We start from the raw sequence: 57,671 nt of genomic DNA on the forward strand, positions 1-57,671 counted from the left end.
CCCATGCCGCGAATATCGATTTGACGATTGTTACCGCGTACACCATTGGCGCTGTTACCGGTGAGATTGACGCCTGGCATTTTACGGATAATGTCCGAGAGGTCGTTGACCGGCGGATTTTTTTCAATGTCCTGTGAGGTAATGACTGAAACACCGGGCTGCTGTTTTAACTCCTGTTCAGCGGTGACCAGCATCGTTTCATCATCAGCCAGCTTTTCTGTCTCTTCCTGAGTAGCGCCGTTAGCAGAAGTACTCAACAAACCAGCCAGCAGCAGTGCGGCAGGGCGCTTATGGACACGCATGGTTACATTCACTTCGAAAATCTCCCTGAATCGTTAAGGTATGTAAGCAAATGCGTATGATAATGATAATAGTTATCATTGTATATCGTGGTAAGGCATCTTTACATCCCCTGACAGTGGGCTGCTTATTCATCAGCCTGACCACTCAGATGAGCAAAACAGGTCGCAAAAACACTTCTTTGTCATGACCCGAAAAGTCTCTCAGAATGGCTCAGAATACGTCATTGTGACTCCAGACTTATTAGGTCTGGAGTCATAGATTAACGGTGGGTAGAATGGCGGCTCTGAAACGGGCAACAGGTAATGATGTGATAACAGATTCGACAATAACTGCAGCGCGTTCAGCACATGTTGGTCGGCATGTTCTTATCTGGCTGGAGCAGGTTAAAGCGGCTTCGCTGAGCGAGCTGGATAATTTTGGCGATGAAGGCACGGTAGAGCAGGTGATGAAGGTCTGGGTAAAACTGTCACTGTTGATCAGCCGGCGGCGTCCTGAAATCGCCGTTTCGTCTCTGCTTAGACATGTTCTGCCCAATATCGGATCGCAGCCGCTCAAAACCTTGAACCGTTTGCGCCTTAACCGGCTTTACAACATCCTGATTGCCGACGGGAAAAAGGAGGAGGCGCGTCGGGTGTTCGCGCTGACCAAACAATTCCTCGCCTGGGCCGAGATGCAGGGCTATCTCGATCACTCGCCTATTGCCTCGATGAAGAAACGGGATGTCGCAGGTCGTGCTACGCCACCGCGCAGCCGGCAACTAACCGATGCGGAAATCTGGGTTTTCTGGCACGGTCTGGATAACTGGGCATTATCGGAGCAGGCGCGCTGGGCGCTACGTTTATGTCTGGTCAGCGCCCGACGGCCGGACGAGATTGTGCAGGCGCAGAAATCGGAATTCGATCTGCAGTTAGGATTGTGGATGCAGGGCACCCGCAACAAATCACAGCGCGAGCATGTGCTGCCGATTTCACCGCTGATGCGGCAGTGCATCGAAGCGTTACTTAATGCCGCCGATCCGGACTCGCCATGGCTGGTGCCTGCGCCACGCGATCCCCAACAGCCGCTGTCAAAAGGCGCGCTGAATCAGGCGCTGCGGCGGATGATCCGCGCTCCGCGTGGGCTGGGACTGGAGCCATTTACCCCACGCGATCTGCGCCGCACCGCCCGATCAAAACTTTCTGCCCTCGACACGCCTAATGATGTCGCCCGCAAAATCATGAACCATGCGCTGGAAGGGATCGATCGGGTCTATGATACCCATGACTATCTGAGCCAGATGCGCAGCGCCATGAATACCTTTTCGGATGCGGTTAAGCAGATTATTGAATGCGAAAGCTATCATCTGCTGCGACATCGCTATGATGGCGAGACGCTCATTTTGAGCAATCTGTCCATCATGGCGATGTCACGCTGACGTTGCTGTTTTCACGATCAGAAGTGGTAGCGCAGCCAGGCAAAATAGACGTTACCGTTATTATGCGTACCCGGTATGTAGGTCATCTGGAAATCGAGATCGCCATAGCCGATTGAGGCCAGTGGCAGCAATGCTGGCACCGGTATATAGTCCCAGTTATGCCGGGCGGTGACGCCTGCCGTGTAACCTGCGCCCCAGTGAAAATTCTGGTCAGCCAGCGGACGCCATGTCGCTACCCAGCCATAACCCCCAAAGGGCTCCCATTTATTGAAGGAGTCCTTGAACGCCATTAAATAGATGCCGTTCCAGTTGCCTTTTTCATCGTAGCGGGAGATCCCCCCGCCTGCGCCCCAGGGCCTTTCATTATATTTATTGATGTGTTCCCGATCGTACGTGGCACGGTTATGCCACGTAATCGCGGGCAGATAAAAGTCGATTCCCTCTGGCTGCTGCCATGTTGTGGCAACCTTATCACTGAAGCTTTCCCAGCCTGCGCTGACATTCTGAACCAGCGTGGCGGAGTGAGCTGTAAAAGCAGTGAAAACGGTGGTTGTCATCATCAGCGCTTTAAGAGTTAAAGTTTTGCGCATGTGCGAATACCTGCAAAGTCTGGTGTTAAATAAGGAAATAAAAGCATCAAGGCGGGTATTGTCGCATAAAGAGTGGCAACTTCAGGTCAATGAGCGGCTGAAGCAGGATTTTATAATTAATAAAAGCGAGATGGCATTCCTGCTGCTCTCATCGTTCGCTTACCCATCGGCTATTTAACAACCTCTCCTTATTAGCAGGCTTTAAAAAACCTGAACGTGCAGACGATATCCTGAAAAAACCCGCATTATTTGTTAACAAAATCTTGCAATGATAATGGCAATGCGTATATTTCTCATTTGCTTTGAAAGTTCATCACACCCGCGCACAGGCGCTTACGGAAAGGGTTTCTGGTTCCTCAAACCTTAAGCAGGGCAGCGATGTCCGCAGGATGCAAGGTCGTGACAGTGGCAGCATAAAAACATAAAGATAATTGAGGAATTAATGAACGCTTTCGATCTTCACAATCCCAGGGCTATGGGTACGTCTGCTCTGCAACGCCCATTCAAATTCTCATTACTGGCCGTTGTCGTCGCCTCGTCACTGGCGCATAACGTCGCCCTGGCCGCAGAAACGTCCACACCCGCTGCCAGCAGTGATCAGACGCTAACGGTCAGCGCATCAGTCGATGATGCCGTGACAACGTCACCGAAAACGGATTACAGCGTCCCGGTGACTCGTGCCGGCACCAAAATGCTGGGCACCGTACGTGATGTGCCGCAGTCCGTCAGCATTGTCAGTACTCAGCGTATGGCCGATCAGCAACTCCAGTCACTGAATGATGTGCTGTCCAACACCACCGGCATTCATGGTATCAGTGGCGACATGGACCGCACTAACTACTATGCGCGCGGTTTTTTGATCGATAACTACATGGTCGATGGCATTCCTACCGCCTTTGCGGAGCGCTGGAATCTGGGCGATGCACAGACCGATATGGCGCTGTATGAGCGCGTTGAAGTGGTACGCGGGGCGACCGGGCTGCTGACCGGGCCGGGCAATCCGTCTGCTGCCATCAACATGGTGCGCAAGCACGCGGACAGCAAAGAGTTTGGTGGCACCGTTTCCGCCAGCTACGGCAGCTGGAACAAGCAACGCTACGTGGCCGATCTTTCCGCGCCACTCAGTGAGTCCGGCAATGTTCGTGGCCGCATGGTCGCCGGCTGGCAGGACAATAACAGTTTCATTGAGCGCTACGGTGCTAAAAAACAGTTTATCTATGGCGTGGTCGACGCTGATCTCACCGACTCTGCCACGCTGTCGGTGGGTTATGAGTTCAGCCAGGTCAATACAGACGCCACGATGTGGGGCGGCGCACCGCGCTGGTACACCGACGGCACGCAGATTCATACCCGACGCGGCTACAACACGGCACCGGACTGGGCCTACAACGATAAAGAGAACCGTAAAGTCTTTGTGAACCTGAAGCAGGACTTCGACAACGGCTGGAACCTTACGTTAAACGGCACGCACACCGATATGCGTCTGGACAGTAAGCAGATTTATCTTGATGGCTATTTCGATCGCAACACGGGCGCGGGCGTCTCTTCTTATGCCAACTATCCTGTGGTGGGCGGAACCGGTTATAACACCGGGAAGCGCAAAGTCGATGCCGTCGATGCTTTTGCCAGCGGCCCGTATGAACTGCTGGGCCGTCAGCATGAGCTGATGGTAGGTGTCAATTATACCCGCCAGGATAACAAGTACTTCAGCACCTTTGAGAATATTTCCTCCGAGTCGCTGGGCAACTACAACGATTTCAATGGCCAGTACCCGGAGTCAGACTGGACGCCACGTCTGCCCGCCAGCGATACCCAGCTGGTTCGCCAGAAGTCGACTTACATGGCGACCCGCCTGTCGCTTGCCGATCCACTGCACCTGATCATTGGCGCGCGTTACACCAACTGGAATCGTGAAACGCCAGGCGGGGAAGCGGAAGAGAATAACATCACCCCATATGGCGGGCTGATTTATGACTTTGCTGAAAATTGGTCTGCTTATGCCAGCTATACCTCGGTGTTCCAGCCTCAGGATTATCGCGATGCCAGTGGCGCTTATCTGTCTCCGGTCATTGGGAAAAACTACGAAGCCGGGCTGAAGTCTGACTGGATGGACAGTCGCCTGACTACCTCTGTGTCTGTATTCCGCACCGAACTGGATAACGTCGGAGAAGCCACCACTCAGACCATTCAGGGTTCAGGCGATGTGGCCTACATTGGCCGTAAAGGTGTAGTGAGTCGTGGCGTCGAGTTTGAGGTTAATGGCGCATTGACCGACAACTGGCAGATGACCTTTGGCGGCACGCGCTACATAGCGGAAAACCGGGACGGCAGCACCTTTAATCCACAGTTACCGCAGACCAGTTTTAACCTGTTCAGCAGCTATCGCCTGCCGATGCTGCAGCAGCTTACGCTGGGCGGCGGCGTGAAGTGGCAGACACATATCTGGAACGACGTCGGTGGACCGGAAGGCAACGGCACATGGCGCGCCCGTCAGGGCAGCTATGCACTGGTTGATCTGTTTGCCCGCTATCAGGTGAACAAAAATCTGTCGTTGCAGGGCAACCTCAATAACCTGTTCGACAAAGAGTATGACACCAACGTGGCCAGCTCCGTTGTCTACGGCGAACCACGCAACTTCGCGGTAACCGCGAGCTACACTTTCTGATTTATCTACGCGGGTAAGCCTGTGAAGAACGCCTCGGTTGAGGCGTTTTTTTATCCAGCCATCTAACTCTTGCCGCTGTTGGCACAATTTTTTCAGAAAAAGATTTCAGAGCACAGGCAGGACTATCGTCCACAGCAAAGTGCAATGTTGCCTGTGCATTTTGATGATTCGTATCAGCAACCCTTTATCCATTCTCATATTGGTGAAGCCTCTGCCGGCATTTTTACATCAGCTTAAGGCGTATTAAGGACTCGGGAACAAGCGGGTATCTGCGTTTCCAGCTTGTCAACGCTCAGCCGTTTTGAGAAGATGGTTTCCATAATGGAAACAGTCAGGAGCCAATGGAATGCATGTTATTTCACGCGTGCCGTTTGACGAGGCGGCGAGAAAACATCCCAATGCAGCGGCGGCACTGGATCTGCTTTACCGCCACCTCAGACAGGACGATTTCAGTGGTCCTGACGATCTCAGGGCGCTTTATGCAAGCCTTGATCGTATGAAGTATCGCGCTAAATGGTGGGTCATTGACGTCAGTGGCAACCATTTGCGCGTGATATTTTTCGCGGATTTTGAGCGCAGCAAAATCTTCATCAAACATATCTGCACTCACGCTGAGTACGACAAGCTTGTTAAGAAATATCGGGAGGTAACCGAATGAATACTGAAGCTATCAGGCTGTCAAATCAGCTGGCAGAAGCGGTGCCGCTGCTGGCCGGCAGCAACCAGCGACATGATTATGAAGGAGCACTGGAACTGGTCGAATACCTTATTGAACATGAGCCGGATAATCCGCTGGTAGATTTGCTTTGTGCTCGCATTGCTCATTATGAGGATAATGATCCTGCGATGGCCGACTTTAATAGCCGCCAGCGTGAAATCAGCACCGGACCTGGCGTTCTGAGGGTACTGATCGAGCAGCACAACCTCAGCCTGAGTGACTTCGAAAATGAAATTGGCAAAAAGTCGCTGGTCAGCCGAATCCTCAGCGGCGATCGTCAGTTGACCGTGTCACACATACGGGCATTGTGCGCGCGGTTTGGCCTGTCACCATCGTTGTTTTTTTGATTTAAGACGACTTCAAAGGCCGATCGAACGCCAAACGTCATTATGACGTAACACTACAATTGATAAAAAAAACGCCTCAGCAGAGGCGTTTTTCATCACATCTCAGGCCCGCACTTCACGTAAAACGCAGGGCCAGATTAAACCCTTCACCTGACTCCACGACAATCGCCTCAGCGGGCTCCTGAAACGCAATATCACCTGCCTGCAGTGCGTTTCTGACCTGCGCGAGATCGCCGGTCTCAAAACCCAGCGCAACCATCCGGGCACTGCCATCATAGTCTTCTGGCAGCGGACCGAAGCGACGTTGCGCATACTCTGCTGACGCGAATCGAACCGTGGCGGCACCGGCGCGCAGGACAAAGGCGCCTTCAGGGCAGGCAAGCACTTTTGCGGCACCAAAGAGACGACTATAAACCTGAGCCGAATGCGCCGGGTCCTGCGCCACAATGACAAATTCACTGATGTTCCGCACGCCATTGGGATGGCGTTGCCATGCAGGCTGCCATACCGCTTCAGGCGTCAGGTGCTGGCAAAAAAAGCTGCGTCCATTGGGTATCAGCGAAGGGCGCAGCCGCACGGTACGAAAGCGCGCTTCAGTTACCGTACCGTCGGGCAGATCGACCGGACGATGAAAAGAGGCGGGTGGATCGCCATCCAGATCCTGACGTTCCAAATGCTGAAACTCACTGTCGGCGTCACTGCTTTTCCACACCAGGCCACTCAATCCCAGCGGCGATTGCCAGAGATCGGCGCGCTGGCTGCCTTTGCCGGGTTCATAACCGAGCAGCTCTAAATAATTTTCGCCAAAGATGGCCAGATGATTACTCGAACCCAGCGAATGATGACCGCGCTTTGTGAGCTGAAAGCCAAGCCGCCGGAAGCGCGCGCTGGCGCTGTCGAGCTGGTCGGCCACGTTAATCACCGCGTGATCCAGAATCGGCTGCGGAACCGGAACAGACATCGCTGCACTCCTTTTTTTGGTCATTGCGCCGCCACAATCTGCAACGCGCGCGGGACCAGCTGCGTGAAGTATTCTACTGCCGGACCGATCAGCGCTTCATCCGGATCGAAGGCGGCGTGATGCAGGCCAAATTCGCTGGCGCTGCCGATGCTGACAAAAGCGCCCGGCACCTGTTGCAGATAGAAGGCAAAATCTTCTCCGCCCATCTGCGGCGACTCAGCATGCTCCGCGAGATAGCCGCTCTGCTGTGCGACTTCCAGTGCCACATCCACCCAGCCTGGCGTGTTAATCAGGGCAGGCGGCCCCTCGGTCCACTCCAGCTCCGCGGTCGCGCCAAATCCGGCGGCGATGCCCTGAATCAGCGAGCGGATGCGGTGTGGGATCTGCGTCCGGATCTCACCATTGTGGGTGCGCACAGTGCCCTCCAGCTCAACGCTTTGCGGCAGCACGTTCCAGGTATTCCCGGCGGTAAAGCGCGTCACGCTCAGCACCACCGTCTCCAGCGAGCTGAACACCCGGCTCGGCAGCGTCTGTAAAGCGGTCACAATATGGCTGGCGATCACGATCGAATCGATACCCTCCTGCGGTCGTGCCGCATGCGCGCCTTTACCTTCAACGCGGATCACAAAGCGATCGACGTTGGCATAAAACGCGCCCGCCCGACTACGCAGCGTACCGAGCGGCAGGTCGGGCGCATTGTGCAGGCCGAATATCGCCTGTACGCCTTCCAGCGCACCGGCATCAATCAGCTGACGTGCGCCATCAAACGTCTCTTCAGCGGGCTGAAACAGAATTCGCACCCGGCCTGGCAGCGTGGCTTCCTGCTGTTTGAGCTGCAGGGCGACGCCCAGCATTACCGCGCTGTGAACGTCGTGACCGCAGGCGTGCATGACGCCCGCCGCCTGCGATCGCCACGGGCGATCGGTGATTTCATCAATCGGCAACGCATCAATATCCGCGCGCAGGGCAATCAGTGATTCGCCGTGACCGATTTCTGCCACCACGCCGGTTTTCAGTCCCAGCGGCAACAGCCGGATACCCGCCTGTTCAAGCCAGCCGGCAATACGCTCAGTTGTGGCAAATTCATGGTTTGAAAGTTCCGGATGCTGATGCAGTTCGCGACGCCACTGCACCAGTTGTTCAGTTAAAGGCAATGTCATATCTATCCCTGTTATTCCGGCAGAAAAGGCTCGCCCAGCGTCAGCATCAGGCGATTGGCCCAGGCAAAGAAGGCGGTGGATTGAATCAGGTCGAGCAGGTCGACCGTATCCAGACCCTGCTCACGCAGTGCAGCGATCTGCGACTGCGTAGGTTGCGCAGGGGTCAGCGACAGCGCTGCCGAAAAGGCGATGATCGCCTGCCAGCGGGCAGTGTGTCCGTGGGATAACACCGCGCCGGGCGCGACATTCAGCAGCTTCTGTATTGCGTCATCCTGCTTTGAAAGCTGGCTGGCTTTACGCGCATGAACCGAGGCGCAATAAATACAGCCGTTGACCTTACTGACCACCGTGGCGGCCAGCTCACGCTCGGCGCGCGGCAGCCCGCCAGCGGTGTAGAAAATGCCTTTGTCGGTCAGGGTACGCTGCTCCAGCAGCGGCAGGTTACGCCCCAGCAGACGGAAATAGTCGGAATCGGTGTGACCGAATTTTGCCAGTGTCGCCTGCTCCTCCTCACTGAATTCAGCCAGCGGTCTGGCGGGCAGCCACGGCTCCCAGCCGAGTTCCTGCTGCGTAAACGCGGTCAGCGCCGTTTTGCCGCTGGCGGTCTTCAGTGCCTCATGCCAGTGACCGGCGACGACCGGTGCAGCTTCAGCCGCCGCTTCATGCCCCTGCAGGCTGCGCAGGCCTGTGATCAACCGGCTCTGAAAACTGACGAACGCCACCAGTTGCGCCAGCGTAACAATGCCACGCGGACTCCAGCCCGCCTGCTTCAGCGTCTCAAGATGGGCAGGTGTAGCGGCAACCGGCTCGAAGGTGAGGCGATGCGCGAAGTCCAGCGCGGCGCTGATCCGATCACTATCGGGCACGGGCTGCTGCGGCTGATAGTGCGTCTGCAGCTCCGACCGGGCATGCCAGCCTGCGACCTTTGCGGCCAGAAGACGCCGCTCGACTAACGGAAAATCGTCATCGCCCTGGTCAAATAACACGTTGTAGCTGCCCTGAGCATGGAGCGTCGCGGCGTGACGTGTCTGGCGCGAGTGGGCCAGTGCGGAAGCGGGATCGATATCCGCCAGTGCGGCAATCAAATCATCAGGTTGACTCATGAAATTCTCCTGTCTGGTTCGCCAGCAGCACGAAGTGCGGGCGCAATATGTCCGGCAATCAGCTCAATCGAGCGCAGCGTGTCGGCATGTGAAGGCTCTGCTGAATGCACCTGGAATGAGATGTCGGTGACGCGAGACAGCACGCTGTCCTGCGCCAGCGAGCGCGCGACCTGATCGATGCCGCCAACATGGGCATCAAACTGTGCCAGCAGGTCATCAAAGCTTTCCCCGCGGATTTCGCCACGGTGCTGAGCAGCCTGCTTGCGAATGCCAGGTTCAGCGATCTGACGTGCGTAGTGATCTGAATCCGCGACAAAGGCAGTGCGGGAGGCAAGAATACGCGGCTCAGTTCCCGCTGGAAGTGCCGCGAGATAGGCATCAATCAGCGGATTCTGCAGCGCATCGAGCGGAAGTTCTGCCTGGCCTGCTGGCCGTGGCTGGGTGCGCGACAGCATCAGACCGTGTCCGCCCTGGCCGGCACGGATTGCACCCTCAACCGAAAAGGTGGCGATCCACACCCGTCCGGCGAGCTGCGGCGCGGCGGGCCAGAGATGATTATCAGGATGTCCCAGCGAATCACCGCGCCAGGCACTGAGCAGCGTATGCAGATTGTCTGCAAATGCCGCGCCGCGTTCGGCAAACGTCAGGCCAAAGGGTAAAAACGAGTCTGGCGTGCCGCCCGAACCCAGCCCGATCTCCAGCCGTCCGTCCGACAGTAAATCCAGTACTGCGGCATCTTCTGCGACCCGTAATGCATTTTCCATCGGCAGCGTGATGATGGCAGTGCCGAGCCGGATGGTGCGGGTATGGGCGGCAGCGTGCGCCAGAAAAACCAGCGGCGAAGGCAGTCCGCCCTCATCCTCATGAAAGTGATGCTGAGCAATCCATGCCGCATCAAAGCCACAGCGCTCGGCATGCTGAATCTGTTCTGTAGCCAGCTGATAGCGCTGTTTAGCCGGGACGTTATCCAGCAGTCGGGTAAAAAATCCGAGACGTCGGCTCATGCTGACTCCTTGTGCGTTAACGGAACGAGCGGAGGGATCGCACCAATCAGTTCGCGCGTGTAGGGATGCTGAGGTGCGCAGAATATCGTGACAACGTCACCTTGCTCTACCACTTCGCCCGCTTTTAATACGGTGACGCTGTCGGCAATCTGTCGCACCGTCGCCAGATCGTGTGTGATAAACAGATAGGTCAGCCCCAGTTCGGCCTGAAGCTGCTGCAACAGGTCGAGGATTTGTGCCTGCACCGTGACATCCAGCGCCGAAGTCGCCTCGTCCAGCACCAGGATTTCAGGCGCGCAGATTAGCGCCCGCGCCAGGGCTACACGCTGCCGCTGACCGCCCGAAAGTTCATGCGGCTGACGTGATAACAGGGAAAGTGGCAGTGCCACCCGCGAGGTGATCGCTTCCACCCGTTCGCGGCGCTGGCTGCGGTTCAGCTTGTCAAAGTTACGCAGGGGTTCTTCGATAATCGAATAGAGCGTCTGGCGGGGATCGAGCGAGGCAAATGGGTTCTGATAGACAAACTGGATCTTACGGCGCAGCTGTCGCAATGCCTCGCCGCGCAATCCATTGACCACAATGCCGTCCAGCGTCACTGCGCCACTATCGACGGTTTCAAAGCTCAGAACGATACGTGCCAGCGTCGTTTTGCCGGATCCCGATTCGCCGACCAGCGCATGCGTGGTGCCGCGCGCCACCTGAAAACTAACGTTGTTCAGCGCCTGTAACCGCTGCTGTTTACCCAGCGAAAAGCTTTTCATCACGCCGGTTGCCCGAATTGCCGGGGCAGAAAAACGGGCGGCCGCAGGTTTAACGCGGGTGGGTCGCTCCGGCGCAGCATCATTCAGTAACTGACGGGTGTAGGGATGTGATGGCGCGCTGATAACCTGAGCGGTGCGTCCCGATTCCTGAATCTCACCGTGGCGAAAAACAATGATGCGGTCTGCACGCTGCGCCGCCAGCGCCAGGTCGTGGGTAACGAACAGCACGGCGGTACTGGATTCCTGCCGCAGGTCATCCAGCAGATCGAGAATGCGCTTCTGCACCGTGACATCCAGCGCGCTGGTCGGCTCATCCGCAATAATGATCTCCGGCTGCAGGGCGAGGGCGATAGCGATCAAAACACGCTGCTTCATGCCGCCTGACAGCTGATGCGGAAACTGCGTAACCCGCTGTTCCGGGTGGCTGAGACCGACGCGGGTCAGCAGATCGATCACCCGCTGCTTGCGCTGTGCTGACGGTAATCGCAGATGCAGGCGCAGGATCTCCTCCACCTGTTCGCCGATGGTTTTCACCGGATTCAGTGAGTTGCCAGGATCCTGCGGTACAAGGCTGATGCGCGCACCGCGCAGCGAGTCGAAACGCTTCTGTGACCACTGGCTGATATCGACGCCGTTAAGCCGGATTTCACCCGCTTCGCGGCGGCCGTTTTCTGCCATCAGGCCCATAATGGCCTGTGCCGTGGTGGTTTTACCGGAACCGGATTCCCCGACCAGTGCCACCATCTCACCAGCGTGCAGTTCGAAGCTGACATTATGCACCACCGGCTGCCACTGGTTGCCACGGCGATAGCTTAGCGTCAGGTTGTTGACTGCGAGTAACGGCTGAGCGCTCATCGGCGTCCTCCTGAAAGTTGCTGACTGATGCGGTTTGCGGCGAGCACGACGGCCACCACCACCACACCAGGAAACGTGGTCAGCCACCAGGCGGTGGCCAGATAATTACGCCCTTCAGCGATGAGCAGACCCCATTCCGGGACAGGCGGCGGCGTGCCGTAGCCGAGAAAGCTCAGGGTCGACAGCGCCAGAATCGCCTGACCAAACTGCAGGGCGGCATAGGCGATCACCGGCGTCAGCGCATTGGGCAGAATGTGGCGTAACAGCACGCTGAAAAAGCGGCCGCCGCTGCCATATGCTGCCTCGATATATTCACTGTGACGGATGCGCACCACTTCGGCGCGCGCCAGTCTTGCAAAACTGGCGATGGAGGCGATGCCAACTGCGAGCGCGGCGTTCAGGGTGCCGAAGCCGAGTAGAATCAGCACGCTTAGGGAAAGCAGCAGCGACGGAATCGCCAGTAATACATCCACGGCGCGCATCACGATCGATTCAGTTTTGCCGCCCGTGGCTCCTGCCAGGACGCCCAGCGCGGTTCCGGCCAGCAGGCCGATGGCCACTGACATGACGGCGGCAGAGAGGGAATGCGACGCGCCGTAAACGATGCGGGCAAATAGATCGCGGCCAAGTTGGTCGGTGCCGAGCCAGTGTCCGGCCTGCGGTGCCAGCCGCTGTGCGCCCGCGATGCCTTCCAGCGGGTTGGCCTGGGTAAAAAGGGCCGGGAAAAGGGCTGCCAGCACGGCCAGCAGCATCACGAATACGGCGAGCCACAGGCCCGGCGCGAAGCGGTAACGCCTGGACGGGACGGATTGCCGGGCGGCCGCGTAATCAACCAGACTCATGTTGCACCCCTTAAGAGCTGTAAGCGCGGATCAAACAGCGGCATCAGCAGATCGACCAGCAGGTTGATCACCACAAAACCCAGCGCGGAGATCATCACCACTGCCTGTAATACCGCGACATCCTGATTGTTCACCGCTTGCTGCGTCAGCTGACCCAGCCCCCCCAGGCCAAACACCGTTTCGGTAATCAGCGCGCCGGCAATCAGTTCCCCGAGCAGCAAACCCGCCACGGTAAGCACCGGCAGCATGGCGTTACGCAGGATGTGTCGCCACAGGACATAGTGCTCGCTGGCGCCTTTAGCCCGCGCTACCGCCACGAAAGGCCGGGTGGAAACCTCATCAATGCTGCGCAGCAGAATCTGTGCCAGCGGCGCTGAGATCGGAACCGCGACGGTGATAATCGGCAGAATCAGTCCCTGCCACGGCGAGGGATTGATGACCGGGATCCAGCGCAGCTGGAATGAGAAGAGCTGAATCAGGGCGATGCCTAGCCAGAAGGTCGGCACGGAGATAAACAGCGCGGGAAGGGACTGCAGCAGATTACGCAGGAAGCGCAGGGCGGGCAGCCTTGAGAGGGTCGCCAGCACGAAAGCCAGCAGCGTTGCCAGCAGGAATCCGCACAGCGCCAGTCGCAGCGTGCCGGGCAGGTTGCTGGTCAGCAGTTCACTGACCGGCACGCCCGCCTGCACCGAATAGCCGAAGTCGCCATGCAGCATCGCCGCCAGCGTATGCAGATACTGTTGCCACAGCGGGCTGTCTGCGCCATAGGCCTGGCGCATCTCAGCAATCTGCTGGGGACTCAGGCCGAGATCCGGATTCTGAAACTTGATCAGCACCGCATCACCCGGCAGCACCTGCAACAGCACGAATGACAGGGTAAACGCAGCCCACAGTACCAGCAGTCCCAGACCGGCGCGTTGCAGCAGATAGTGGCGCATCATCACCTCCGGTTACTGTTTTTCCAGCCAGGCACCATAGAGCGCCGGACGGCCTACCGCTTCAAAACTGACCCCTTTCAGCCAGGGCGCGCCCGCATAAACCTGCGGCTCTTCAAAAATCGGAATCACATAGGCCTGGTCCAGCAAATAGCGCTGAACATCACCGGTCAGCTGCAGGCGTTTTGCCGGATCAACTTCGGAGGAGACATCCACCAGCAGCTGATTAAGTTTGTCATCACGGAAGTTTTTTACTTTGTCGCTGGAGCCGCCTTTCTGCAGCAGGTTGTCGCGGTTAGCCGGGTAGAAGCTGCTTTTGATCACGTCGGGATCGGCGCGGCCAACTTCGGTGACGTTAAGCGGCGTCTTCAGGGGATCGAGGTTATCCAGCGTTTTGCTGCCCGCATCACCAGCTTTGACGGAGAGGGCAACCCCCGCCTGTCGCCACTGCTGCGCGACCAGTTGCAGCACCTCTTTGTTCTGCGGCTGCGGCAGGGATTCATAGACGGTCAGAGCCAGTCGCTGGCCCGCTTTTTCACGGATGCCATCTGCGCCCGGTTTCCAGCCTGCCTGTTCGAGCAATGTCTTCGCTTTCGCCAGATCAAACGTCAGTTTGTCCGCCAGATTGACGTAGCCCGCAGCGGTGGTCGCGACGACCGAAGTTGCCTGCGGATAGTTGGGAGAGAAGAGCGTTTCAACTACCTGCCTCGCATTGGTGGCGTGCAGCAGCGCCTGACGCACCCGGATATCACTCACCAGCGGGTTGTCGGGGCGGAAGCTCAGGCTGTCGTTGACGCCCCGGGTCGGCGCGGCATAAACCGGGAAGTTCTGATCTTTTGCCTGCTTCTCATCATAAGCCTGCACCTGACGAATCAGTCCCGCCTGGCCTGCCAGCAGCGCACCGATACGCACGCTGTCTTCCGGCGTGACAATCACTTTAATCCCATCGAGGTTAGCCGGACCCTGCTGCCTGATGTTTTTCGGGCCCCACTGGTACTCTTTGCGCGCCACCAGATCCACTTCACGACCGAGCTTCTCATCACTGACCACAAATGGCCCGGAACCGATGATATGCCGGGCATCACCCAGTTGATCGAAACTGCGCGCCAGGGTACTCAGCGACACCAGGCCGGAGCCAATGGTGGCGGTGCCCTGCAAAAATCCAGGCGAGGGTTTTTTGAAATAAAACTTCACCGTCAGCGGGTCAATCACTTCACTGTGGTCGTAGTTATTAATCACTTCCGAAACCGGCAGGCGCAGCGCTTTATTTCCCAGCCCGTAGGTATCAAAGTTTTTCGCCACCGCGTTAGCATCTAATGGCGTGCCGTCGGAAAAAGTCACACCAGGACGTAACTTAAACGTGTATTCGGTTTTATCGGCATTGGTGGTCCAGCTTTCCGCAATCCAGGGCTCAACCTGTAATGTTTCAGGATTCTGCCAGGTTAATTTATCGGTGATCTGATTGAGAATGCCGCCATTAGGGTAAAAGCCACCGGCGGGCGGATAGAGGTTGGTATGTGCCTGCTGTTCCAGATAAATCAGCGTGCCGCCTTTGACCGGCGCGGCCACTGCATTAAAAGTGAGAGTCCCGGCAAGTAATGTAAAAACCAGCGTCTGTGCGCGTGGTTTAAGGGGAAATAACGTCGTCATGGTGAATTCCTTTGTTATCAATTGCCTCAGCAGGCGGAATCATCATCGAATGACGCAACACACAGATAAAGTAACGATTTGGTCAAAGCTTATCTGAAAATAATAAATGCGGGAGTGGGTGGGAATTTATGAATGGTTTGAATGTACGGAATGGCAAATAAACATCTGCCATTCCGCGGGTTTATATTTTCTTAACGGCAAGCAGGGGCGTTATTACAATTCGGCACATAATTTACGCTGTCCGGCACGCAGGAACGCACTCACCAGACCCAGCCACAGCAACCCGCAGATCAGGTTCACCAGGCTAAAGCCGCCGGTTCCAAAGCTGAAATACGCGGTTTTGGCGGCTTCAATGCCCAGCGCAATAATCAGGATGCTTACCATGCCCAGCATTGCCGCCACGCTGCCTTTTCCGGCATTGCTGGAAAACAGCGTCATGCGATACAGTCCGGCGTTAATCAGCCCGGTGCCGAAGCCGTAAAGACTCATTCCGGCGGTGAGCCACAGATAATTTTGCGGTTCCAGCAGGGTAGCGACCGCCGCAATAGCCAGTCCGCAGACTACTGGCCAGGCACCAAGCCGTATCGGCTGTTCAATCGGCAGACGGCTGGATAAGCGGCCCAGCGTCAGATTGCCCGCAATCATCGCGGCAAAGACCGGCAGCTGAAGCAGGGCATAGTCGATGCGGCTGAATTGTGCGCCGTGGATCAAAATCACGGGTGATAGCGCCACCCAGGCGATGCAGGGTACGGTGACCAGTCCGATAGCCAGTGAACCCCGCATCACCTGACGATCCTTCAGCAAAGTCGCGTAACCGCTGATGATTGATCGCAGTGACAGCGGTTTCTGACGATCGCCCGCCGTTTCAGGCATGGCATACCACAGCCCGGCCAGCGCCAGCGCCGCAACCGCGCCAATCAGCCAGAACAGGGTGCGCCACTCTCCCACGGTCAGAAAAGCCGCGCCCGCCAGCGGCCCGGCCAGCGGGGCCAGCAGGGCGACGTTGGCCATCAGCGCCATCATTTTAATGCTGAGCGACTCCGTGAACGCCTCCTGCACCGCTGCGTAACCCACCGCACCGATAAAGCAGAGGCTGATCCCCTGCAGAAAACGCAGCAGGACAAACTGCTCAATGCTTTGCACCCAGTGAATCGCGATGCAGGAGAGCATAAAAAAGGCCACGCCACTGAGCAGCACCGGACGCCGCCCGATTCGATCCGAGAGCGGACCCAGCAGCCACTGCAGCAGTATGCCACCGAACAGATAGGCAGTGAGCGAGGTGGAGACCCACTCTGGCCCGACTTTAAATTCCTGGGTCACCAGCAGCATGCCGGGCTGGATCATGTCATGGGCGATATAGGTAGCGAACTCAAACAGCACCAGAGAAAGCGGAAAGATCAGATGTCGCCGGGTCAGCTTTGCCAGCGGTTGAAAAGAAGCCATTGAAGATTCCTGCAATAAAACCATTAAAAAAGCGGCCACCAGGGTGACCGCATAATTATTTAGTGACAGCGTAACGCTTAGCGCCAGCGGGCAATCGGGTTGACCAGCGTACCGGCGAACTTAAGGTTCTCGGCGGGATCGGAGAGGTTGATCATCTGCTGGTTATTCGCCAGCTGCAGGCGGTTCAGGCAGGAGCGGGTAAACTCGGGCGCGAACATGTCATAGCGCGCGAACTTAGTCGCATGCTCCGGATGCGCCTGCTGATAATCCTTCACGCACTGCGCCACTGCCTGCCAGAAATCCTCTTCCGGCAGCGTCTCTGACTGATCGAGAATCGCGCTGATAAAGCGGAAGATGCAGTCAAACACATCGGTGAAGATGGAGAGTAACTTAAGCTCCTCCGGCACCTCGACGGCCAGACGCTGCACACCTTCCGGCAGCACCGCGTCCGGGTTCATCACGGCAATTTCTTCGCCGATATCCTTCATATACGCGCTGACCGGCACGTTGTTCTCCAGCAGCATGATCAGGTTTTCACCGTGCGGCATAAACACCAGATCGTGCTGATAGAAGCAGTGCAGCAGCGGGCTGAGATAGCAGGTCAGATAGCGTTCAATCCACTGCTTCGCGGGTAAACCGGAGTCCGTGATCAGCGCGGGCAGCAGTGGCTGCTGGTGGTGATCGACGTGCAGGAAAGAGGCCATGGTCATCAGACGCTGGCCCGGTTGCAGGCTGGCGGCTGGATTATCACGCCACAGCGCCGCGAACATTTTTTTATAGGCCGAATCGCCTTTGATCGCCTGCTCGTAGTAGCGGTTGTGATAGCCAACTGACGCGACTTCACGCAGGATGCGGAAATCACAGCGTTTCAGCCAGGCATCGCCCGCCACAAGTTGTTCCAGCCAGCCGTTTATCGCAGGTGTCGTCGCCATGTAGTAGGGCGACAGACCGCGCATAAAGCCCATGTTAAGCACCGACAGCGCAGTTTTCACATACCGTTTTGAGGGCTGGCTGCGGTTAAAGAAGGTACGGATGGACTGCTGCGCCTGGTAAGCATCGTCGCCGGTGCCGAGATAAACAATATCGTGACTGGCAATATCGGCCGCAAACACGGTCAGCAGTTTGTTTTGCCACTGCCACGGATGTACCGGCATCAGGATATAGTCTTCTACCGCCAGCCCTTTGTTCACAATCTGCGTATTGAACTGTTCCACGGTAGTGTCGCCCAGTTCATCACGCATCAGCTGCTCATAGCTCAGCTCGCTGAGGCTGGAGAAATGGGCGTTGCGGCGGTGGACCGCGACCCAGATAAGATGCACGGGCGCGGCCGCTTCCGGCGCATAGGCCAGATAGTCCTGTGCATCGAAGCCAATACGTCCGTTGTTGGCAACAAAGCAGGGATGGCCTTCGGTCATCGCCGCTTCCACCGTCTGGAAATCAGCTGCGACCAGCGCCTGGCTGTCGGGATTATTCTTCTGCAGCTTATAAACGCTGCTGCACAGCGTGCTGCTGATCTCTTCCATGTAAGTCGCCAGCAGCGCCTGCGGAATCCCGATCTCGCCATTAAACTCCACGATAAATTTCAGCGCATCCAGCGGCAGCGCGTGACCGTTCTCCTGCTTGCGCAGAGAATCTGCGTCGATTTCCCAGTGATCCAGCGCCAGCCGCGACGCCCGGAAATGGTAAGTTGCTTCACCGGCCGGTACCGCCAGCTGATAACTGCCATCGCCCGTTTCCTGCGGCGCAATGATTTTTTCATGCGCGAACTCAGCAATTGCTTTGCGGATCAGCATGCGGTTTGCCTGCGCCCAGTGGTCGCCCGTCAGATGCGTGCCGTCTGTCAGTGATGGGAGGGTGTTCATGTTCTGCGACTCCTGCTGTAACGCGTGTTGATAATCTTCCCGCTGGCAGAAGGCCAGCCAGGCGGTTTTATGGCCCATGTCGATGGTGTGCTGGTAGCGGAACCCGGCGCGCTTATTCAGCACGTGAATTTTTTCATTGCGCACGTCCGGCTCGACCACCACGCGACGCACCTCGGGGCGGCTGAACATGTAGTCCATTACCAGCGTGAAGACCTGCCAGCTGAAGGCCTTAATTGGCTTGCTGGCCGGAGCAATCAGAATGTGCATGCCGTAATCATCGGGCGCGGCCGGATAAAATTTGCCGACCTCATCGTCGCCGGCGCGATAGCACTCAATCAGGCAGATGGGCTGATCGTTGCAGCAGCCAATCAGCGCTGCATGCGGATCCGTTGCCGTCAGCGTCTGGTAGAACGCCGCGACCTGCTCCAGGCTCTGCTGCTGCATGCCCCAGAAGCGGGCGTAATCGCGGGTGACCCAGCTGTGGATTAGGGGGGCATCGCTCTCCAGCATGGGTCTCAGGGTGAACGTGCCTGCGGGGCGATCGGCACTGAACAGTGCTAGTGATTTCATCTCAGTGCTCCGATTTAGCCGGGAAGGTCTGGAAGGCGATCTGGCGCTCAATCGGGTAGACCTCGCGTCCGGTCAGTTCACGCAGCAGCACAGAGTTGCGGTAGCAGGCCATGCCGAGATCCGGCGTGACAAAGCCGTGGGTATGCAGTTCGGCGTTCTGCACGAAGATCTGATTATGATGATCGATGCTGTAGTTGCGCTGCACGTCGTAGCGGCCTTTGTCATCCCAGCGCAGGCGTGCGGTGATGCCTTCTAAAAACATCGGCGGCTGATAGTGATACCCGGTCGCCATCACCAGTCCTTCGGTGCGACGGGTGAAGGTGCAATCCTGCTCCTCCTGATGCAGCGTCAGCTCGAATTCGCCCTGTGGCAGCCAGCGCATCGCGGTCAGCGCCGAGTGGGTGAAGAGGTTGACGTTGAGATCACCGTCGAGCTGTTTGACATACATCAGGTCATAAATGTCATTGATCAAGCTGCTGTTGATGCCTTTATAGAGATTCTTATGGCGCGCATTCAGCTCATCACGGGTCGTGGCGGGCAGGGCGTGGAAATAGTCGACCCACTCTGGTGAGGTCATCTCCAGCGTGAGCTTGGTGTACTCCAGCGGATAGAATCGCGGCGCGCGGGTGATCCAGTTGAGCTGATAACCAAAGCGGTCAATATCGGTCAGCAGGTCGTAGTAGATTTCCGCGGCGCTCTGGCCGCTGCCGAGTACGGTAATCGAACGCTTCTGCTGCAGTTCTGCTTTGTTAGCCAGATAGTGGCTGGAGTGCGTCAGGCGCTGACGATGCGGCTGGCTGCACGCTGGCATCCAGGCCTTCGGCCCGGTGCCGAGGACCAGATGACGCGCCTGATAGCGCTGTTTTTCACCACTTCGGGTGTCGGTCACCTGAAGGTGATAGATCCCGGCGGCCTCATCATAGCTGACATACTCGACATGGCTGTTCCAGCGCAGATTAGAGAGTTTTGAGCTGGCCCACTGGCAGTACTGGTTATACTCTTTGCGCATCAGGAAGAAGTCTTCACGGATATAAAAAGAGTATAACTTTCCCTTTTCCTTCATGTAGTTGAGCAGACTGTACGGGCTGGTGGGATCGGCAAGCGTCACCAGGTCGGCCATAAACGGCGTCTGCAGATGCGCATTTTCCAGCATCATGCCGGTGTGCCAGTCAAAGCCCGGATTCTCATCCAGGAACAGACCATTCAGCCCTTCAACCGGCTCGCTCAGACAGGCCAGGCTCAGGTTGAACGGGCCGATGCCGATACCAATAAAGTCATATACGGAATTATTCATTTCAGATCTCTCCATGATTCGCCGCACTCAGCGCAGAGGCACGCACCTGTTCGCGGCCATAGTGCGCAATCAGGCTCAGTACATCTTCAATGTCGGCCGTGGTCGTGGTGGGATTTAACAGGGTAAATTTCAGATACTGACGCCCGTCGACTTTGGTGCCCGCAATCACCGCATTACCGGAACGGAAAAGCGCTTTACGGATGGCAGCGTTGATCTCGTCGATCTGCGCGTCACTGGCATGTTTGCCGGGAACGTAGCGGAAAATCTGGGTCGTCAGCTCAGGTGCATGCAGCACTTCAATGGCAGGATGCGCAGTTAACAGCTGGTGCGCGGCCTGAGTCAGATCTATCAGCGTATCGAAGGCGTCACCCAGCGCCGCCGGGCCCATCACGCGCAGTGTCAGCCACATTTTCAGGGCGTCAAAACGGCGGGTGGTCTGAATACTTTTATTAACCAGATTCGGCGTGCCTTCCTGCTGCGCGCTAAGTGGATTCAGGTAATCTGCATGGTGCGTGACATGCTTCAGGTTTTGGCTGTCGCGCACAAAGAAGGCACCGCAGCTGACGGTCTGGAAGAACGATTTGTGATAATCGACAGTGACGGAGTCAGCACGCTCAATGCCGTTAAGCCGTGCGCGATGGTTTTCAGAGACCAGCAGGCCGCAGCCGTAAGCGGCGTCAACGTGCATCCAGAGACCATAATCGTCACAGAGACGGGCGATGTCGGGCAGCGGATCGATGCTGCCAAAGTCGGTGGTGCCGCTGGTGGCAACCACGGCAATCGGGATCAGCCCTTCACTGCGGCAGCGTACGATCTCCTCTTCCAGGCATTTTGCATCCATGCGGTAGTGGTCGTCGTGATCAACGGCGATAACCGCGTCATAGCCCAGACCCAGAATCGCCATCGACTTCTGAATACTGAAGTGGCTGAGTTTCGAGGTAAACACCCGCCACTTCGACGCCGTCTCCGGCAGGCCGCGATGCTTAATCAGATGTCCCGGATGATGTTCCGCGCACCAGCTGTCACGCGCCAGCAGCATCGCCATCAGGTTGGATTGAGTGCCGCCGCTGGTAAAGATCCCATCCGATCCGGCAGGCAGGCCAATACGGCCCAGCGTCCAGTCGATCACCTTTTGTTCAATCAGCGTGCCGCCGGCACTCTGATCCCAGGTATCAACCGAGCTGTTCACCGCCGCCATAATCTGTTCGGCCATCAGAGAGGGCAGCACGACCGGGCAGTTCAGGTGCGCCAGGTATTTAGGATGGTGGAACCAGACGGCGTCACGCAGATAGAGCTGACTCAGCTCTGCCAGCGCGTCATCGTTATTGCCTAGCGGACGATCGAGATCGACATCGCTGAACTCCACCGCCAGTTCGTGGGGCAGAATCCCGCTGAAAGGCTTCTCTACGCCAGTAACGGTGCGCGTCATCAGTGCCAGCACCTCCTGAGTCTGCTGCGACCAGGCCGTCAGTTGCTGATCGTTAAAAATAGCCGTTTCGGCTCCGCTGGCATTGGAGGCTGGCGCGAGGTCCAGTGCCGTCTGAGTGGATGAGCGTAAAAGCATTTTCAGTTCCTGTGCGTGAATACCAGTGACCCTGCCGACACAACGTCAGCAGCGTTAGAAATCCGCTCAACAACTCCAGTAAACATAAAACTAACTAACCAGATAAAAACCCTGACCATTACGTGGATTAGTGTTTTCACCTTAAAAATAGAAAATACCGCACATTATTTGTGGATTTGGCAGCGTTTAACGCTTTGTTATATGCGGATGAGAGTGTAAATGTTAATCATTATCATTCAATTGTTTTGTTGTTAAATTTTATTTATTAGTATGTCTAATGTTGAAAGTGTGATTCAGATCACTTTTTGCGTTCGGAATAGTCCTTTTTTATGGGAAATCAGGACCGGGTTGAATGAGAAATCAGGGGTGCAGTAGCGTTGTGCATTAGCGTGCGGGCAAACAAAGGGGGGAAACTGACATTAATCGATATCCGGATGGGCTCGCTGCGGTCAGTCACTTTTTTGGGAATACCGGTGATTCGGGCAGGCCGTTCAGGTGTGAAAAAACGGAAAAGGCAGAGGGCCTTTTCCGGTTAGCATTACAGCGCCTGATTACACTTCATTTGTTTCAGCAGGAACTTTCTTTTTGGCCATTAAGTTATAAACCACAAGCAGGCCAAAAATGCCGGTGATAATCAGGGTGATGGTTCCCTTATCCATAAAATGCGCCATATTACCGAGCAGGATGCCTGTGACGCCGAAGTCGGTATCCGAGAAAGTGGTGTTGGTCAGGCCAATCTGTCCGAGTACCGGCAGCAGGGCGACAGGCAGGAAGGTGATCAACAGGCCATGCGCAAAGGCGCCACAGATTGCTCCGCGTTTGCCGCCGGTCGCATTTCCAAACACGCCGGCTGTCGCACCACAGAAGAAGTGAGGAACCACACCGGGCAGAATCAATACCCAATGCAGCTGACCCAGGACAAACAGTCCGACCAGGCCACCGACAAAGCTGGAGATAAAGCCAACCAGCACCGCATTCGGCGCATAGGGGAAGACAATCGGGCAATCGAGCGCGGGTCTGGCTTCCGGCACCAGTTTTTCTGAAAAGCCGGTAAAGGCCGGGACAATTTCAGCCAGAATTAAACGCACGCCCTGCAGAATGATAAAGACGCCAGCGGCAAAAGTAATGGCCTGAATAAATGAGTACACCAGGTAGTTCTGACCATTGCTGAAATTAGCCTCTACATACGCTTTACCGGCGGAAACCGACAGGATTAAATAGATAATCATCATCGTCAGCGAGATAGAGATGGTACTATCGCGCAAAAAACTCAGGTTTTTTGGCATGTTCATCTCCTCGGTGGATTTCGATCCCTTACCAACTACAGAACCGATCCAGCCCGATAAGACATAACCAATGGTCCCGGTATGCGCCAGCGCGACATGGTCGCCTCCGATGATCTTACGCATATAGGGCTGGGCGATAGCCGGGAAGGTAGCCATAAGAATACCCAACAGCAGTGACCCGGTGTAAATAAGCTGAAGACCTTCGAAACCGGCGACTGATAAAATAATTGCGATCATACAGGCCATATAAAACGTCACATGTCCTGACAGATAGATATATTTTAATCGGGTGAAACGGGCGACCACGATGTTAGCGACCATGCCGAAGGCCATAATCATGGTGGTTGGCGCACCATATTTAGCCAGCGCGATAGAGACCATCGCTTCGTTATTTGGAATGATGCCCTGAACATCAAACGCATGCTTGAAAATGTCGCCCAGTGGCGTCAGAGAACCGACCAGAACGGTCGCGCCACCTGCCAGCACCAGAAAGCCCAGAATGGTTTTTACCGTGCCCTTAATCACATCAGGAAACGGCTTCTTCTGCGCAATCAGTCCGAAAAATGCCACCAGCCCGACCAGGATTGAGGGCACTTTCAGTACATCGACGACGAACTGCAAAAGATTTTGAGTAAACATATTAACCTCGAGGGTAAGGCGTTTATCTGATTATTAGCGTCAGTTTTTCTCAAAATACTCGCGTATTTTTTGCTCCACTTCTTTCAGGTCGATAATATTGTTGATGATGATAACCTTCTGTTCCGGCAGGTTTGCGCTGTAGGCAATATCTTTTGCCATCACAAACACATCCGCCACATCAGGCGTAACAGAGCCAAGATCCGAATGTTCAACTTCCGCTTCAACGCCGATTGTTTTAAGCACTTTCTTGATGTTCATTTCCATCATAAAGCTGCTGCCCAGACCTGAACCACACACTGCCATAATCTTCATATCAAACCTCATTAACTGTTGATTAAAAGTCGCGTTTTAACCGGCGGATCAGACGCCTGATAAAATCGTCATTAGCGCGTTCTGGCTGCTCGCATTAAAAAGTCGTGCCATGATGTTTTCATCGGACAGAACTTCTGCCAGCTGGGAAATCATTTCGATATGGCTGTTACTGTCCGGTGCCGCAAACATAAAAATCGCCTTTACCGGATCGTTCTCTTCAGAGTCAAAATTCACTGCTGTGCCCAGCAGCACAATCGACAAGCCCAGTTTGTGTGCGCCTTCCTCAGGGCGCGCGTGAGGCATGGCAATCTGCGGCGCGATAACAAAAAAGGGACCGATCTCCTCTTTCTGTCGAATAATGGCATCAATATAATCCTGCGATATTGCGCCTTCACTGAGCAGAGGTCGCCCGGCTATTGCTATTGCTTCCTGCCAGTTCGCAACGCGTTCAATGTACTGGACTTTCTCGTCGTTTAACCACTTCGCCAGGTGTGACATCGCTTTGATCCCCCTCAAAATGCCTGAGTATGTACAGTCAGTTTTTTTAAAACGCTCCCTATACCACTTTTCAATTGAGCCTGCTGACAACCAAAGCTCAGGATAATAAAGGCCATAAGATTATTAAAAGAGCCACTATTCATAGCATTACGAAAAACTTAGTTGCCGACTGCGGGCGTAAGGTTGTATTTCATCTTCGTCATCACATCTGTACATGTTGAAGATGTCTAGTCATCATGATGATGTCCTCCGACGTGTACCGACACAACCTGTAAAATTAAAATATCGCTGAACAGCCTTAACATCAGTGCCAATTTGATAAGTTGGTCACATATTCAGGTAGCCGAAGTAGTACTTATCCGGCAATGTCAGGCAGAACTGTACTGACACGGATTGATGGCGTTTCACCTTCACGCATACAGGAAGAGATTCGATGGTTGATGGCATCACAGAAAAGCAAAAAGAGGTTGTAGATTACATCCTCAATAAAATTAAGGATGATGGCCTTCGCCCCGGAGAAAAGCTGGATACCGAAATATCCATCGCAAAAAATATCGGTATTACCCGTGCGACGGTTCGTGAAGCGACACGTATTCTGGTTGAGCAGCAGAGAATTTACCGCGTGAAAGGTTCAGGTATCTTTGTGGGTTCTGTTGAAATAAGCAGCCAGGCGCACCGATACCATGTGCTTTCACCGTTTGATTTTCAGGCGCAACGAAAAGGTCATAAAGGCGTCAGGAAAATCATTTCGGTCAGCATAATTAAGGTCCCGTCAGCCGATATGGCGCAGGCGCTCCGTATTAAAAACAGCGATCAGATTTATAAAATTTTACGCCTGATGTGTTTCGATGATATCCCTGTGGCTCTCGAACATATTCATCTGCCGGTGAATATGTTTAATAGCCTTGAATTTAGCAAGCTGGAAGTCTCAAAATATGCCTATATTGAAGAGGTTACCGGTAAGAAAGTGCAGCTCAGGGATCAGCATCTGACGGCCGTGAACCTTACGGATTCACAGACTCTGACTCTGCTTAACTTAGCGGCAGGAGATGCGGTCATCCAGCTCAATGAGACGGTTTTCCTTGATGATGGTGTTCCCTGTGAAGTAAATGTGGCGATTATTAACACCCGATATTTTCCGTTGAAGCAAAATTCACAGCGGCCTTAGTAACTATTATTTACGGTTAATCTATCCAGAGAGAAAGACTGTTTACAGAAGCTTCTTTTGACTATTTCTAAGGGCTCTCTCAATCCTATTACACTCTCTTGTCCTGATGCCGTTTATAATCTTCTACCTTGTGTTGAAAAATTCGAGTACAGAATCTTTGCAGCCGGATGTTTCGCTAACACCAACAAAGACACTTTTCACCCCTCCATACATAAGACGATTTTCTGCAAACCTTTGCCATTTAACCGGTTTAAACCATATTAAAATCAGGCGGTGAACAGCGTTTAACGCTGCCTGGCGGGCTGACATCCTGTTTCAGGGGCATTTATTTCTCTGCCACTGCTCACTTCTCCCCATTATGACGAATTCAATAAAGCATAAAACAATATGATGTTTTACCAATAATCGACTGCGCAGCACACTGGTCCGCAACCGGAATGAACAAGGACCAGGTGAATGGCATATCGATTAAGTCTGTTAGACAAAGCGCCCGTGCTGCAGGGCGAGTCGCCTGCAGCAGCATTGCAGCGCACGCTGCAGCTGGCGCAGTTAGCTGAGGAGTGGGGGTATCACCGCTTCTGGCTGGCGGAACATCACAATACTGCACAGCTCGCCAGCCCTTCACCGGAAGTGTTGATTGCCTGGATCATTGCCCAGACCCGCCATATTCGTGTCGGCTCGGGCGGGGTGATGTTGCAGCATTACAGCCCGTATAAAGTAGCGGAAAACTTTAACCTGCTCGCCTCACTGGCACCGGGCCGCATCGATCTCGGTGTGGGCAAAGCGCCGGGCGGACTGCCACTTTCTACCCATGCCCTGCAACAGGGTGTCGATGCGGCTAAAAAAGGCAGCTTTGCCGAACAGCTTCAGCTGCTGGATAGCTGGCTTAAACCTACACAGGTACAGCCTAATGACGAAGGTTTAGCCGCGACGCCGCTGCCATCACGTCCTGCTAACCGTTTTCTGCTGGGTGCCAGTGAAGAGAGCGCACGGCTGGCGGCCAGTCTGGGCTGGCAGTTCGTCTTTGCAGCTCATATCAATGGCGACCGCCAGTTGCTGGAGCATGCACTGAGTACCTTCTCTCGCCTCAGTAACGGCCAGCGCGCACTGGTGGCTGTTCAGGTCGTGGTGGCCGAGTCGCCCGCCGAGGCTGACCTGCTGGTTTCCACGCTGCGCCATTATCATGTGTCGGTGAAAGACGGGCCTGGCGTCAACGTCGGCAGTCTTGAACAGGCTGAGCGCTATGTGCGTCAGGGTGGATATCGCGATTATCAGATTGAGCCGCGCACGCCGTCACTGCTGAAAGGCACCGCAGCACAGGTTCATGCCCAGCTGGATGCGCTGCACCATAATTTCGACATTGATGAATTCGTTATCGACACGCCGATTACCGAGCCGGTTGCCCGCCTGCAGTCACTGGAGTTGCTGGCTACGCATCATCTGGTTGCAGCCTGAGTCTGATTGGAGAGTCATCATGAGCAATGCATCACAACTGATTGAATGGCGGCGTGAACTGCATACCTGGCCGGAGCTGTCGGGTCAGGAGTTCGCCACCACCGCCCGGCTGCGGGGCTGGTTGCAGGCGGCGGGCATCCGGCTGCCCGACTATCCCCTTGAGACGGGTCTTGTGGCGGAAATTGGCAGCGGAGAAACTGTTATCGCCCTGCGGGCCGACATCGATGCGTTGCCGATCCATGAGGCGAGCGGCGTGCGTTTTCACTCCCGTCATCCCGGCGTGATGCACGCCTGCGGTCACGATCTCCATAGCGCGGTGATGCTGGGTGCGGCGTTACAGCTTAACGCCGAGGCCGATCAGTTGCCTGGTCGGGTGCGTATCCTGTTTCAGCCCGCGGAAGAGATAGCGCGCGGAGCACGCCAGTTTATTGACGCGGGCGTGCTGGATGAGGTTCAGGCTATTTTCGGCATGCACAACGAGCCTTCACTGCCTGTCGGCACCTTTGCCACCCGCAGCGGGGCGTTTTACGCCAATACGGACAAATTTATTATTCGCGTCACCGGCAAAGGCGCACATGCCGCGTATCCGGAGCAGGGCGTGGACAGTATTGTCACCGCCAGCCAGATTATCCAGGCCTTACAGGGACTCACCAGCCGCAGCTTTAGTGCGCTGGACAGTCTGGTGCTGAGCATTACCCGCATCGACGGCGGCAAAAGCTGGAACGTATTGCCGGGCGGCGTGGAGTTTGGCGGCACGGCGAGAACGCACGATTTACAGCTGCGTGCCGAACTGGAACAGCGGGTGCGTACGCTGGTTGAGCACTTTGCTGAAGCCAATGGCGCGCAGGCGACCCTGAGCTGGCATCCCGGTCCGCCGGTGCTAATCAACGATGCGCACTGGGCAACCTTCAGCAGTGACGTCGCGCAGCAGGCAGGCTATCGGGTGCAGTCTGCCGAACTGCATCTGCTGGGTGAGGATTTTGCGTTCTATCTGCAACAGGTGCCGGGTGCGTTTGTCAGCATCGGCAGCGCCAGTGATTTTGGTCTGCACCATGCCAGCTTTACCCCGGATGAGGCGCTGATTGCCCCCGCCGCCGACTACTTCGCCCGACTGGCCCGCCAGGCGCTGCAACACCTCAATGCGCGATGTCGGGAAGCCATTCTGAACTGAATTCATCTGCAGCCCGTTAAAACACGGGGGTTCTGACAACCCTCGTCGGGCATCGCTACGACAAAAAAAAGAGAGAGCATCATGACCACAAGACAACTTCGGCTGGGCACTATTCTGCATGGCGCGTCGGGAAACATGTCTGCCTGGCGCCATCCGGCGGCGCAGGCCGATGCCAGTATTAATCTGGCGTACGCCAAAAAAATCGCCCGCAAGGCGGAGCAGGGCAAGCTCGATTTTCTGTTTGTTGCCGACGGGTTGTTTATCAATGAGAAATCGATCCCACACTTTCTTAATCGTTTTGAGCCGCTGACGCTGCTCTCGGCACTGGCGGGCGTCACGGAACATCTGGGGCTGGTCGGTACCGTTTCCACCTCTTACAGCGAGCCGTTCACTGTAGCGCGTCAGTTTGCCAGCCTCGATCACCTCAGCGGCGGGCGTGCGGGCTGGAACGTTGTCACCTCGCCGCTGGAGGGTTCCGCCAAAAACTTTTCCCGCGAGAAACACCCGGAACACGCGTTGCGTTACCGCATTGCTGACGAGTATCTGCAGGTAGTGAAAGGGTTATGGGATTCGTGGGAGCAGGATGCCTTTGTACGGGACAAGGAGAGCGGCCAGTTCTTCGACCCGGCGAAGCTGCACACGCTTGATCACCATGGCGATTTCTTCCAGGTGCAGGGACCGCTGAACATCGCCCGCACGCCGCAGGGCCGCCCGATCATCTTCCAGGCGGGTGCGTCTGACGACGGTAAAAAGCTGGCGGCGCGCCATGCTGATGCCATCTTTACCCATCAGCCAACCCGTGAAGAAGCGCAGGCATTTTATCAGGATGTGAAACAGCAACTGGTAGCGAACGGTCGTCAGCCAGACGATTTGCACATCTTCCAGGGTGTCAGCGTGATCGTGGGTGATGATGCGGAAGACGTAGAGCGCCAGTATCAGACCACGGCGGCGCTGGTATCGATTACCGATGCACTTAACTACCTCGGTCGTTTCTTCGACCACCATGACTTTTCACAATATCCGCTGGATCAGCCGTTCCCGGACATCGGCGACATCGGGCAGAATAGCTTCCGCAGCACCACCGACGAGATCAAACGCAAAGCACAGCAGCATGGCCATACGCTGCGCCAGGCGGCACTGGAAGCCGCAACGCCGCGTCCGCTGTTTCACGGCACGCCGGAAGAGGTCGCGGATGGCCTGCAGCTCTGGTTTGAGACCCACGCCACAGACGGCTTCATTATCAATGGCGGCACACCTGACACCTTTGAACGTTTTGTCGACCGCGTGGTGCCGATTCTGCAGGCTCGCGGCCTGACGCGCCACGACTACCCGGGCAGTACGCTGCGCGACAGCTTCGCTCTGAAACAACCCGTTAATCAGTTCACCTCAAAATAAGAGCCTACGTCATGAAAAAAACATCGCGTCTTCTTGCCCTGCTTATTCTGGCCGCCAGCAGCCATGCGCTGGCTGATGGCACTAGCGTTTCCTATAACGGCCAGCGCGTTAGCCTGGAAGCCAATAAAGCGCCGATTAATACGGTGAAGAATCCCGACGCCATCGCGCAACTGCCCGCGGGGCATCACTTTGTGGTGCCGGGCTCCTTTACCGTGGCTGTGGCGGCGCAGAACTCCCCGCCGCTGACGGTGTTTTCGGATGACAACAAAACTTTGCTCGGCAGCGAGGTGGATATTGCCCGACTGGTTGCGGATAGCCTGGGATTAAAACTCAATGTCGTACCGACGTCGTGGGAAGGCTGGCCGCTGGGTGTGGCTTCGGGCAAGTATGATGCGGCGATCTCCAACATTACCGTGACTAAAGAGCGCAAAGAGAAGTTCGACTTCGCCACCTACCGCAAAGACTCACTCGGCTTTTATGTCAAAACCAGCAGCCCGATTAAGTCACTGACCAAAGCGGAAGACATTGCCGGATTGCGAATCATTGTGGGATCCGGCACCAATCAGGAGGCGATTCTGCTGGCGTGGGATAAAGAGAATCAGGCAAAGGGTCTGAAAGCCTTTACCCCGATCTACGCGAAAGATGACGCCGCCCAGACGCTGGCACTGCAGGCGGGGCGGGCCGATGCCTGGTTTGGTCCTAACGTCATTGGTGCCTGGAAAGCGGCACTGACCGGTAAAACCCGGCTGATCGGCAGCGTGGATGGCGGCTGGCCAAAAGCGGCGCACATTGCCGTTACAGTGAAAAAAGGCAGCGGCCTCGCAGAACCGATCAGCACGGCGCTGAATGGCGTCATCAGCAATGGTGATTATCAGAAGGTGCTGAACCGCTGGGGTGAAGGCGTGGAGCATATCGATCGTTCTGAAATCAACCCCGCCGGTCTGGGCGACTAAGGAGCTGACCATGAGTGAATCGACTTTCCGCGAAGTTTCGCCGGAGGCCCCCGAGCTGCAACCGATTCTGGGTGGTCTGTTTGGTGAATATTCGGCACGTTATGGCGACTTTTTCTCCCGCCGTAACGAGCAGGAGCAGGAACTCACCGAATGGTATCTGCCGCCGCAGGGGCTGTTTATTGTGCTTGAACGCGACGGCGAGATCATCGCGATGGGCGCTTATAAACCTTATGACCCACAGACCGCTGAGCTGAAGCGAATCTGGACCCGCAGCGATCTGCGCCGCCAGGGGCTGGCGCTGGTGGTGTTGCAGGAGCTGGAACGGCGTGCGCTGCAGGCGGGCTATCAGCGGCTGTTTCTCACCACCGGCTTTCGCCAGCCGGAGGCGGTGCGGCTTTATACCGGTCACGGCTATCAGCCACAGTTCGATCTGAGCGGCGATCTGGAGCGTTACGGCCAGCCGCCACATGACGGGCGACTGCGCTTTATTAAAGTGATCGGCGTGTATAACGTCGCTGCGGCAAGTTAAGGAGTGATGATGAGTAAACATCAACATCTGCAGGTGGTCCCGGCACGTTATCCGGCGCGCACCGCAGGCGCTATCCTGGCGCTGTTTATCCTGGCGGGCGTGGTGCAGTCAGTGGCCTTTAACCCGCGCTGGGAGTGGGGCGTGTTTGCCCGCTGGTTTTTCGATCCGGTGATCCTGCACGGTCTGGGTCAGACGCTGCTGCTGACCCTGCTGGGCACTCTCTTCAGCCTCTTCTTTGGCGGTCTGCTGGCGCTGGCACGTCTCTCCTCGTCGTGGCTGCTGAGCACCCTGGCGTGGGGCTACATCTGGCTGTTCCGCTCGCTGCCGCTGATTGTGGTGCTGATCATTCTCTATAACTTCTCCTACCTCTACGACACGCTGTCGATTGGCATTCCGTTTACCGGCCTGTCGTGGGGCGCGTTTCAGACGATTAACGTGCTAGGCCAGTTCCCGGCGGCGGTAATTGGTCTGACGCTGGTGCAGGCGGCTTACAGTGCGGAGATTATCCGTGGCGGGATCCTCGGCGTCGATCACGGGCAGGTGGAAGCCGCTTCCGCGCTGGGGCTTTCCGCCTCACGCCGGACCTTCCGCATCATTCTGCCGCAGGCGCTGCGCGCCATTATTCCGACCGCATTCAACGAGATCATCAGCCTGGCGAAAGGCACCTCAATGGTTTACGTGCTGGCGATGCCGGAGCTGTTTTACACCATCCAGATGATTTACAACCGTAATCAGGAAGTGATCCCGCTGCTGATGGTCGGTGCCGCCTGGTATCTGATTATCACCACCGTCCTGTCCGTGATTCAGTATTACGTTGAGCGCTGGCTGGCCCGCAGCGTGAACCGTGAGCCGCAGCCTTCGCGCTGGCAACAATGGCGCAACCGCGTCACGCCACTTCATCCGACCGAGGAGATCAGCCATGTCCGAAGCCATTGATTACCGCACTTCACACACAACAGGTGCCATCAGTATTACCGGCGTGACCAAGCGTTTTGGTAAACACACAGCGCTGGATGATGTTTCGCTGTCGCTGGAGCCTGGATCGGTCACGGTAATTCTGGGGCCGTCCGGCTCCGGCAAATCCACGCTGCTGCGCACCATCAATCATCTGGAGCGGGTCGACGAGGGATTCATTCAGATTGATGGCGACTTCATCGGCTATCAGCAGCGCGGCGATAAGCTGTATGAACTCAAAGAGAAGGCGATACTACGGCAGCGTATCAACGTCGGCTACGTGTTCCAGAACTTCAATCTGTTTCCGCACCTCAGCGTGCTGGATAACCTGATTGAAGCGCCAATCGCCCATCGTCAGCTGACGAAATCTGAAGCGATAGCGCGTGCGGGCGAACTGCTGGATATTGTCGGCCTGCGCCATAAAGCCGATGCCTGGCCACGTCATCTGTCGGGCGGGCAGCAGCAGCGTATCGCCATTGCGCGCGCCCTGATGCTCAATCCCCGCGTAATGCTGTTCGATGAACCGACCTCGGCGCTGGACCCGGAGCTGGTTGGTGAAGTGCTCGATGTGATTAAAAAGCTGGCGCGTTCCGGCACCACGCTGGTGATTGTGACCCATGAGATCGGCTTTGCCCGTGAAGTGGCGGACAACGTGGTCTTTATGGTAGATGGCCGGATTGTTGAGCAGGGCAGCACCACGCAGGTACTGAACAATCCGCGCCATGAGCGCACCCGCCGTTTCCTGGCGCGCGTGTTATGAGGGCGCTGACATTAACAGCGCTGACGCTGCTCCCGGTGCTGAGCTGTCCGGCGGCGGAGAAGCTCGATGTGCTGAAAAATGAGACGCCGATTCATGCCCCGGCGAATCCGCAGGCGATCGCGAAAATCCCGGCTGACTTTCACTTTATCGAACCCGGCACGCTGACGGTGGCGACCGCCGCGACTAACTCACCGCCGCTGTCGCTGCTGGCGTCTGACAACGTCACGCGGATCGGCAGCGATCCGGACATCGCCAGGCTGCTGGCTGACAGTCTGGGGTTAAAGCTGAAGCTGGTTCCGGCCTCGTGGGAGGACTGGCCACTGGGCATCAGTGCCGGACGCTATGATGTCGCCATGTTTAACATTGCCGTTACTGAGGAGCGTAAGAAGAAGTTCGATTTTGCGACCTATCGCGCTGATAACCACGCCTTTGCGGTAAAAAGCGACAGTAAAATCAGCCAGATCAGCAGTCCGCCTGATATTGCCGGTAAGCGGATCATCGTGTCGTCGGGCACCAATCAGGAGCGCATATTACTGAGCTGGGATCAGCAGAACCGGGCTAAAGGTCTGCCCGCGGTGACGCCAGTCTATCTCACCGATGATGCCTCAGCGACGCTGACGCTGCTGTCGGGGCGGGCCGATGCGATCTTTGGCCCGCACTCAATGGCCGCCTGGAAAGTAGCGTCACGCGGCCAGACAAAGCTGGTTGGCAGCGGACCGTTCCGCGCCTGGGTTGCCGTGACCACTAAAAAGGGGAATGGCCTGGCACCCGCATTGCAGACTGCGCTGGATGGCACCATCATAGGTGGGCAGTATCAGCAGGTGCTGGTCCGCTGGGGTGAACAGGATGAAGCTGTGACGCACTCCACAGTGAATCCGCCGGGTATTGTTTACTGAGTCGGCAGAACCGGCTCTCGTGCTGAAGCCGGTTCTGCAATCTGATGACCCCAGAATTGAACTACACTCTCCAGCGTTAGTGATTTATCCTGCCCGCCTGTTTTCGTAAAAATCCTCACTGCGTGGCGGAGTAATTGACCTGGAAGCCCCATGAAAATCAGATTCCTTTCTGCCAATGAGCAAAAGCTGGCGGAGGTGCGTAAGATACTCGAGCCTGTCGGGGTCGAAGTATTACCCATCGCCCGTCGCATCGAAGAAATTCAGACTGAAAACGAGCTGGACCTTGTGCGCGATAAACTGACCAAAGCCTTTTCGCTGATTGGGCGACCGTTGTTTGTTGAGCATACCGGTCTCTATCTGGATGGCCTCAATGGTCTGCCCGCCGGTCTGACCCGCATCTTCTGGAACCGCCTCGACGCTGAGCGCTTTACCGCGCTGGTGCAGGGACTGGACAGCCAGGCCGTGACGGCCAAAACGGTGCTCGGCTACTGCGACGGCCGCAAAATGTATCAGTTCTCGGGTGAACTGCGCGGCACCATCGCCGCGAAACCCGCCGGGACGCGCGGCTTCCAGTGGGATTGCGTGTTTATCCCCGAAGGCTATGAGCAGACCTTTGCAGAAATGGGCGAACTCAAGAATGAGATCTCGATGCGGCGCATCGCGCTGGATCGCTTCGCTACCTTTTTAAAAACCTCGCGGGGAGTGGCATGAAACCTGAACTCAAACGCGCCTATGATTCCGGCAAGCTGATTCTGTTTGCCGGTGCCGGTATTTCGCGTAATTTTGGCCTCCCCGAGTGGCATGAACTGATTGCTCACCTTGCTAACGAGCTGGGTTACGATCCAAAAATCTTTAATACCTACGGTACGCACCTGTCGCTGGCGGAGTATTACAAGCAAAAGAAAGGCTCGCTTGGCCCGCTGCGCAGCTGGATGGATCGCGAGTGGCACCGGCCGGATATCGATGTCCGGTCTTCTGAAATTCATACCATGATTACCCAGGGTAACTTCTCGCGCATCTACACCACCAATTACGATCGCTGGCTGGAAGCGGCGCACGAAGCGCACGGCGTCCCCTATTACAAAGTGGCGAACGCCGCAGACCTGGTCTCGCTGACTGAAGATAAACGTCACATCATCAAGCTGCACGGTGACTTCGATGATGACACCTCTATCGTGCTCGATGAGAGCAGCTATTTCGAACGCCTCTATTTTGACTCACCGCTCGATATCAAACTTACCCATGACGTAATGGGCAACTCCGTGCTGTTTGTCGGCTACAGCATCAGTGATTTCAATATTCGTCTGCTGTTTTACCGTCTGACCAAGATGTGGGGCCGCACCGGGCTGGCGACGGCCCGGCCAAAATCGTATCTGTTCACTAACCGTAATAACCCGGTAGCCAAAGAGGTGCTGGGGCAGTGGGGGATCGAGGTGATCGTTTCCGAAGAGGACGATCCGCGCAAGGCGCTGGCGATGTTCCTTGAAGAGTTGCTGGTGTAGTCAGCGTAACGTCCGGCAGAAAAGCGACAGGAAAAAGAAAAAAACCTGCGTCCGGTTAAGGTTAGCTCGTGCATAACCGATAAACTCTATTCTCTGCTGTCAAAGCATAACCGGCATGATATACTGTATGCATACACAGTACCTGAGGGCGAAAAGATGGCTGTTGAAACAAAATTTGTTGTAGTCAGAAAGGGTGAAGAGAAGATGACGTTTGCCAATAAGAAAGAGGCCGATGCCTACGACAAAATGCTCGATATGGCCGAAGCCTTCACTGACTGGCTGTTACAGCATCAACCGGCACTGGACGAATCTCAGGCAGAAACGCTTGGCCTGCTGATTGCCGAGCAGAAAGATGCGGTGCAGCATATTCTGCGCACCAGTAAACTGCCGGACGTGGCCGCAGTTGCGACGAAGCCTGAAGCCGTGGCAGAAGAGGATGCGGATGACCAGGCGGAAGAGCCAGCGGCGAAGAAAGTACGCGCCGTTAAAGCTGCGTAACTGCCACAACGCCGGAAGCGAACCTTCCGGCGTTGCTGTTTCTGATTGACGAGTCATCTGATCTTTTTGTCAGGTCATTCAAAACAAATCCTCCTGTCGTTCCCTTGCGCTGAATGCCTGCCTGCAATCTCCCTGTAAATCACGCAAATCAGCCAGCTATATTTTTTAAACTCAGCGTTATAGCATTAATCAAAATTCAATAATCTGGATTTTGGATCATTCATTTCAAAGCTTTTGACGCCGGGTGAGTATTTTAATTCTACTGAGAAATACCATCAATCTTAATTAAATGAATTAGTAAGAAAACTAATATAACATTCCCTGGTGGGTTTCTTACTTCATTTGGATTATTAATCGACACCAGCTATATGAAATGAGAGATATCAATTGTTAAGTGGCTCACATTTTTAGTTAAATAATCCGGCAGTGCTATTCAATTTAAAAAAGCAGTGTTAGGGTAGAGCCGTTTTCAGCGAAGGGTTGTTACTGGATAACAGGCAAAACCTAAGCGTTCCACAGTCTTAACCACTGTGGGGTGCTTAGGTTTTTTTTTGCCTTAAATTTACTCCGAAAAGGAGTAAGTCATTAATAAGACTGGCAATAATTAATCGGCCTGTTCAGGCCAGGGAAGCATGACGTAGATGACAGCAGGTTCAGGGCTCTCCTGCGAACCGTACATCATTAAAATCAAAAACAGGTTGCTAAGATGAAATATAAAAGCATGCTGTGCGCACTCTCATTATTGACCTTGTCTCCCTTGTCGACGGCGCAGGAATGGAGCGGAACGGTATTAGGGTTTGAATCTCCACCGGATCCTGTTTTGGGAGATATGTATGGCCTTCGTAAATCGCTTAACGATAATGGATTTGCTTATAACCTGGGTTATCTGAATGAAATTAGCTGGAATGGCGGCGGTGGCTACAATCATGCCTCACACGTTGCTTATATCGATCAGTTTGCTTTGACCTTTAATCAGGATTTGTCGCACTGGACAAATATTCCCGATGCACGTATCGAAGCGAATATCGTTAATCGTAATCACAACGACGATCTGACCACCCGACGCGTGCAGGATCCGCGGATGAATGTTAACGATCTTACGCAGGAGAGCTGGGGCGGGCAATCGATCACCCGCCTGGGCTGGCTGACTTTTGCCCGAAGTTTCGATGACCGCAGGATGACATGGCGTATCGGAATGATGAACAAGGTTCAGACCTTCGATCAGATCATACCCTGTGATTTCCAGATGCTTTCTCAGTGCGGTGGAAAATCTGCTAACTCACTGACCTGGAACAACTGGAACGTGCATACGTGGGGAACCACGCTCGAATACCGGTTTACACCTGTTGTGACGTTAAAAGGGGGTGTTATGGAGCAGAACCCGGATGCTGCCAGCCGTCATCACGCCTGGAGTGGCTCAACCAGGCGCAGCAAAGGTGTCCTGCTGCCGGTAGAAATCGAAGCCCGCCCGATCATTAACGGCCTGTCGGGTGCCTACAACCTGGGGGTAGTTTTTACCAATGCCCCGCAAACTGACCTCTATCGCGGCCGGTCCGGTGGCGCGGGAGCGAGTGATCCCGGCGGTTATGAGAAGCATAACCGGACCTGGTTTCTTTACTCCGGACTTAATCAGCAACTGACGCGACATCAGGATGACGCCAGTCGCGGGTTAAGTACTTCATTCAGTATGAGCCTGGCCGATCAGAGAACTAACTACATGCATTCGGTCTATGCCGCTTCACTCCGCTATCGGGGACTGTTTGACGCCCGTCCGGAAGACTGGATTGGTTTTGGCCTGACCTGGACGGATATGAGCACTCAGTACGCGCGAAATCAGCGCTATATGAATACGATTGGTGGTGTTTCGGACTACCACGATACGGCATATCATCCGGTGCCCGGCCATTCGCTAAACGGCGAGTTCTATTACCGTTTCCGCCCCGTTTCCTGGCTGGAACTGCAACCCGGGATTCAGTACTGGCATCATCCGGCGGGCATATCCCATACGCAGGATGCCTGGGTGACTGAGCTTAAAACGGTGGTCACTTTTTAAGTTAATAAGCGGATTTCGATCGCTGTCACGCTTTTTGCCCTGACATATTGAGGTCACGACGAGAACTGATAGAGTGCCGGGACTGGATTGTTACTGCTTAGGCAGGCAAAACCTGATTTCTGGCCTCTGCCGGATGTCAGGTTTTTTTGTTTCTGGGGTTCCGATGAAAATCGCCAAAATTCTGAATAATAACGTGGTGATGGTTCAGGATGAGCAGGGGCGCGAGCAGGTCGTGATGGGCCGTGGGCTGGCCTTTCAGAAGCGCGTCGGTGACAGTCTCAATGACGCGCAAATTGAGAAAGTGTTTGCACCACAAAGTGATCTGCTGGTCCGTCGGCTGGAGGAGTTGTTACATCAAATCCCGCCTGAAGTGATGACGACCTGCAACTGCATTATTGATCTTGCGATACAGCGTCTCGGGAAACTGCAGGAGAGCCTGTATATCACGCTGACCGACCACTGCTTCTTTGCCATTGAAAGACAGAAAAAAGGTCTGCCGATTAAAAATGTGTTGCTGTGGGATATCAAACGTCTCTATCCCAAAGAGTTCGAGCTGGGGCAGGAGGCCAGGGCACTCATTTTCCGTCGGCTGAATGTCGAACTGGCTGAGGATGAAGCCGGATTTATCGCGCTTCATCTGGTAACAGCACAGCTCCATAACGAAATGCCGGAAGTCATGGATGTCACGCGGGTAATGCAGGAGATTCTGCAACTGGTGAAGTATCAGTTGCGGCTGGAATATAACGAATCGTCACTGAGTTATCAGCGGTTTGTCACCCATCTGAAGTTTTTCGCACAGCGGATGCTGACGCGAACCGTAGTCGACGATGACGATGTGTCGTTGCATACGGCAGTAAAAGATAACTATCCAAAAGCCTGGAAATGCGCGGTGAAAATCGCGCAGCATTTGCAACAAAGCTATCAGCGTGAGCTGACCGCAGAAGAGATCATGTTTCTTGCCATTCATATCGAGCGGGTGAGAAAAGAAGGGTAATAAGCCCTGTAAACCGGATTGTTACTGCTTAATGCAGGCAAAACCTGAGCGCGGCCTCTGAAAGGAGGCCGTTCTCAGGTTTTTTTATTTTTGGCTCAGTCAACGGATGTCCATGGACATCGGTTTAAGGAAATCGAGATGGAATATCACACGCTGGCGCAGGATATCCTCGGCCATATTGGCGGCAGGAAGAACATCGTAAGTCTGGTGCATTGTGCCACCCGGCTTCGTTTTAAACTGAAAGATAACCATAAAGCCGATGCCGAAGGATTAAAGAAAAATCCGGGCGTCATTATGGTTGTCGAAAGCGGCGGGCAGTTTCAGGTGGTGATTGGCAACCATGTTCATGATGTCTGGCTGGCTTTCCGTGCCGAAGCGGGACTTTTGGATGAGGCCCCTGCATCAGCCGAAGATAAGAAGTCAGGTAACCTTTTCAGTCGCCTGATCGATGTTGTGTCCGGCATTTTCACGCCGTTTATCGGGATTCTTGCCGCCTCCGGTATTCTTAAAGGCTTGCTGGCGCTGGCCGTGGTTTGCGGCTGGCTGTCTGTTGAAAGCGGAACCTACAAAATCTGGTTTGCGGCAAGTGATGCCCTGTTTTACTTTTTTCCGCTGGTGCTGGGCTACACCGCGGGTAAAAAGTTCGGCGGTAATCCCTTTATCACCATGGTGATTGGCGGGGCACTCACCCATCCGACGATGATTGCTGCTTTCAATGCCAGCCAGCAGTCAGGTGCCATGACAGAGGCGTTTCTCGGTATTCCTGTAACCTGGTTTAATTACAGCGCGTCGGTTATACCCATTATTCTCGCCGCGTGGGTGAGTTGCTGGCTGGAAAAACAGAGCACCCGGCTGCTGCCCGCCTCCATGAAGAACTTTTTTGCCCCATTGATCTGTCTGAGCATCACGGTGCCGCTGACTTTCCTGGTGATTGGTCCACTGGCCACGTGGCTGAGCCAGTTGCTGGCGAACGGCTACCAGTGGATTTATGCGCTGGCTCCGTGGCTGGCTGGTGCGGCTATGGGCGCGCTGTGGCAGGTCTGTGTGATTTTTGGTCTGCACTGGGGACTGGTTCCACTGATGATCAACAATCTAGCCGTTCTGGGGCATGACTCGATGCTGCCTATGCTGTTACCTGCTGTCATGGGCCAGATTGGCGCGGCGCTGGGCGTTTTGCTGCGCAGCCGTGATGCGCGTCAAAAGGTGCTGGCGGGGTCATCCGTGACCGCGGGAATCTTTGGTATCACTGAACCTGCTGTCTATGGTGTTAATCTTCCTCTGCGTCGCCCCTTTATCTTTGGTTGCGTAGCCGGCGCAATCGGTGGTGCCGTTGTCGGCTTCAGCAACACCCACGTTTATTCCTTTGGCTTCGCCAATATCTTTACCATCGCTCAAATGATCCCGCCTGGCGGTGTCGATGCCACATTATGGGGCGGAATTGTCGGCTCGCTGTTGGCTTTGCTTCTGAGCTGTGGCATGACGCTGGTGGCAGGTATGCCTCGTAACAGCACGCCAGACACAGTAACCCCGGTGATGCCTGGCGAAGACGACATACTCTCACCGATGACCGGCACCGTACTTGCGCTTGATCAGGTACCGGATGCGACCTTCGCCAGTGGCCTGCTGGGACAGGGCGTGGCTATCATTCCTTCCGACAACAAAGTCATAGCGCCCTTCGCGGGTGAGGTTGCCTCCCTGTTTCAGACCCGGCACGCCATCGGCTTGCTGAGTCATAGCGGGATTGAACTGCTGATCCATGTGGGTATCGATACCGTCCGGCTCGACGGCAAACCTTTCAAGGCACACGTTCAGGCTGGCGATAAGTTTAAGCCCGGCGATCTGCTGCTGGAGTTCGATCGTCAGGCCATTCTTGATGCCGGGTATGACCTGACAACCCCGATCATTATTACTAACAGCGATGAGTATCGTGAGGTGATGAAAGTCGCAGGAAACACTGCGACTGCAGGAACACCTTTACTCAGCATCATTCATCGATAAAAGGAGAACAGGATGAAAACTTTCCCGGATTCATTTTTATGGGGCGGTGCTGTTGCCGCTAACCAGGTTGAAGGCGCATGGCGTGAAGAGGGCAAAGGCCTTTCCACCTCTGACGTCCAGCCAAAGGGGATTTTTGGCCCGGTCGTGGAGCGCGTTGCGGGGAGCCAGAGCCTTAAAGATGTGGCGATCGATTTTTACCACCGCTACCCGGACGATATCAGGCTGTTTGCAGAGATGGGCTTCAGCTGTCTGCGGGTTTCCATTGCCTGGACGCGTATTTTCCCGAACGGTGACGAGCAGCAACCCAACGAGGCTGGGCTGGCCTTTTATGACCGCTTATTCGATGAACTGGCAGCGCATAACATCACTCCACTCGTGACCCTGTCACATTATGAAATGCCCTGGAATCTGGTTAAGCAGTATGGTGGCTGGCGCAACCGTCAGGTAATCGGATTCTTTGAACATTACGCCCGCACGGTGTTTGACCGTTATCAGAAGAAAGTCAGGCTCTGGCTGACATTTAACGAAATTAACATGTCTCTGCATGCGCCGATGACCGGCGTGGGTCTGCCGGAAACCAGCAGCCTGGGCGAAATTTATCAGGCGATTCACCATCAACTGGTCGCCAGTGCGCTGGCGGTTAAAGCCTGTCACGAGATCAACCCTGATGCCAGCATCGGCAATATGCTGCTGGGTGGTTTGGTCTACCCGCTAAGCTGTAAACCCGACGATGTGCTGGAAGCGCTGCAGGAGAACCGAAAATGGCAATTTTTTGGCGATGTGCAGTGCCGGGGAGCTTATCCGGGCTATATGTTGCGCTTCTTCCGCGACAACAACATTCTGCTGGATATTACGGATGCCGATCGCCAGAAACTTAAATCGACCGTCGATTTTATCTCGTTCAGCTACTACATGTCCGGCTGTGTTACCGCCGATGAGGCGCTGAATGAGAAGATGCGCGGTAACATTCTGAGCATGGTGCCTAATCCCCATCTTCACAGCTCTGAATGGGGCTGGCAGATTGATCCGGTCGGGTTGCGTACCTTGCTTAATCTATTGTGGGATCGTTATCAAAAGCCGCTGTTCATCGTTGAGAACGGACTGGGTGCCAAAGACATTCCTGATGCCACCGGCGTCGTGCAGGATGACTACCGCATCAGCTATCTCAACGATCATCTGGTGCAGGTGCGTGAAGCGATTGAAGATGGTGTTGACGTCATGGGGTATACCAGCTGGGGGCCGATCGATCTTGTGAGCGCATCTAAAGCGGAACTGTCTAAACGCTACGGTTTTATTTATGTAGACCGCGATGACAACGGGGAAGGTTCGCTGGCGCGCAGCCATAAGAAAAGCTTCCACTGGTATAAAGAGGTTATTGCGACAAACGGGGCCTCACTCAAAGAGTAATTGCCGCGCTCAGTGGTACATCGCGGCTGTTGCGATGTACCTCCTATTCTAATCCCGATCAGTCCGTCTCGCGGGTATCAACCTGATAGCGCGTGCTTCGTCCGCCACCCTCCAGCCGGTAGAGACAGCCTTTCTCTACCAGATCCGCCAGATGACGGGTCGCGGTCGCTTTACTCACTTTTGCCACCTTCTGATACTGGCTGGCGCTGATCCCCAGTTCAAAACCCTGCTCACCGCCGTCAAGCAGCCGGTTCAGTACTTTTACCTGTTCCGCGCTCAATCCCATCCCCTGATGACGCAGCCAGAAACGCGCTTTCATTTGGGTGCGATCGATGATGTTCATCGCCTGCTTCAGGCTCTCATCCAGGATATCAAGAAACCACACCAGCCAGTCTGTAATATCAAGGCCGCCTTTCTGCGTCTGCTCAAGGATGCGGTAATAACCGGCACGCTGCGCCAGAATGGCGGGCGACATGGCATACAGGCGGATGCTCTGGCTGTCGGCCTGCGCCAGTGCCAGATCGGTTAACGCACGCGTGATACGCCCATTACCGTCATCAAATGGGTGCAGGGTGACAAACCAGAGATGGCAGATGGCGGCGCGCAGCAGCGGGTCCAGCATCACGTCATGCTGACTGCTGTTGAACCACTCAATAAACTGTGTCAGCTGAGGCTCCAGCCCGTGTCGCGGCGGAGCCTCAAAATGCACCGTAGGGCGATCGATGCGGCCTGAGATCACCTGCATCGGCTCACTGCCGCGCAGCGTCCCGACGCTCAGGCGCTGCACCGTCCATTCATCTGCCGGGAAGAGCCAGTGATGCCACTGAAATAATCGGTCAGGCGTCAGTGGCTGACTGCGATTGTTGATGGCATCCAGCATCATGGCGGCCAGCCCTTCTGAGCGATCGGAGACCGGATAAGGCTGTTCTTCCGTGACGCCTAACCGGCGCGCCAGCGATGAGCGTACTGACTGCACGTTTACCCGTTCCTCTTCAATCGCGGAAGAGGAAAGGATATTACTCAGCAGAGTATCCAGCGTCTGCGAATCACTGTCTGACTGCAGGCTGGCTCGCCCCAGCAGCAACCCGCGCTGCTGCTGCAGATGGCGCAGGCGCGGTAGCAGAACGGCATCCTGCCATTGAAAATCGGGCCAGTCCGGCTGCTGCCAGATCCAGTAAACGCTCATAGTGGGCTCACAGTAAGAGGAAATGAGCCGAATAGAGTTTGCTATTCGGCTCACAGAATGAGTCGATAATAGCGAATATCCGGCTCACAGGCCAACCGTAAGGAATTAAGGACAAAAAAAAGGACCCGAAGGTCCTGTTTGCTTAGCGGGAGAACTGCATAAAGGTGTCTGAATAATAGTGAACGATCCAGGCAACATACGCCAGCCAGACAACCATCCCAATGGCTAATCCTGATTTACCGATCATTGATCTCTCTCCACAGTGACAAGGGGCTACAGCAACTGTTGACATAAACTGACAGTAAAGGCGGGCAGCAGTATTGTTGCAGATCAAAAAAAGCCTTTTCATACGCAGCACCATATCCTCTTTGCGATCAATTTCCCTGAATGACTCACAGTCAGACAGGCAGCCCGCCAGAATTACGGTGACTAAAGTTCAAAAAAACGCCGCCGATAGATGATCTCAGGAGCAACGTAATCACAAGGAGGGAAAGAAACAGGTAAATTCCAGGGGAATCACTATGGCCAGTCAGTTAACACATAAGAAAAGAATGAGTACCCGTGCGCAGATGCTGATCATGGGTGGTTTGACAATCATGCTGGGATTTACCGTGACTATCGGCGTCCTCAGCTGGCAATCGGGTAAAGAACAAAAGGTACTCGCAGAAAACTATCTGCAGCAGATAGCACAGAGCCGTGCGCTTCAGGTGCAGCAGGAGCTGGGTCATGCTCGTGATGTTGCCAGTCATCTTGGACAGAGCGTAATCGCCTTGCCGCACGCGGGTATTACCGATCGCAAAGTGGTTGATAAGGTCATGGAGTATGCGCTGCGCGACAACCCGGACTATCTGTCTATGTCTGTCACTTTTGAACCCAATGCATTTGATGGACGCGATGCGGAGTTCGCTACACAGCCGGGTCAGGCCCCACAGGGTCGCTATGCCTGGTTTGTCGATCGCGATACTTCAGGCAACTACGTGATGCATCCGCTGCTCTCCTACCTTACGCCAGGTGAAGGGGATTATTACCTTGTTCCTCAGAAAGCCAAAAAAGACACTCTGATCGAACCTTACAGCTATGCCTATAACGGCGTGCCGACCTTGCTCACCTCTGTCGCTGCCGCGATTATCGAGCAGGGCACCTTAAAAGCGATCGTCACCTCTGACATTTCACTGGCCTCATTGCAGCAGAAAGTGAATCAGATCAAACCGTGGCAGGGTAGCGGCTATGCGTTGTTGCTCTCTAATGGGGGCAAAGTCGTCTCATCGCCCGTTAAAGACGAAGCGGGCAAACCCTGGACCGGTAAAACCGATGGTTTTACGACGAAAGTCGTACAGCATTTTGATGCCGTACTGGGCGAAGATGCCTTAGTCACTTGGCAGCCGGTGGTAATTGGTAACAGCGATAAACCCTGGTATCTCGGCGTCGTCGCACCGGTCAGTCAGGTGATGGCTGCTGCCAACCGGCAACTGATGTGGGCCCTGCTGCTGATGGTGGTCAGTATTCTGCTGGTCGGCACCGTACTGGGCATGCTGTTCAGCCGCAAGGTGCTGCGTCCGATTGGCGGCGAGCCGATTGAAGCGGCAAATATTGCGCTAGCCGTCGCGGATGGCAAGCTGGATAACGCGATTGCAGTGAAAAACGGCGATCGCAGCAGCCTCTTCTTTGCGCTTCATACTATGCAAAGCCAGCTCCGTCAGATTGTCGGGCAGATTAAAGATTCCAGTGAATCTGTACGACAGGGCGCGGGGGAAATTGCCAGCGGCAACCTAAATCTGGCGTCACGCACTGAAGAACAGGCCGCCGCGCTGGAGCAGACCGCAGCCAGCATGGAGCAGATCAGCGCCACGATCCGCCTGAATGCCGACAATGCGCAGCAGGCGACCAGCCTGACTGAAAACGCGACGCACATTGCCAGTCGCGGTGCCTCGCTGGTGGGCGAGGTGGTGCAGACCATGGCGCAGATCGATGATAGCTCGAAAAAGATTGGCGACATTACCACGATGATCAATAGCATTGCCTTCCAGACCAATATTCTGGCGCTCAACGCGGCGGTAGAAGCAGCACGCGCCGGTGAGCAGGGTCGCGGTTTTGCGGTGGTCGCTTCGGAAGTGCGAAATCTGGCCCAGCGCAGTGCTAATGCAGTGAAAGAGATCGGCGCACTGATTGAAGAGTCGAGCGTACGTGTTGAGAGCGGCGTCCGGCTGGTAAACGATGCCGGTAAGACCATGCAGGAGATGATGCAGGCGGTGAATTCGGTACAGGGGATTATCGGTGAGATCGTCACAGCGTCAAGCGAACAGGCGCGCGGCATCAGCCAGGTAACGATTGCGGTCAATGAAATGGATGGCGTCACCCAGCAGAACGCCGCGCTGGTGCAGCAGATGTCGGCGGCCGCCAGTTCGCTGGAAGACCAGGCGCAGCAGCTATCACAGACGGTGGAGCAGTTTCATCTGGCGTAAAGCGGACGTATGCTCCCTGAGCCCATATCTGCTTCACAGACTAAAAAACCCGCCAGCGGCGGGTTTTTTTATCATTGTTCCGTCAGCCGCACACCGCTGCTGGCATCGAACAGGTGCATCTTATCCGGATTCACGGTCACCGGCAGCGTGCCGCCCGGCACGGCATCGCTCCGACCAGTCAGCTGCATATGCAGCGGGAAACCCTGCCAGTTCAGATGTAATAGTGTCGACTCGCCGGTAATCTCCACAATGTTCACCGTCGCCGGTTGCCCGCTGGCATCAAAAATCAGATCGTGGGGTCGTACACCCAGCGTCACCGGCTGATCGGCCTGCTGCCGCGCGGCGTGGTGCCAGCGACCGGGCAACGGCAGCCACTGCTCGCCACAACAGACGCCGGGCAGACCATCGCGAGGCTGGAAACGCGCATCCAGCAGATTCATCGGCGGTGAACCGATAAACCGCGCCACAAAGGTGTTAACCGGCCGGTCGTAAATCGCCAGCGGCGCACCCTGTTGCACAATGACCCCATCTTTCATTACCACAATCTGATCCGCCAGCGTCATCGCCTCGACCTGATCGTGTGTGACATAAACCATCGTGGTTTTGAAACGCTGATGCAGGGACTTAATCTCGGCACGCAGCTCCATGCGTAACTGCGCATCCAGGTTAGAGAGCGGCTCATCGAACAGGAATACCTGCGGATTGCGCACCATCGCCCGGCCCATCGCCACGCGCTGCCGCTGTCCACCCGACAACGCCCGTGGATAACGCTGCAGCAACTGATCGATACCCAGAATAGCCGCGATACGGGCAATTTTGCTTTTCTGCTCCTCACGCTTCACCTTTTTCACCTGCATGTGAAACGCCAGATTTTCGGCAACGGTCAGATGCGGATAAAGCGCATAGCTCTGAAACACCATCGCGATATCCCGGTCGGCGGGATCGAGGTCGTTGATCTGCTTTTTATCCAGCATAATCGCCCCGTCAGAGACGCTGTCCAGACCGGCGAGTAGCCGCAGGAGGGTAGACTTGCCGCAGCCGGAGGGACCGACCAGCACGGTAAAACTGCCGTCGGGAATGGTTAAATCAAGCGGATGCAGCACGCTCTGTTTTCCGTAGCGCTTCGCCACCTGTACAAGTTCAACACTGGCCATGGTCAGCGCACCTCATTGGTTAATTGGAGTTGTTGCCAGCTGGGATAGCGACGCGGAGAGCTGCTTATCGCCTGTGAGGCCACTTCAATGCCCCAGCGCAGCGCGGTGAGCGATGACTGGCGGTAGAGCAGTGCAGCCAGAAAACCAGCGTTGAAACTGTCACCGGCACCGATGGTATCCACCACCGTTACCGGCTGGGCGGCAGCAAACTGCACCGAGGCGGCAGACCAGAGACGTGCGCCCTCTGCGCCACACTTGATCACACAGCCGCCGCGACCACTGAGACGGGCGGCCAGCTGTTTACCGCTTTGATCCAGCAGATCCGCGGCTGCTAAACCCAGCGCTTCAACCTCATTCAGCAGTAGCCAGTCACAGTCCGCCAGCCATCCGCCCATCTCCCGACGAAGGCCATCGCTCCAGCCCGCAGGCGGCCAGCCGGTATCCACGGCCACACTGAAGCCACGCTTTTGTAGCTCGGCCAGTAGCGCCGGATAGTGGTCATAGAGTTCAAGACAGAGAAAAGTGCCGCACAGCAGCACGATGTCGCCCGGCGTCGCCTGCAGCGGCAGCTGAGCCAGCACATCGTCCGCGGTCAGCACGGTAATATGGCCGTGATTGCTCAGAAACGATCGTTCGTTATCGGGATGGGTTACGCCCACCGTCAGCGAGGTCTCACAGGCGTAGCGCGGCCAGTGTGCGGCGCTGAGGGGAAAGTGACTGGCGAGCCAGTGGCTGAAGCCATCGTCGCCCTGATTAGCGATGGCCCGATGTGGCACCTGCATCGCCTCCAGCGCCAGCGCACAGTTACCCGCAGACCCGCCTGGACGTAGCTCGCTGTGCTGTAGCATCACTTCTGTGCCGCGTTTCGGCCAGTCGCTGAGCGTACTCATGATTAAATCGACATTGATATTGCCCACCACATAGAGTGTGGACGCAGTGCTGTTATCCATGGATCTCATCCCTTACTCCCACCGCTGGTAAGACCGCTGACCAGCGTCTTCTGCAACCAGATGGCAATAAACAGAGGCGGCACCGATGCCAGAATGCCAATCGCTGCGATCAGCCCGTCATCGGTGGCGCGTCCGGCGGTAAAGCCGGCAATCGCGACCGGCAGGGTCTGTGCCGAAATATTGCTGGTGAACAGCAGCGCATAGAAAAACTCATCCCAGGCAAGCAGCCAGCCAAACAGGGCAGCCGCGCCCAGTACCGGCTTCGCCAGCGGCAGCGTGATACGCAGCAGAACCTGCCAGAAGCGCAGGCCATCCAGCCGTGCCGCCTGTTCGATATCGCGCGGCAGCGAGTCAAACTGATTCTTCAGCATCCAGGTCAGGAACGGCAGGATCAGCGAGCAGTAGACCATCACCAGACCGGGACGGGTGTTGAGGAGCCCAAGCTGTTGCAGCAGAAAGTAGAGCGGCAGCACAAACGCCACCGGCGGCACCATGTAGATCGCCAGTGCGCCGGAAAGCCAGGCATCGCGACCGCTGTAGCGTGAGAAGCTGAAGGCGGCCGGTATCGCCAGCAGCAGCGAGATCGCCGTGGCAACCGTCGCCACCAGCACACTGTTGCCCAGCGCATGCAGGAAAATGTTGCCCGGCTGGTTGGGTGCCAGCGAAACCAGTCCCTGATAGCGACTGAAATCCCACTGACGTGGCAGCCATTCCAGTGGCACGCGGGAGAGATCGCTGGCGGAGCTGACGCTCATCAGAAACAGCCAGCCCATCGGGGCCAGAATGCTGATAGCGACCAGCAGCGCCGCGCCGTAACGCAGCACCCGGCGCAGTTTAGTTTTCATAAGCGGAACTCCTGCGGCGCTGATGCCATAACATCAGCAGGTAAAGCGTGATTAGCAGAGCGCACATCAGGGTCATCAGGATCGCGTAAGCGGCACCGCTGCCGGCACGCAGGTAGCTGAAGGACTCCTGATAGACAAAAAAGCTCAGGGTTTTGGTACTGTCCACCGGCCCGCCGCGCGTCATCACGTAGACAATGTCAAAGATCTTAAGGCATCGATGGTACGTAACACCAGCGCGACGCCCAGCGGCGCGACAATCGCCGGGAAGGTAATCGCCCGGAAACGCCGCCAGGCAGACGCACCATCCAGCCGTGCTGCTTCAAACAGATCTTCGGGGATCGACTGCAGCGCTGCCAGCACCAGCAGCGTAACCAGCGGATAGTTTTTCCAGATATCTGCAAACATCACCGCATTGAGCGCCGCGTCCGGCGAGCCCAGCCAGCTGCGATAGCCATCAATAATGCCGAGCTGGCTAAGCAGGGCGTTGATGCTGCCGTAATCGGGATTAAAGTTGAGCCGCCACATCATGGCGTTGACGATGGTCGGCAGCGCCCACGGCAGAATCACCAGCACCCGCAGCACGTTGCGCCCTACGAATTTCTGATTCAGCAGCAGCGCCACCAGCACGCCAATGACGCCTTCAAAAGTGACAGACACCAGCGTGAAGTAGAGGGTGCGCCAGATAGATGCCCGAAAATCGGGATCGCTCAGCGCATAGAGGTAGTTTTCCAGCCCAATCCAGGCAGGCGTTTCACCGCTGCCAATCAGCGCAGCATCGGTAAAGCTGAGCCAGATGGTGCGCAGCAGAGGCCAGGCGGTTAACAGCAGCATCACCAGCAGCATGGGTGCCAGCAGCACCCATGCCTGACGCTGTTCGCGTTGACGCAGACTCAGCATCATGACTCCTTAACGCAGCCGGGCGGCGCTTTTGTCCACCGTCGCCATCGCGTCCTGCGCCGGGATTTTACCCAGCAAGACCTGCTGTAACTGCTGCTGCAGCTGGTTCGACAGGCGGGAATAGTCGGCGGTTTCAGGACGTGACAGCATCACGTTTAGCGATTTGTCCGCTGCGGCAATCAGGCTCTCCTGATCCTTTTTCACCGCCTCGTCCTGATAAGAGGATTTCCAGATCGGCAGGCTGAGCTTCGCATACTGGTTTTGCACCGGCTGTGAAGTCATGTACTGAATATACTGCCACGCTTCGTTAGCATGCGTGCTGCCTTTGGTGATCCCCAGACCCATCGAACCATTCACCGCACCCACTTTTCCTGGCACATCACCCGGCGCAGGCATGATACCAACATCACCGGCTACTTTGCTCTGCTTAGGGTCGTTTGCCATGTTGTACATGTAGGTCCAGTTGAGCGCGAACGCCGCATCGCCATTCGAAAACGATTTGCGCACGTCCTCTTCCAGATATTCACGGGAAGCCGGGTTACTCAGGCCATCGTCGAGCGAGCTTTTCATCAGGTTCAGCGCCTTGAGTGAAGCCGGGCTGGAGAAGTCGAGCTTGCCATTCTGATAGAACTGCCCACCCAGGCCTGATACCAGCGTGGTGTAGTCACACACCAGCGCTTCCGCCTGGGACCAGCTCCAGACCAGCGGGTAAGTCACAATCTTTTTCTCTTTGATGATTTTCGCGTCATCCAGCACCTGCTGCCAGGTCTGCGGCGGGGTGGTTATGCCCGCTTTCGCCAGCATTGCTTTGTTGTAGTAAAGGTATTTGGTATCAAGGATCCACGGCATCCCCAGCGTTTTACCCTTATAAATCACGGTGTTCATCGCGCCCGGAAAAACCTTCTCTTTCTCCTCTGGCGTAATGCGCGCGCTGACATCCTGCAACAGATCGAAGCGGGTAAATTCCGTTGGCCAGATGGCGTCGAACAGCACCACATCATAGCCATTGCCGCCTGCGCCACGCGCCGCCACAATCTTATCGTGCAGCGCTTCATAGGGAACAAACTCCAGATTGACGGTGACATCCGGATGCTGCTTCTGGAAATTCTGCGTCATCGCGCGAATGTCATTCTCGCTATAGGCCGCCTGGGTCATAAACAGGGCATTAATCTGGCTGGCTGCCGCCGCGCTGCCTGCGCTTAACATCAGTAAAGCGGCAAAACCGGCTTTCAGTTGAGGGGTATAACGCTGTGACATGGTCTTCTCCACTAGGTAGCAACAGGGCAGCAACAGGCTGTCGGTTAATTAAATCAATTTGATTGATTTAATTAGGGGCGTAATTCTGGTCAGTGGGTGAACTGACCTGTCTGAATCTAAGCAAACGGCGTGCCACAGTGCCGGAGGACATTGCAACAAAGCCGTAACAACGCTGAAACTCAGACTGCGCTTTTATGGCAAAATTGCCTATCCTGATGCGCGAGAATTGCGTGCAGCATCAAAGATATTGTTTGCCCGAATGCTTTCGGAGACCAATACTGTCGGGTCCCGCTGAAATGGAAAACAACATGAAAACCTCGGGTACCAACCTTGAACATGCGCGGGCGCACAACCGGCGTGTGGTGATTGAAGCCATTCGTCTGCACGGTGAACTGACCCGTGCCGAACTGGCCCGCATGACGGCGCTGACGCCGCAGACCGTCTCGAATATCGTGGCGGAACTGGAGGAGGCCGGACTGCTGACCAGCTGTCAGCCGCGCCGCAGCGGGCGCGGTCAGCCTTCGATTCCGGTCACACTCAATCCCACCAGTGCGTGGTCGATTGGCATTCATCTTGATCACCAGACGCTCTTGCTGGTGCTGGTCGATCTGAGCGGTGAAGTGCATTTCCGCCGCCTCGTGCTGGTGCAAAAGCCCCAGCCTGCTGCCACCCTGGCGTGCATTGCTGGCGTGCTGGAGGAGATGCGCGCTTTTCTGGGCTCGCAGTGGAAGAAAGTACTGGGGATCGGCGTGGTGATGCCGGGACCTTTTGGCGTGGAGGGCATTTCATCCGTCGGACCGACCACGCTCAATGGCTGGGAGCAGGTGGATATTGAAGCTGAGCTGGCCGCTATCAGCGGGCTGCCGGTAACGCTGGAAAACGACGCCACGGTCGCCGCCATCGGTGAACGCTTTCACGGTACGGCGCGCCATCTCAACTCATTTATCTATCTCTATATCGGCACCGGTCTGGGTGCCGGCATCTTCACCGATGGCCACATCTATACCGGTCACGCGCATAATGCGGGAGAGATTGGTCACATTGTGGTGGAGCCGGGCGGGCGTGACTGCTACTGCGGTAATCAGGGTTGCCTGGAACGTTATGTCTCATTACAGGCCGCCTATGAATTCTGTGGTCTCGATCCGATGCGGGCGCTGCCTGAAGGTCTGCTGCAGATTGAACCCGCGCGTTTCACCGCCTGGATTGAGAGCGTGATAACGCCCTTGCGCCAGGCAATCAATATTCTGGAGTCAGTGTTTGATGCAGAGGCGGTAATTATTGGCGGGATGATGCCTGCGCCGTTGCTGGATCAGATGGTCGCGCGCCTGCCGCCGCTTTATCAGTCGGTGCGTGGACGTTACCTGTTAGATATGCGATTGAAGACGGGCATGACTGGCAGCGATACCGCTGCGCTGGGGGCCGCCGCGTTACCGATCTTTGATGAATTTAATCCGCAGTTTCAGGTGCTGATGAAGTAGAAAAACGGCGCTGTTGCAGACAACAGCGCCGTAAGGATTAACCCGGATAGATACCGCGATCTTTACGCGCCATCAGGATCCGCTCACACGCCACGATATACGCCGCAGTGCGCAGCGAGCAATCCTTCTCTTTTGACTTCTCCCAGATATGAACCATCGCTTCGGTCATAATCTTATCGGAGCGACGATTGATCTCATCTTCACTCCAGAAGAAGCTGGCCATGTCCTGAACCCATTCGAAGTAGCTGACGGTCACGCCGCCGGCATTACAGACCACGTCCGGCACCACGATAATGCCGCGCGTTGCCAGCATGTCATCGGCATCCGGATAAGTCGGGCCGTTTGCGCCTTCCAGCACGATTTTGCAGCTCAGGATCTCTGCGCGCTCGCGGGTAATCTGACCTTCCAGCGCGGCCGGGATCAGGATATCCATCTCAGTGGTCCAGAACGCCTCTTTATCAATGCTCTGCGCGCCCGGGAAACCGGCAATCTGCTTGTGGGCGATCTGCCATTCGCTCAGCGCGGCCATATCAATGCCATCTGAATTATAAATCGTCGCCGTGTGGTCCTGAATCACCACCACGCGCGCGCCCGCCTCATCAAACAGGCGTGCTGCTTCGCTGCCGACGTTACCGAAGCCCTGTACCGCCACACGGGCGCCTTCGATTTCAATACCTGAACGACGGGCCACTTCACGGCCGGTAATAAACACTCCACGACCGGTCGCTTTTTCGCGGCCCAGTGAACCGCCCAGGTGAATCGGTTTGCCGGTCACCACGCCGGTAATCGTGGTGCCGTGGTTCATGGAGTAGGTATCCATCATCCATGCCATCACTTTACTGTTAGTGCCGACGTCCGGTGCCGGAATATCTTTTTGCGGTCCAATGATGATGCCGATCTCGCTGGTATAACGACGGGTCAGCCGCTCAAGTTCACCCTCGGAGAGTTTGAAGGGATCGACCCGGATGCCGCCCTTAGCACCACCGTAAGGCAGGTTAACCGCGGCACATTTAATGGTCATCCACGCAGAAAGCGCCATGACTTCATTCAGGTCGACAGCCGGATGATAGCGAATACCGCCTTTACCCGGACCGCGTGAAAGGTTGTGCTGAACGCGATAGCCTTCGAAATGGCGAATCGAACCGTCATCCATCTGGAGAGGAATGTCGACAATCAGCGCACGTTTTGGATGCCGCAAAGTATCTATCCAACGTGAAAGGTCGCCCAGATAGGGCGCAACCCGGTCAATTTGCTGTAAGTAGGTGGACCAGGCAGATGTGCTGCTTTCAGACGCATAAGATAACTTATCCATAAAAAACCTTTCTTAATGAAGTTATTTATTGTGTGGAGCCGTGGATGGTGAGCGCATTGTATGGCGCGGACATAATCTAACACTTCTGAAACAAATAAGATGGGGTGCCTGCCCTGTAAAAGTGCATTCTCGCCCCCTTTTGGGGCGTATTCAGTGAATAGATTTTGAGAGATGCCCATTAAAGACGAATAATAATGCGCTCCAGGTGCGTACGGACTGCATATAAGGGAGGATCTCGCTATCTTTCAATTCTTTGAGGGCGTTCAAAAAGTTAAATAATTGATCTTAATTTCATTGACTTTGGTGCACCAATTAAGTGCATGAGAATAAGTAATCAAAGGATTACCTTAAGTAATGGATTGAGCAGGAAATAAGCAGTCTAATCATCTGGTTAGGATAAATAAGATTGCTGAGAGCGGGGAAGGAGAAATAGCGGGCCAGCGCTGAAAGGCTGGCCCGGAAGATTTATTGATGCAAAGCCTGTTCGGCTTCTTTCAGCTCTTCACGCGCTTCTTGCAGCTTATCTTCGCGCTTCTGAATCTTGCTGGCACTGCGTCCTTCCGCTTTCGCTTTTGCCAGCTCCTGTTCACGCTCCTGCACCTTAAACTTTTTCTCTGCCACTTTTTCCTGGCGCTGCTTTAACAGGCTCCCTTCAGTGCAGTTCTGATCCACTTCGCGCAGCGCTTTTTCAAGGCCGGCAACCTGATGGGTATTATTGTGCTGGCGGGCGAAGGAAATCTGGGTCTCAATCTCCTGCTTTTTGGCGGCACAACCGGTCAGATTAGATGCTGCATGCGCAGCGGTGAAAGTCAGTGGCAACAGGAAAAGGCTGAGGGTCAGTAAAGTCTTTTTCATCGTAGTCTCGTCAATGAGTCAGGTTGAGGCACCAGTATACGTAGCCACCTTAAGAGATTCTTAACGGAAAAAATTATTTACTGGCGCGGAAAAGCGGGGAAATGGAAAAGCTGCCTGCTGTCAGGCAGCGCTGGAAGCGGAAGCTTGTGAAAAATGCAGATTACGATCAGGTCCACTGAGCATAACCGGAAAACCATCCTCACTCTGCTGTTCAAAATAGTCATGCATTACCTGGCTAATCCCTGCACCACACCACATCACATGATGCTGATGGATGGCAGTTTTAATAGCAGGCTGTCCGGTTGCACGTGAGTCAACCGCAACATTAAAGCCCATCGCCGTCAGACGAATCGCCTCCAGCCAGATTTCTGTTTTGTCGAGTACGCTCACTGCTTCCAGAAACAGAGGAACGGACGATTCATTGCGCGATGAGACGCGCATCACTTTGTCCGCCTGCTGCTTAACGGTTTGCTCAAAACGGTCGAGGCGTCGTGAAGCGCCCTGACGGTGGTCGGCATAGAGCCAGACGCTCAGCGGTCGCAGCAGATTAATGATGAAATCATCACCGCTGTAGTTACAGGACATGTTGTGCATCTGACGTGAAAGCGACAGCGGTGTGCCAAATTCAAGCTGCCAGAGCATGTCGCCCTTACGCGCCGCCCAGCCATGGGTTTTGACAGCCGTTGCGTCCTGCTGACCCTGCCTGATCTCATTCAGGGTTGCGCCGGTTGCCGTTAAACCAACCAGAGTATGGATTTCGCTGAGATGAGTATTGCTCCACTCGTCTGCATTCTGCTGTGATGTGAGTAATCCCTGCTTCATCCAGCGTTTCAGATTCGCGGGATGCGTGCCGGTTATCGCACAAACAGTATCGGTAGTATGAAATTGCATATCGTGCCCTCTGCTGAGGGAAAGGCCGCCGGGATTAACCGGAGATGAACAACCACTATGAACCTAATAAAAGCCAATTAACAGTGTAAAACGGGGTAAAATCGGCGATCAGGGCCCGTGACGCTACGCTTATTCGCCATTATTCTCTGATTTAATTCATAACGATCAGGGTGTTATAAGCGCTGCTATCCGACATAAAAAGACTGTGTATTTATTCAGTAAAGATTCTTTACGTAAACAGACCTGGAAAGCGCTCTTGTTTTACCTTTTTTAAGAGCATGCTGACTGTCAACCCCCTTACATCCGGCCTGCAAACCTTTAAAATAGGGCGTACTGATGATCAGGAGAAAGAGTGTCCAATGCGTTATCGTTTTACTCTCGCCGTTATGACGGTTGCTGCTGTACTGACTGGCTGTGCGAAACATGCCGTCAGCGATGCACCAGATGAATTTGCTGCTGGTCCGACACAGATCGATGTCTCACATATCAAGACCCGCGCGGATGATGGCTCCAGTGTATTCCTGACGGTTGATGGTAAAGACGCTGGCAGATTGCCGAATGGTGAAAGCAAACTGCTGCATGTGCCGGCGGGTAAGCATCAGGTGGGGGGATATGTGCCAACGCTGTTTGGTATGGGCCGTGTCACCATTGCGCCAGTTGAAGTGACCACGTCACCCGAAGATGTCAAAAAAGTGGCCTATACGGTCACCCGCAACAAAGCAACCTTTGTCGAGAACAAGGGCGAGCAGGGCTGAGTCGATAACGGCGGAGAGCAGCGCTCTCCGCTGGAAACGTCTGTTATAAACCCAGCTCGCTTAGCGAAGGATGGCCATCCGGGCGACGCCCCTGTGGCCAGTGAAACAGCCGCTGTTCTTCGCTAATTTTCAGGTCGTTGATGCTGGCAAAACGCTGCGTCATCAAACCCTGCTCATCAAATGCCCAGTTTTCGTTACCATAAGAGCGATACCACTGTAGCTGCTCATCGTGCCATTCATAGGCAAACCGCACCGCAATCCGGTTCTGGTCAAAACTCCATAGCTCTTTAATCAGCCGATACTGCTGCTCCCGCTGCCATTTTTGCTGCAGGAACGCGACAATATCTGCCCGTCCGGTCAGAAAGGTATCGCGATTACGCCACCGGCTATCTGCCGAATAGGCCAGCGCCACACGTTCAGCATCCCGACTGTTCCAGCCATCTTCAGCGAGCCGTACTTTTTCTATTGCCTGTTCAGGCCGTGTAAATGGCGGTAAGGGCGGGCGTAAATTTTCCAACTTTCTCTCCTCAACGGCGCAGGCAGATGCGTTATCCGCATCCATGACAGGTTAATCAAAGATCGAGCGCGTGGATCTGACAGACAGCGCGTGCCGCTTCCTGACCCTTTTTTACAAAATGCTGGGTATAGAAGTCGATGAACTCTGCCGATGGCTGGAAATTGTGAGGTGTCAGTGACACGGAGAAGACGGGTACGTTAGTCGTCAGCTGCGCCTGCATCAGACCACTTACGACCGCCTGAGCGACGAAATCATGGCGATAGATGCCGCCATCCACTACCAGTGCTGCACAGACAATCGCATCATAATTGCCAGTCTGTGCCAGACGTTGCGCCAGCAGCGGCATTTCAAAAGCGCCAGGAACATCCCATGTTTTAATCTCGTATGAGGCATCGCGACTTTCCAGTTCCTGTTCAAACCCGGTCAGAACCTGAGAAACGATTTCGCTGTGCCAGTTAGCTTTGATAAAGGCGACTTTCAACGGCTGCATGACTTACTCCAGTAATAGATAACATTCAGTGGTAACGGGCCAGACTGAGCCTCAGCACACCGAATCAAAATAGTGAGCATCGCAGGTCAGTAACCTGCTGAGAGCCTTCACTA

The 57,671-nt window shown here is 55.2% G+C and carries 50 protein-coding genes and 1 pseudogene (1 of these 51 cut by a window edge); 23 read left to right on the forward strand and 28 right to left on the reverse strand.

The genetic code is table 11. The features are described 5' to 3' along the window. Window positions 1–302, reverse strand: partial view of a TonB-dependent siderophore receptor gene (locus AC6I8C_RS19900; RefSeq protein ID WP_497823541.1) — the 5' portion only. The gene continues 1,873 nt to the left of window position 1, outside the view; the window shows 302 of its 2,175 coding nt (coding positions 1–302); its start codon is at window positions 300–302; its stop codon lies beyond the left edge, outside the window. Between the two features lie 275 nt (window positions 303–577). Here AC6I8C_RS19900 and AC6I8C_RS19905 point away from each other — a divergent pair, with 275 nt between their 5' ends. Then, on the forward strand, window positions 578–1,717 hold the full coding sequence (locus AC6I8C_RS19905; protein ID WP_497823542.1) for a tyrosine-type recombinase/integrase: 1,140 nt from the start codon (window positions 578–580) through the stop codon (window positions 1,715–1,717). A 17-nt stretch (window positions 1,718–1,734) separates the two neighbouring features. Here AC6I8C_RS19905 and pagP read toward each other — a convergent pair whose 3' ends face one another. Further along, window positions 1,735–2,307 (reverse strand): lipid IV(A) palmitoyltransferase PagP, encoded by a 573-nt coding sequence (gene pagP / locus AC6I8C_RS19910; RefSeq protein WP_013196324.1) that lies wholly within the window; start codon window positions 2,305–2,307, stop codon window positions 1,735–1,737. A 442-nt stretch (window positions 2,308–2,749) separates the two neighbouring features. Here pagP and fhuE point away from each other — a divergent pair, with 442 nt between their 5' ends. From fhuE to AC6I8C_RS19925, 3 genes are all read left to right on the forward strand, one after another. After that, entirely contained in the window at window positions 2,750–4,972 is a 2,223-nt protein-coding gene (gene fhuE / locus AC6I8C_RS19915) for a ferric-rhodotorulic acid/ferric-coprogen receptor FhuE (RefSeq protein WP_497823543.1), read from the forward strand. 346 nt (window positions 4,973–5,318) lie between these two features. Beyond that, a complete protein-coding gene (locus AC6I8C_RS19920) occupies window positions 5,319–5,630 on the forward strand; it encodes a type II toxin-antitoxin system HigB family toxin (RefSeq protein ID WP_497823544.1) in 312 nt (103 codons plus the stop codon). Beyond that, window positions 5,627–6,037: a helix-turn-helix domain-containing protein gene (locus AC6I8C_RS19925; protein WP_497823545.1), complete on the forward strand. Its 411-nt coding sequence runs from the start codon at window positions 5,627–5,629 to the stop codon at window positions 6,035–6,037. The genes AC6I8C_RS19920 and AC6I8C_RS19925 overlap by 4 nt, the downstream gene beginning before the upstream one ends. A gap of 115 nt (window positions 6,038–6,152) precedes the next feature. Here AC6I8C_RS19925 and AC6I8C_RS19930 read toward each other — a convergent pair whose 3' ends face one another. The 15 genes from AC6I8C_RS19930 to AC6I8C_RS20000 form a co-directional block, all read right to left on the reverse strand. Further along, the gene (locus AC6I8C_RS19930) at window positions 6,153–6,998 is read right to left on the reverse strand and encodes a VOC family protein (protein WP_497823546.1); all 846 of its coding nucleotides are present in this window, start codon (window positions 6,996–6,998) and stop codon (window positions 6,153–6,155) included. Window positions 6,999–7,018: 20 nt separating this feature from the next. Further along, window positions 7,019–8,158 (reverse strand): amidohydrolase, encoded by a 1,140-nt coding sequence (locus AC6I8C_RS19935; protein ID WP_497823547.1) that lies wholly within the window; start codon window positions 8,156–8,158, stop codon window positions 7,019–7,021. Between the two features lie 11 nt (window positions 8,159–8,169). Continuing rightward, entirely contained in the window at window positions 8,170–9,261 is a 1,092-nt protein-coding gene (locus AC6I8C_RS19940) for an alkylhydroperoxidase domain protein (RefSeq protein WP_497823548.1), read from the reverse strand. After that, the gene (locus tag AC6I8C_RS19945; protein ID WP_497823549.1) at window positions 9,258–10,265 is read right to left on the reverse strand and encodes a putative FMN-dependent luciferase-like monooxygenase; all 1,008 of its coding nucleotides are present in this window, start codon (window positions 10,263–10,265) and stop codon (window positions 9,258–9,260) included. The genes AC6I8C_RS19940 and AC6I8C_RS19945 overlap by 4 nt, the downstream gene beginning before the upstream one ends. Next, the gene (locus tag AC6I8C_RS19950) at window positions 10,262–11,881 is read right to left on the reverse strand and encodes a dipeptide ABC transporter ATP-binding protein (RefSeq protein ID WP_497823550.1); all 1,620 of its coding nucleotides are present in this window, start codon (window positions 11,879–11,881) and stop codon (window positions 10,262–10,264) included. The genes AC6I8C_RS19945 and AC6I8C_RS19950 overlap by 4 nt, the downstream gene beginning before the upstream one ends. Then, window positions 11,878–12,723: an ABC transporter permease gene (locus AC6I8C_RS19955; protein ID WP_497823551.1), complete on the reverse strand. Its 846-nt coding sequence runs from the start codon at window positions 12,721–12,723 to the stop codon at window positions 11,878–11,880. The genes AC6I8C_RS19950 and AC6I8C_RS19955 overlap by 4 nt, the downstream gene beginning before the upstream one ends. Continuing rightward, window positions 12,720–13,661: an ABC transporter permease gene (locus tag AC6I8C_RS19960; RefSeq protein WP_179291214.1), complete on the reverse strand. Its 942-nt coding sequence runs from the start codon at window positions 13,659–13,661 to the stop codon at window positions 12,720–12,722. Before AC6I8C_RS19960 ends, AC6I8C_RS19955 begins: the two co-directional genes overlap by 4 nt. Before the next feature lie 12 nt (window positions 13,662–13,673). Next, window positions 13,674–15,308 carry a TIGR04028 family ABC transporter substrate-binding protein gene (locus tag AC6I8C_RS19965; RefSeq protein ID WP_497823552.1) on the reverse strand — a complete coding sequence of 545 codons (1,635 nt, stop codon included), beginning with the start codon at window positions 15,306–15,308 and terminating at the stop codon, window positions 13,674–13,676. 213 nt (window positions 15,309–15,521) lie between these two features. Next, complete coding sequence (locus tag AC6I8C_RS19970) at window positions 15,522–16,751, reverse strand: MFS transporter (protein WP_497823553.1); 1,230 nt, start codon at window positions 16,749–16,751, stop codon at window positions 15,522–15,524. Between the two features lie 77 nt (window positions 16,752–16,828). Beyond that, window positions 16,829–19,183 (reverse strand): GNAT family N-acetyltransferase, encoded by a 2,355-nt coding sequence (locus AC6I8C_RS19975; protein ID WP_497823554.1) that lies wholly within the window; start codon window positions 19,181–19,183, stop codon window positions 16,829–16,831. A 1-nt stretch (window position 19,184) separates the two neighbouring features. Beyond that, window positions 19,185–20,477 (reverse strand): lysine N(6)-hydroxylase/L-ornithine N(5)-oxygenase family protein, encoded by a 1,293-nt coding sequence (locus AC6I8C_RS19980; protein WP_497823555.1) that lies wholly within the window; start codon window positions 20,475–20,477, stop codon window positions 19,185–19,187. Between the two features lies 1 nt (window position 20,478). Beyond that, on the reverse strand, window positions 20,479–22,041 hold the full coding sequence (locus tag AC6I8C_RS19985) for a pyridoxal phosphate-dependent decarboxylase family protein (RefSeq protein WP_497823556.1): 1,563 nt from the start codon (window positions 22,039–22,041) through the stop codon (window positions 20,479–20,481). Between the two features lie 551 nt (window positions 22,042–22,592). Continuing rightward, window positions 22,593–23,966, reverse strand: coding sequence for a PTS ascorbate transporter subunit IIC (gene ulaA, locus AC6I8C_RS19990; protein ID WP_497823557.1), 1,374 nt, complete (start codon window positions 23,964–23,966; stop codon window positions 22,593–22,595). 39 nt (window positions 23,967–24,005) lie between these two features. Then, entirely contained in the window at window positions 24,006–24,278 is a 273-nt protein-coding gene (locus AC6I8C_RS19995) for a PTS sugar transporter subunit IIB (protein WP_003855084.1), read from the reverse strand. 48 nt (window positions 24,279–24,326) lie between these two features. Further along, the gene (locus AC6I8C_RS20000; RefSeq protein ID WP_497823758.1) at window positions 24,327–24,776 is read right to left on the reverse strand and encodes a PTS sugar transporter subunit IIA; all 450 of its coding nucleotides are present in this window, start codon (window positions 24,774–24,776) and stop codon (window positions 24,327–24,329) included. Between the two features lie 433 nt (window positions 24,777–25,209). Between AC6I8C_RS20000 and AC6I8C_RS20005 the strand changes: the two genes are divergently transcribed. The 16 genes from AC6I8C_RS20005 to AC6I8C_RS20080 all read left to right on the forward strand — a co-directional run bounded on the left by AC6I8C_RS20005 (window position 25,210) and on the right by AC6I8C_RS20080 (window position 42,509). Then, entirely contained in the window at window positions 25,210–25,944 is a 735-nt protein-coding gene (locus tag AC6I8C_RS20005) for a GntR family transcriptional regulator (protein WP_497823558.1), read from the forward strand. Window positions 25,945–26,400: 456 nt separating this feature from the next. Then, complete coding sequence (locus AC6I8C_RS20010) at window positions 26,401–27,399, forward strand: MsnO8 family LLM class oxidoreductase (protein ID WP_497823559.1); 999 nt, start codon at window positions 26,401–26,403, stop codon at window positions 27,397–27,399. Window positions 27,400–27,418: 19 nt separating this feature from the next. Then, window positions 27,419–28,570, forward strand: a complete 1,152-nt coding sequence (locus tag AC6I8C_RS20015) for an amidohydrolase (RefSeq protein ID WP_497823560.1) — start codon at window positions 27,419–27,421, stop codon at window positions 28,568–28,570. A gap of 81 nt (window positions 28,571–28,651) precedes the next feature. Next, complete coding sequence (locus tag AC6I8C_RS20020) at window positions 28,652–29,965, forward strand: LLM class flavin-dependent oxidoreductase (RefSeq protein WP_497823561.1); 1,314 nt, start codon at window positions 28,652–28,654, stop codon at window positions 29,963–29,965. Window positions 29,966–29,976: 11 nt separating this feature from the next. Further along, a complete protein-coding gene (locus AC6I8C_RS20025; protein ID WP_497823562.1) occupies window positions 29,977–30,918 on the forward strand; it encodes an ABC transporter substrate-binding protein in 942 nt (313 codons plus the stop codon). A gap of 10 nt (window positions 30,919–30,928) precedes the next feature. Beyond that, on the forward strand, window positions 30,929–31,447 hold the full coding sequence (locus AC6I8C_RS20030; RefSeq protein WP_033735754.1) for a GNAT family N-acetyltransferase: 519 nt from the start codon (window positions 30,929–30,931) through the stop codon (window positions 31,445–31,447). 9 nt (window positions 31,448–31,456) lie between these two features. Beyond that, window positions 31,457–32,383, forward strand: coding sequence for an amino acid ABC transporter permease (locus AC6I8C_RS20035; RefSeq protein WP_098050092.1), 927 nt, complete (start codon window positions 31,457–31,459; stop codon window positions 32,381–32,383). Continuing rightward, entirely contained in the window at window positions 32,367–33,161 is a 795-nt protein-coding gene (locus AC6I8C_RS20040) for an amino acid ABC transporter ATP-binding protein (RefSeq protein WP_013196298.1), read from the forward strand. Before AC6I8C_RS20035 ends, AC6I8C_RS20040 begins: the two co-directional genes overlap by 17 nt. After that, complete coding sequence (locus AC6I8C_RS20045; protein ID WP_497823563.1) at window positions 33,158–34,057, forward strand: ABC transporter substrate-binding protein; 900 nt, start codon at window positions 33,158–33,160, stop codon at window positions 34,055–34,057. Before AC6I8C_RS20040 ends, AC6I8C_RS20045 begins: the two co-directional genes overlap by 4 nt. Before the next feature lie 150 nt (window positions 34,058–34,207). After that, window positions 34,208–34,768 (forward strand): non-canonical purine NTP pyrophosphatase, encoded by a 561-nt coding sequence (locus tag AC6I8C_RS20050; protein WP_033735745.1) that lies wholly within the window; start codon window positions 34,208–34,210, stop codon window positions 34,766–34,768. Next, window positions 34,765–35,559, forward strand: a complete 795-nt coding sequence (locus tag AC6I8C_RS20055; RefSeq protein ID WP_010247078.1) for an SIR2 family protein — start codon at window positions 34,765–34,767, stop codon at window positions 35,557–35,559. The genes AC6I8C_RS20050 and AC6I8C_RS20055 overlap by 4 nt, the downstream gene beginning before the upstream one ends. A gap of 156 nt (window positions 35,560–35,715) precedes the next feature. Further along, entirely contained in the window at window positions 35,716–36,057 is a 342-nt protein-coding gene (locus AC6I8C_RS20060; RefSeq protein WP_497823564.1) for a YebG family protein, read from the forward strand. A gap of 721 nt (window positions 36,058–36,778) precedes the next feature. Further along, the gene (locus tag AC6I8C_RS20065; protein ID WP_497823759.1) at window positions 36,779–38,110 is read left to right on the forward strand and encodes a carbohydrate porin; all 1,332 of its coding nucleotides are present in this window, start codon (window positions 36,779–36,781) and stop codon (window positions 38,108–38,110) included. Between the two features lie 163 nt (window positions 38,111–38,273). After that, window positions 38,274–39,104, forward strand: a complete 831-nt coding sequence (gene licT / locus AC6I8C_RS20070; protein WP_497823565.1) for a BglG family transcription antiterminator LicT — start codon at window positions 38,274–38,276, stop codon at window positions 39,102–39,104. A 138-nt stretch (window positions 39,105–39,242) separates the two neighbouring features. Then, a complete protein-coding gene (gene bglF / locus AC6I8C_RS20075; protein ID WP_497823566.1) occupies window positions 39,243–41,102 on the forward strand; it encodes a PTS beta-glucoside transporter subunit IIABC in 1,860 nt (619 codons plus the stop codon). Between the two features lie 12 nt (window positions 41,103–41,114). Then, on the forward strand, window positions 41,115–42,509 hold the full coding sequence (locus AC6I8C_RS20080) for a glycoside hydrolase family 1 protein (protein ID WP_497823567.1): 1,395 nt from the start codon (window positions 41,115–41,117) through the stop codon (window positions 42,507–42,509). A gap of 58 nt (window positions 42,510–42,567) precedes the next feature. Here the strand turns inward: AC6I8C_RS20080 and AC6I8C_RS20085 are convergent, their stop codons facing one another. Beyond that, window positions 42,568–43,695, reverse strand: coding sequence for a Fic family protein (locus AC6I8C_RS20085; RefSeq protein WP_497823568.1), 1,128 nt, complete (start codon window positions 43,693–43,695; stop codon window positions 42,568–42,570). A 521-nt stretch (window positions 43,696–44,216) separates the two neighbouring features. Here AC6I8C_RS20085 and AC6I8C_RS20090 point away from each other — a divergent pair. Next, window positions 44,217–46,157, forward strand: a complete 1,941-nt coding sequence (locus AC6I8C_RS20090) for a methyl-accepting chemotaxis protein (RefSeq protein ID WP_497823569.1) — start codon at window positions 44,217–44,219, stop codon at window positions 46,155–46,157. 71 nt (window positions 46,158–46,228) lie between these two features. Here AC6I8C_RS20090 and AC6I8C_RS20095 read toward each other — a convergent pair whose 3' ends face one another. The 5 genes and pseudogenes from AC6I8C_RS20095 to AC6I8C_RS20115 form a co-directional block, all read right to left on the reverse strand. Further along, the gene (locus AC6I8C_RS20095) at window positions 46,229–47,311 is read right to left on the reverse strand and encodes an ABC transporter ATP-binding protein (protein WP_497823570.1); all 1,083 of its coding nucleotides are present in this window, start codon (window positions 47,309–47,311) and stop codon (window positions 46,229–46,231) included. Between the two features lie 2 nt (window positions 47,312–47,313). Then, window positions 47,314–48,261 (reverse strand): carbohydrate kinase family protein, encoded by a 948-nt coding sequence (locus AC6I8C_RS20100; RefSeq protein WP_497823571.1) that lies wholly within the window; start codon window positions 48,259–48,261, stop codon window positions 47,314–47,316. A gap of 5 nt (window positions 48,262–48,266) precedes the next feature. Continuing rightward, a complete protein-coding gene (locus tag AC6I8C_RS20105; protein ID WP_147788853.1) occupies window positions 48,267–49,106 on the reverse strand; it encodes a carbohydrate ABC transporter permease in 840 nt (279 codons plus the stop codon). Continuing rightward, window positions 49,096–50,003, reverse strand: a pseudogene (locus AC6I8C_RS20110) (carbohydrate ABC transporter permease). The gene AC6I8C_RS20105 and the pseudogene AC6I8C_RS20110 overlap by 11 nt, the downstream one beginning before the upstream one ends. Window positions 50,004–50,012: 9 nt before the next feature. Then, on the reverse strand, window positions 50,013–51,260 hold the full coding sequence (locus tag AC6I8C_RS20115; protein ID WP_497823572.1) for an extracellular solute-binding protein: 1,248 nt from the start codon (window positions 51,258–51,260) through the stop codon (window positions 50,013–50,015). A gap of 308 nt (window positions 51,261–51,568) precedes the next feature. On the opposite strand from AC6I8C_RS20115, the gene AC6I8C_RS20120 reads away from it, so the two are divergent. Beyond that, window positions 51,569–52,738 carry an ROK family transcriptional regulator gene (locus AC6I8C_RS20120; protein WP_497823573.1) on the forward strand — a complete coding sequence of 390 codons (1,170 nt, stop codon included), beginning with the start codon at window positions 51,569–51,571 and terminating at the stop codon, window positions 52,736–52,738. A gap of 37 nt (window positions 52,739–52,775) precedes the next feature. On the opposite strand, the gene AC6I8C_RS20125 is transcribed toward AC6I8C_RS20120, so the two are convergent. From AC6I8C_RS20125 to AC6I8C_RS20135, 3 genes are all read right to left on the reverse strand, one after another. Continuing rightward, entirely contained in the window at window positions 52,776–54,050 is a 1,275-nt protein-coding gene (locus tag AC6I8C_RS20125) for a Glu/Leu/Phe/Val family dehydrogenase (protein WP_497823574.1), read from the reverse strand. A gap of 465 nt (window positions 54,051–54,515) precedes the next feature. Further along, window positions 54,516–54,905 carry a DUF1090 domain-containing protein gene (locus AC6I8C_RS20130; RefSeq protein WP_497823575.1) on the reverse strand — a complete coding sequence of 130 codons (390 nt, stop codon included), beginning with the start codon at window positions 54,903–54,905 and terminating at the stop codon, window positions 54,516–54,518. Window positions 54,906–55,025: 120 nt separating this feature from the next. Next, window positions 55,026–55,796, reverse strand: coding sequence for a MerR family transcriptional regulator (locus tag AC6I8C_RS20135; RefSeq protein ID WP_497823576.1), 771 nt, complete (start codon window positions 55,794–55,796; stop codon window positions 55,026–55,028). 359 nt (window positions 55,797–56,155) lie between these two features. On the opposite strand from AC6I8C_RS20135, the gene AC6I8C_RS20140 reads away from it, so the two are divergent. Beyond that, complete coding sequence (locus tag AC6I8C_RS20140; protein WP_497823577.1) at window positions 56,156–56,551, forward strand: hypothetical protein; 396 nt, start codon at window positions 56,156–56,158, stop codon at window positions 56,549–56,551. A 43-nt stretch (window positions 56,552–56,594) separates the two neighbouring features. Here AC6I8C_RS20140 and AC6I8C_RS20145 read toward each other — a convergent pair whose 3' ends face one another. Both AC6I8C_RS20145 and AC6I8C_RS20150 read right to left on the reverse strand, forming a co-directional pair. Next, window positions 56,595–57,068: a nuclear transport factor 2 family protein gene (locus AC6I8C_RS20145; protein ID WP_497823578.1), complete on the reverse strand. Its 474-nt coding sequence runs from the start codon at window positions 57,066–57,068 to the stop codon at window positions 56,595–56,597. A 55-nt stretch (window positions 57,069–57,123) separates the two neighbouring features. Continuing rightward, the gene (locus tag AC6I8C_RS20150) at window positions 57,124–57,558 is read right to left on the reverse strand and encodes a 6,7-dimethyl-8-ribityllumazine synthase (RefSeq protein ID WP_346436321.1); all 435 of its coding nucleotides are present in this window, start codon (window positions 57,556–57,558) and stop codon (window positions 57,124–57,126) included. Window positions 57,559–57,671: the final 113 nt, after the last annotated feature.

The organism is Pantoea sp. X-Soil-YNGN-844 (assembly GCF_059730595.1).

Bases quoted from the DNA above. Each gene is read 5' to 3' on its own strand.
- AC6I8C_RS19935 (WP_497823547.1), bottom strand. From the start codon at position 8,158: ATGACATTGCCTTTAACTGAACAACTGGTGCAGTGGCGTCGCGAACTG.
- AC6I8C_RS20065 (WP_497823759.1), top strand. From the start codon at position 36,779: ATGCTGTGCGCACTCTCATTATTGACCTTGTCTCCCTTGTCGACGGCG.
- AC6I8C_RS20000 (WP_497823758.1), bottom strand. From the start codon at position 24,776: ATGTCACACCTGGCGAAGTGGTTAAACGACGAGAAAGTCCAGTACATT.
- AC6I8C_RS20030 (WP_033735754.1), top strand. From the start codon at position 30,929: ATGAGTGAATCGACTTTCCGCGAAGTTTCGCCGGAGGCCCCCGAGCTG.
- AC6I8C_RS20140 (WP_497823577.1), top strand. From the start codon at position 56,156: ATGCGTTATCGTTTTACTCTCGCCGTTATGACGGTTGCTGCTGTACTG.
- AC6I8C_RS19950 (WP_497823550.1), bottom strand. From the start codon at position 11,881: ATGAGCGCTCAGCCGTTACTCGCAGTCAACAACCTGACGCTAAGCTAT.
- AC6I8C_RS20095 (WP_497823570.1), bottom strand. From the start codon at position 47,311: ATGGCCAGTGTTGAACTTGTACAGGTGGCGAAGCGCTACGGAAAACAG.
- AC6I8C_RS19980 (WP_497823555.1), bottom strand. From the start codon at position 20,477: ATGAATAATTCCGTATATGACTTTATTGGTATCGGCATCGGCCCGTTC.
- AC6I8C_RS20020 (WP_497823561.1), top strand. From the start codon at position 28,652: ATGACCACAAGACAACTTCGGCTGGGCACTATTCTGCATGGCGCGTCG.
- AC6I8C_RS20120 (WP_497823573.1), top strand. From the start codon at position 51,569: ATGAAAACCTCGGGTACCAACCTTGAACATGCGCGGGCGCACAACCGG.
- AC6I8C_RS20010 (WP_497823559.1), top strand. From the start codon at position 26,401: ATGGCATATCGATTAAGTCTGTTAGACAAAGCGCCCGTGCTGCAGGGC.
- AC6I8C_RS20060 (WP_497823564.1), top strand. From the start codon at position 35,716: ATGGCTGTTGAAACAAAATTTGTTGTAGTCAGAAAGGGTGAAGAGAAG.
- bglF (WP_497823566.1), top strand. From the start codon at position 39,243: ATGGAATATCACACGCTGGCGCAGGATATCCTCGGCCATATTGGCGGC.
- AC6I8C_RS20150 (WP_346436321.1), bottom strand. From the start codon at position 57,558: ATGCAGCCGTTGAAAGTCGCCTTTATCAAAGCTAACTGGCACAGCGAA.
- AC6I8C_RS20005 (WP_497823558.1), top strand. From the start codon at position 25,210: ATGGTTGATGGCATCACAGAAAAGCAAAAAGAGGTTGTAGATTACATC.
- AC6I8C_RS19955 (WP_497823551.1), bottom strand. From the start codon at position 12,723: ATGAGTCTGGTTGATTACGCGGCCGCCCGGCAATCCGTCCCGTCCAGG.
- AC6I8C_RS19995 (WP_003855084.1), bottom strand. From the start codon at position 24,278: ATGAAGATTATGGCAGTGTGTGGTTCAGGTCTGGGCAGCAGCTTTATG.
- AC6I8C_RS19940 (WP_497823548.1), bottom strand. From the start codon at position 9,261: ATGAGTCAACCTGATGATTTGATTGCCGCACTGGCGGATATCGATCCC.
- AC6I8C_RS19945 (WP_497823549.1), bottom strand. From the start codon at position 10,265: ATGAGCCGACGTCTCGGATTTTTTACCCGACTGCTGGATAACGTCCCG.
- AC6I8C_RS19960 (WP_179291214.1), bottom strand. From the start codon at position 13,661: ATGCGCCACTATCTGCTGCAACGCGCCGGTCTGGGACTGCTGGTACTG.
- pagP (WP_013196324.1), bottom strand. From the start codon at position 2,307: ATGCGCAAAACTTTAACTCTTAAAGCGCTGATGATGACAACCACCGTT.
- ulaA (WP_497823557.1), bottom strand. From the start codon at position 23,966: ATGTTTACTCAAAATCTTTTGCAGTTCGTCGTCGATGTACTGAAAGTG.
- AC6I8C_RS20055 (WP_010247078.1), top strand. From the start codon at position 34,765: ATGAAACCTGAACTCAAACGCGCCTATGATTCCGGCAAGCTGATTCTG.
- AC6I8C_RS20125 (WP_497823574.1), bottom strand. From the start codon at position 54,050: ATGGATAAGTTATCTTATGCGTCTGAAAGCAGCACATCTGCCTGGTCC.
- AC6I8C_RS20115 (WP_497823572.1), bottom strand. From the start codon at position 51,260: ATGTCACAGCGTTATACCCCTCAACTGAAAGCCGGTTTTGCCGCTTTA.
- AC6I8C_RS20050 (WP_033735745.1), top strand. From the start codon at position 34,208: ATGAAAATCAGATTCCTTTCTGCCAATGAGCAAAAGCTGGCGGAGGTG.
- fhuE (WP_497823543.1), top strand. From the start codon at position 2,750: ATGAACGCTTTCGATCTTCACAATCCCAGGGCTATGGGTACGTCTGCT.
- AC6I8C_RS20025 (WP_497823562.1), top strand. From the start codon at position 29,977: ATGAAAAAAACATCGCGTCTTCTTGCCCTGCTTATTCTGGCCGCCAGC.
- AC6I8C_RS19975 (WP_497823554.1), bottom strand. From the start codon at position 19,183: ATGAAATCACTAGCACTGTTCAGTGCCGATCGCCCCGCAGGCACGTTC.
- AC6I8C_RS20035 (WP_098050092.1), top strand. From the start codon at position 31,457: ATGAGTAAACATCAACATCTGCAGGTGGTCCCGGCACGTTATCCGGCG.
- AC6I8C_RS19985 (WP_497823556.1), bottom strand. From the start codon at position 22,041: ATGCTTTTACGCTCATCCACTCAGACGGCACTGGACCTCGCGCCAGCC.
- AC6I8C_RS19925 (WP_497823545.1), top strand. From the start codon at position 5,627: ATGAATACTGAAGCTATCAGGCTGTCAAATCAGCTGGCAGAAGCGGTG.
- AC6I8C_RS20045 (WP_497823563.1), top strand. From the start codon at position 33,158: ATGAGGGCGCTGACATTAACAGCGCTGACGCTGCTCCCGGTGCTGAGC.
- AC6I8C_RS19930 (WP_497823546.1), bottom strand. From the start codon at position 6,998: ATGTCTGTTCCGGTTCCGCAGCCGATTCTGGATCACGCGGTGATTAAC.
- AC6I8C_RS20105 (WP_147788853.1), bottom strand. From the start codon at position 49,106: ATGAAAACTAAACTGCGCCGGGTGCTGCGTTACGGCGCGGCGCTGCTG.
- licT (WP_497823565.1), top strand. From the start codon at position 38,274: ATGAAAATCGCCAAAATTCTGAATAATAACGTGGTGATGGTTCAGGAT.
- AC6I8C_RS20135 (WP_497823576.1), bottom strand. From the start codon at position 55,796: ATGCAATTTCATACTACCGATACTGTTTGTGCGATAACCGGCACGCAT.
- AC6I8C_RS20015 (WP_497823560.1), top strand. From the start codon at position 27,419: ATGAGCAATGCATCACAACTGATTGAATGGCGGCGTGAACTGCATACC.
- AC6I8C_RS19920 (WP_497823544.1), top strand. From the start codon at position 5,319: ATGCATGTTATTTCACGCGTGCCGTTTGACGAGGCGGCGAGAAAACAT.
- AC6I8C_RS20085 (WP_497823568.1), bottom strand. From the start codon at position 43,695: ATGAGCGTTTACTGGATCTGGCAGCAGCCGGACTGGCCCGATTTTCAA.
- AC6I8C_RS20090 (WP_497823569.1), top strand. From the start codon at position 44,217: ATGGCCAGTCAGTTAACACATAAGAAAAGAATGAGTACCCGTGCGCAG.
- AC6I8C_RS19970 (WP_497823553.1), bottom strand. From the start codon at position 16,751: ATGGCTTCTTTTCAACCGCTGGCAAAGCTGACCCGGCGACATCTGATC.
- AC6I8C_RS19905 (WP_497823542.1), top strand. From the start codon at position 578: ATGGCGGCTCTGAAACGGGCAACAGGTAATGATGTGATAACAGATTCG.
- AC6I8C_RS20100 (WP_497823571.1), bottom strand. From the start codon at position 48,261: ATGGATAACAGCACTGCGTCCACACTCTATGTGGTGGGCAATATCAAT.
- AC6I8C_RS20080 (WP_497823567.1), top strand. From the start codon at position 41,115: ATGAAAACTTTCCCGGATTCATTTTTATGGGGCGGTGCTGTTGCCGCT.
- AC6I8C_RS19965 (WP_497823552.1), bottom strand. From the start codon at position 15,308: ATGACGACGTTATTTCCCCTTAAACCACGCGCACAGACGCTGGTTTTT.
- AC6I8C_RS20040 (WP_013196298.1), top strand. From the start codon at position 32,367: ATGTCCGAAGCCATTGATTACCGCACTTCACACACAACAGGTGCCATC.
- AC6I8C_RS20130 (WP_497823575.1), bottom strand. From the start codon at position 54,905: ATGAAAAAGACTTTACTGACCCTCAGCCTTTTCCTGTTGCCACTGACT.